Origin of the sequence: Pseudomonas sp. Z1-29 (assembly GCF_051131995.1) — a bacterium.
GTDB lineage: Bacteria > Pseudomonadota > Gammaproteobacteria > Pseudomonadales > Pseudomonadaceae > Aquipseudomonas.
The window spans coordinates 5,529,525-5,587,195 of sequence record NZ_CP071645.1; the positions used below are offsets into that span (position 1 = coordinate 5,529,525).

Genomic DNA, 57,671 nt, shown 5'->3' on the forward strand with positions numbered 1-57,671 from the left:
TATCAGCAGGTGGCCGTCAGGGCTGTGTCGGAAGTGATAATGGATGCCGACTTCGGCGCAAATCCGCTCGATAAAAACCAGATCGCTTTCGTGGTACTGCACGCAATATTCACGCTCGGGGTATCGTCCGCCGAGACCAGTGAACTGGCAGGCATCGGCGAGAATACCGTGTTCCTTCAATACGTGGGCGATGATTTCCGGCACGCTCAGGTGCTGGAAAATCCGCTGGTTGATGCGATGGCGCAAGTAAGCCAGGCGAGGCACCAGGCTGATTTGATAACGGCTCAGCCGCTCGCCCGAATCGCCTTGGGCGACGCTATAGACCTGGCCGTGTATCCCGCCACCTTGGTGGCCGAAGCGCAGATAAGCCTGACGATGCAATAGATCTTCAAGCACCAGGTCGGGCCGCTCGCTGACCAGTTCCAGATCAAAGCGATAGGGCTGGCTGACGGCTTCCGTGCCCTTGAACTCAAGGACCTGCAATTCATTCGGGCCGCTGTCGAATGTCAGCGTAAAACGTGGCGAGTTGGCAGGCGCGAACATCCGATGTGCCTCTGCGAAAGGGAGGCAAACGATTCTGCATGAGCCATGGCGGATTGGACCGATCAGCGGAAAAAACAGATTTGCCTTACAGACGACGGGGCAAAGGTTGCAAAAAACAAACGTATCGCCTGACATCGCGGTTTGGCAGAGCCTGTCAGGCAAAGTGAGGTAACGGCGGAGTCTCTCCAACAATCGGGCCGGGGCGCCGCCAAAAAAAACGGCCCGCCTCCATAAGAGACGAGCCGTTTTCCAAACCTTCAGACGAGCCATGAAGGCCTCGCCGAGTGGCTTATTGATTCAAGCGGAAATCCTTCTCGGCCGCGTCGAAGCGCTGCAGCATGCCGGCGGTTGGCGAACCCATCTTGCTGACCAGGTAGATCGCCAGGCTGGCAAAGATGAAGCCAGGGATGATTTCGTAAAGGCCCAGCAGCTCGAAATGCTTCCAGACGATTACGGTGATCGCACCCACCAGGATCCCGGCCAGCGCGCCGTTACGGGTCATGTCTTTCCAGATCACCGAAATCAGTACCACAGGACCGAATGCCGCACCGAAACCGGCCCAGGCGTAGCTCACCAGGCCCAGCACGCGGTTTTCCGGGTTGGCGGCCAGGGCGATGGCGATGACCGCTACCAGCAGCACCATGAAACGACCGACCCAGACCAGTTCCAGCTGGGAAGCGCTCTTGCGCAGGAACGTCTTGTAGAAGTCTTCGGTCAAGGAACTGGAGCATACCAGCAGTTGGCAGCTCAAGGTGCTCATGACCGCCGCCAGGATGGCCGACAGCAGGACACCGGCAACCCATGGATTGAACAGCAGTTTCGCCAGTTCGATGAACACACGCTCAGGGTTTTCGGTTACCGGACCGGCCACTTCAGGGTGCGCCGAGAAGTAGGCGATACCAAAGAAACCGACGGCAACGGTGCCGCCCAGGCACAGGATCATCCAGGCCATGGAAATACGACGCGCCTTGGCAATCGACTTGACCGAATCTGCCGCCATGAAGCGCGCCAGGATATGCGGCTGGCCGAAGTAGCCCAGGCCCCAGCCCATCAGCGAGATGATGCCGATGAAGGTGGTGTTTTTCAGCATGTCGAACGACGTAGGGTCTTTCGCTTCGATGGCCAGGAACGTGGTATCGACGCCGCCGGTGGCCAGCAGCACGATGATTGGCGTGAGGATCAACGCGAAGATCATCAGCGTGGCCTGCACGGTATCGGTCCAGCTCACGGCCAGGAAACCACCGATGAAGGTGTAGGCGATGGTCGCGGCGGCACCGGCCCACAGCGCGGTCTCGTAGGACATGCCGAAGGTGCTTTCGAACAGACGGGCACCGGCAACAATGCCGGAAGCGCAGTAGATGGTGAAGAACACCAGGATCACGACGGCGGAGATGATCCGCAGCAAACCGCTCTTGTCTTCGAAACGGCTGGCGAAGTAGTCCGGCAGCGTCAGCGCGTCACCGTTGTGCTCGGTCTGCACCCGCAGGCGCCCGGCCACGAACAGCCAGTTCAGGTAGGCACCGATGATCAGGCCGATGGCGATCCAGCTTTCCGACAGGCCGGACATATAGATGGCGCCGGGCAAACCCATCAACAGCCAGCCGCTCATGTCGGAGGCACCGGCAGAGAGCGCCGTCACGACACTGCCCAGGCTGCGACCGCCCAGGATGTAATCGGAAAGGTTGTTGGTGGAGCGATAAGCCATCAGGCCGATCAGGACCATGGCTGCGATATAGATCACGAAGGTGATCAGGGTAGGATTGCTGAAACTCATGAGTACGCCCTGGCTTTGTTTTTATGGTGCGGTGGCAGTTGAAAACCCGGACAACGCAGACGTTGTACCGACGTTTTGTGGACCCGCGAATTTATGACTGATGTTTCCCCAGGAAAGCCACCAGCCGATGCCCCTCGGCGGAAAGCCGGTTGCACCTTGGCCGCGAATGCTATTCAACAAATCAAATAAGGTGCAACCAGTTTCGTTCAAATAAGTTGCACCTAGTCGGAATATTCGTACGGAAGGAGACTTTTCGCACGCTATTGGTGCACACAAGGGTGATTTTCGGCTCAGTAGCGCACCAACAAAGTGCGAAGCATGTTCGGAGCCCGGTGCGTCCTGATGAGCTGCTCAATATTTCGACAAAAAACAGGTTGCACCCGGTTGCACCTCTATCGGCTCGCAGCTAATCTTGCCGCCAGCTGATGCCACGCCATACGTGGTAAACATGAGGATAAAAATATGGCTACCACCACCCTTGGGGTCAAACTCGACGACCCGACCCGCGAACGCCTGAAGGCGGCCGCAACCTCGATTGATCGCACGCCGCACTGGCTGATCAAGCAGGCAATTTTCAATTACCTGGAAAAACTCGAGGGTGGTGCAACCCTGACCGAGCTGAACGGCTCGACCCGCGCCGACAGCGATGATGCCGGTGAAGTCCACCCCGACCACGCTCACCAGTGCTTCCTGGAGTTCGCCGAAAGCATTCTGCCGCAATCGGTCCTGCGCGCCTCCATTACCGCCGCCTACCGCCGCCCTGAGCCGGAAGTGGTGCCGATGCTGATCGAGCAGGCCCGACTGCCGGCCGAAATGGCCGAAGCCACCAACAAGCTCGCGGCGTCGATCGCGGAAAAACTGCGCAACCAGAAGAGCGCCGGCGGGCGTGCCGGTATTGTCCAGGGCTTGCTGCAGGAATTTTCCCTGTCGTCCCAGGAAGGCGTGGCGCTGATGTGCCTCGCCGAAGCACTGCTGCGCATCCCGGACAAAGGCACCCGCGACGCACTGATTCGCGACAAGATCAGCACGGGCAACTGGCAGCCGCACCTGGGCAACAGCCCGTCGCTGTTCGTCAACGCCGCCACCTGGGGCCTGCTGCTGACCGGCAAGTTGGTCGCCACTCATAATGAAGCCGGCCTGACTTCGTCGCTGAGCCGCATCATTGGCAAGAGCGGCGAGCCGATGATCCGCAAGGGCGTCGACATGGCCATGCGCCTGATGGGCGAGCAGTTCGTCACCGGCGAAACCATCGCCGAAGCCCTGGCCAACGCCAGCAAATTCGAAGCCAAGGGCTTCCGTTATTCCTACGACATGCTCGGTGAAGCCGCGCTCACCGAACATGACGCCCAGAAGTACCTGGCCTCGTACGAACAAGCCATCCATTCGATCGGCAAAGCCTCTCACGGCCGTGGGATTTACGAAGGCCCGGGCATTTCCATCAAGCTTTCGGCCCTGCACCCGCGTTACAGCCGCGCCCAGTACGAACGCGTCATGGACGAACTGTACCCGCGCCTGCTGTCGCTGACCCTGCTCGCCAAGCAATACGACATCGGCCTGAACATCGACGCCGAAGAGGCCGACCGCCTCGAACTGTCCCTGGACCTGCTCGAGCGCCTGTGCTTCGAGCCGCAGCTGACCGGCTGGAACGGCATCGGCTTTGTGATCCAGGCCTACCAGAAGCGCTGCCCGTACGTCATCGACTATGTGATCGACCTCGCTCGTCGCAGCCGTCACCGCCTGATGATCCGCCTGGTGAAAGGCGCCTACTGGGACAGCGAGATCAAGCGCGCCCAGGTCGAAGGCCTGGAAGGCTATCCGGTCTACACCCGCAAGGTGTACACCGACGTTTCCTACATCGCCTGCGCCCGCAAGCTGCTGTCGGTGCCGGAAGTCATCTATCCGCAATTCGCCACGCACAACGCCCACACTTTGTCGGCGATTTACCACATCGCCGGTCAGAACTATTACCCGGGGCAGTATGAGTTCCAGTGCCTGCACGGCATGGGCGAACCGCTGTACGAACAGGTTGTAGGCAAGGTTTCCGAAGGCAAGCTGAACCGTCCGTGCCGTGTGTACGCGCCTGTCGGCACCCACGAAACGCTGCTGGCCTACCTGGTGCGGCGCTTGCTGGAAAACGGCGCGAACACTTCGTTCGTCAACCGCATCGCCGACCAGTCGATTTCCATCCAGGAGCTGGTGGCCGATCCAGTGGCGAGCATCGAGCAGATGGCAACGCTGGAAGGCGGTTTCGGCCTGCCGCACCCGCGTATTCCGTTGCCACGCGATTTGTACGGCAGCGAGCGCGCCAACTCCAGCGGCATCGACCTGGCCAACGAACATCGCCTGGCCTCGTTGTCCTGCGCCCTGCTGGCCACCGCCCACAACGACTGGAAAGCCGCGCCGATGCTCGGCTGCGCCGCCAGTGAAGAAACCCCGGCACCGGTGCTGAACCCGGCCGATCATCGTGACGTGGTGGGCCACGTGCAGGAGGCTACCGTCGCCGATGTCGACAACGCCATCCAGTGCGCCCTCAACGCCGCGCCGATCTGGCAAGCCACGCCACCGGCCGAACGCGCTGCGATTCTGGAGCGCGCCGCCGACCTGATGGAAGGCGAGATCCAGCCGCTGATGGGCCTGCTGGCCCGCGAAGCCGGCAAGACCTTCGCCAACGCCATCGCCGAGGTACGCGAGGCCGTGGACTTCCTGCGCTACTACGCGGTGCAGGCGCGCAACGATTTCACCAACGATGCCCACCGTCCATTGGGCCCGGTGGTCTGCATCAGCCCATGGAACTTCCCGCTGGCGATTTTCAGCGGCCAGGTCGCCGCCGCACTGGCCGCCGGCAACCCGGTACTGGCCAAGCCCGCCGAGCAGACGCCTCTGGTGGCTGCCCAGGCAGTGCGCCTGATGCTTGAAGCCGGCATTCCGGAAGGCGTCCTGCAATTGCTGCCGGGCCGTGGCGAAACCGTTGGTGCACGCCTGGTGGGTGACGATCGGGTAAAAGGCGTGATGTTCACCGGTTCAACCGAAGTCGCGCGCCTGCTGCAACGCAATATCGCCGGACGCCTGGACAACCAGGGCCGGCCGATCCCGCTGATCGCCGAAACCGGCGGCCAGAACGCGATGATCGTCGACTCTTCGGCCCTGACTGAACAAGTGGTCATCGACGTGGTGTCCTCGGCTTTCGACAGCGCCGGCCAGCGTTGCTCGGCCCTGCGTGTTCTGTGCCTGCAGGAAGATTCCGCCGACCGCGTCATCGAAATGCTCAAGGGCGCCATGGCCGAATCGCGCCTCGGCAACCCCGAGCGCCTGTCGGTGGACATCGGCCCGGTGATCGACGCCGAAGCCAAGGCCGGTATCGAGAAACACATCCAGGCCATGCGCGATAAAGGTCGCACCGTGTATCAGATGGCAATCGCCGACAGCGACGAGTGCAAGCGCGGCACCTTCGTGATGCCGACCCTGATCGAGCTGGAAAGCTTCGACGAGCTGCAACGCGAGATCTTCGGCCCGGTGTTGCACGTGGTGCGCTACAAGCGCAAGGAACTGGACCAGTTGATCGGTCAGATCAACGCCTCCGGCTACGGCCTGACCCTGGGCGTGCACACGCGCATCGATGAAACCATCGCCAAGGTGATCGACAACGTCCATGCCGGTAACGTCTATGTAAACCGCAACATCGTCGGTGCCGTGGTCGGCGTGCAGCCGTTCGGCGGCGAAGGCCTGTCGGGCACCGGTCCGAAGGCCGGCGGCCCGCTGTACCTGTACCGCTTGTTGTCGACTCGTCCTACCGATGCGATCCAGCAGTCCTTCGTACGTGGCGATGCCCTGTCGGCACCGGACCTGCGCTTGCGCGACGCCATGAGCAAACCGCTGACCGCCCTGCAAGCCTGGGCCGACAGCCACAAGCTCGCCGAACTGAGCGCCCTGTGCGTGCAGTTCGCCGCCCAGTCGCAAAGCGGCATCACCCGCCAGCTGACCGGCCCGACCGGCGAACGCAACAGCTACGCCATCCTGCCCCGCGAGCACGTGTTGTGCCTGGCGGACGTGGAAGGCGACCTGCTGACGCAGCTGGCGGCCGTATTCGCCGTAGGCGGCTCGGCCGTGTGGCCGGAAACCGACACCAGCAAGGCATTGTTCGCACGCTTGCCGAAGGACATTCAAACGCGTATCCAGCGGGTTGCCGATTGGACCAAGGACGACGTGCTGTTCGACGCAGTCCTGCACCACGGCGACTCTGACCAGTTGCGCGGCGTGTGCCAGCAAGTGGCCAAGCGCGCCGGGGCGATCGTCGGGGTGCATGGCTTGTCCCAGGGCGAAACCAATATCGCCCTGGAACGCCTGGTGATCGAACGCGCGCTGAGCGTCAACACCGCGGCGGCGGGTGGTAACGCCAGTCTGATGACGATCGGTTAAGCGCGACGTTCGCTGAGCATCGGCAATAGATGCTCAGCCCACCGAACCTGTGGGAGCGAGCTTGCTCGCGATAGCGGCCTGACAGCCAGCATCTTTGTTGTATGTGAGATAGCTATCGCGAGCAAGCTCGCTCCCACATTTTATCCGCGTCAGATCACCCCCTGCGTTCTGCCGCTCCATCACCCAAATCAATCTTGCTGTTCACCCTCCCGCCTCACACCTAGACTCGGCCCATTCCAAGAAAAGGTAGGCCGCCATGTCCGAGACGCTGCTCAGTTCCCGCAATCTGGCTTTCGAGCTGTATGAAGTCCTTGATGCCGAAGGCCTGACCCAGCGCGAACGGTTTGCCGAGCACAATCGCGAAACCTTCGACGCAGCCATCGGTACGGCCCGCAGCATCGCCGAAAAATATTTCGCGCCGCACAACCGCAAGAACGACGAAAACGAACCGCGCTACGAAGATGGCCAGGCCATCCTGATCCCGGAAGTGAAACCCGCGGTGGATGCGTTCCTGGAGGCGGGCTTTCTCAACGCCGCCCGCAGCTTCGACGCCGGCGGCATGCAACTGCCGACGCTACTGTCCCAGGCGTGCTTCGCGCACTTCCAGTCGGCCAATGCCGCTTCGACTTCCTACCCGTTCCTGACCATGGGCGCGGCGAACCTGATCGAAAGCTTTGGTAGCGATGAGCAGAAACAACGCTTCCTGCAACCGATGATCGACGGCCGTTTCTTTGGCACCATGGCCCTGACCGAACCACACGCGGGTTCTTCGCTGGCGGATATTCGTACGCGCGCGGAACCGGCGTCCGACGGCACTTATCGACTCAAGGGCAACAAGATCTTCATTTCCGGTGGCGACCATCCGCTGTCGGAAAACATCGTGCACATGGTCCTGGCCAAACTGCCGGACGCGCCGCCGGGCGTGAAGGGCATCTCGCTGTTTATCGTGCCCAAGTTCCTGGTCAACGAAGATGGCAGCCTGGGCAAGCGCAACGACGTACTGCTGGCCGGGCTGTTTCACAAGATGGGCTGGCGCGGCACTACGTCTACGGCGCTGAACTTCGGTGATAACGGTGAGTGTGTCGGTTACCTCGTCGGCAAACCGCACCATGGCCTGAGCTACATGTTCCAGATGATGAACGAGGCGCGGATCGGCGTCGGCATGGGCGCCGTCATGCTGGGCTACGCCGGTTACCTGTATTCCCTTGAATACGCCCGCGAGCGCCCGCAGGGACGAGTGCCCGACAGCAAGGATCCAGGCACCGCGCCCGTACCGATCATCCAGCACGCCGACGTACGCCGCATGCTGTTGACCCAGAAAGCCTACGTGGAAGGTTCGTTCGACCTGGGCCTGTACGCGGCGCGGCTGTTCGACGACACCACTACGCTTGAGAGCGAAGCCGAGCGCCGCCGCGCCCATGAGTTGCTGGACCTGCTGACGCCTATCGTCAAATCATGGCCATCGGAGTTCTGCCTGAAGGCCAACGAATTGGCGATCCAGATTCTCGGCGGCCATGGTTACACCCGTGAATATCCGGTGGAGCAGTATTACCGCGACAACCGCCTGAACCCGATCCATGAAGGCACCCATGGCATCCAGTCCCTGGACTTGCTCGGACGCAAACTGGCACAGAACGGCGGGGCCGGTCTCAAGCAACTGATCCGTCTGGTGGCCGATACCAGCGAGCGCGCCCAGGCGTACGATTCGTTGACGCCCCTGCGCCAGCCGCTGGAAGCCCTGGTGGCGCGCCTGCAATCGGTCACCCTCGGGCTGCTGACGGACCTGGCCCAGGGCAAGGTCAACAGCAGCCTGGCCAATTCGGCGCTGTACCTGAAAGTGTTTGGCCATATGGTGATTGGCTGGCGCTGGCTGGAACAGGCGATTCGCGCCGAGGAAGGGCTGGCCAGGGGCAACGCGGCGGATGTGGACTTCTACAGGGGCAAGCTGCAAGCGGCGCGCTACTTCCTGACCTGGGAAGTGCCGGGCTGTCACCACGAGCTAGCGATTCTCGAGGCGCGGGATGATACGTGCCTGGGGATGCGGGATGAGTGGTTTTGAGCCGGAGCTTGCTGCGCGGCTGAAATCCATTCGCGAGCAAGCTCGCTCCCACAGGGGGCTCAAGTGAACGCAACATCTGCGTTCGCCATAGATCTACTGTGGGAGCGAGCCTGCTCGCGAAAGCGGTCTGTCAGTTAAAGCTGAATCGCCTGATCCGACGCTTTCGCGAGCAGGCTCGCTCCCACCCGCACCACAGCCAACATTCGCTAAAGGTTCAAGCCTGCTGGATCGTCTTGGAAATAACCTCGACCGTGGCGCTGACCTGCTCCTCGTAGCGGTCGAGCTCCGCGCGGTGCTGCTTTTGCATTTCAATCTGTTGCGAACACAGGTTCATGGCCGCCAGCACCAGCAGGCGGTCGCCGATCAACGTCGGGAATTTACGCTTGGTATCGGCCAGGGCCGCCTTGAGCATCGAAGCGGCGTCCAGCAGCGCCTGCTCCTGCCCGGCCGGCGCCTTGATCGAGTATTCCTCTCCGAGAATCGAGACGACCGTCACCCCATCGGCACCCTGCTTCATGCGCCGACCGTTGCGGTGCTGGCGCGCTCGATCAGGGCCTGGATCCGTGCGGCGGTGGTGCCGTGCAATTCTTCCTGTTCCATCAGGTTCAGCTGAAGGCTTTCGTTTTCATCCTTGGCCTTGGCCAGTTCGGCGCTCAGGCTTTCATTCAGGCCGGTCAGGTGGCGGTTCTGTTGCACCAGGTCGTTGACCAGTTGCTCCAGCTGGCTGAGGGATGTTTCCAACATATTGAATTCCAGGCTTTTCAAGGGGGCGCGTACGATAAAGAAAAGTCACCGTCGGCGCCACGACTCAGAAGGCAGCGGTATCCCGCTCGCGAGCTGTAAAGACTGTGATCGGGAAATCTGGTTCCGACCCTTCGTCGCGCCAACCCCGATGGCGTGCGACAAAAGCACGCAGCGCCCTCAAGACTTCAGTTGCCAGACCGATAAGTCAGGAAACCAGTCACAGCCCCGCACGGACGCGCTTTTTCACGGTAACTCTCATGTCCCTACGTAATATGAACATCGCGCCGCGGGCGTTCCTGGGGTTTGCCCTGATCGGCGCCCTGATGCTGGCCCTGGGCGTATTTGCCTTGAGCCAGATGAGCAAGATCCGCGTCTCGGGCGAAACCATCGTCCAGAACAGCGTCCCGAGCATCAAGGCCCTCGACGAGTTCACCCAGCTCACCCTGCGCCTTCGCGTCCTGTCCTATCGCCTGCTGACCAACCGTGAACCGGACGTCCAGCAGAAAACCTATGAGCTGTTCGAACAACGCAATCAGCAGATCCGCGAGGCGCAGACCGCATACGAAAAGCTCATCAGCGCCCCGGATGAACGCGCCGCTTATGAGCAATACGTACAGTTGCTGAATCAGTACCGCCAGCTCGAAGAGCGGATGAAGACCCTTTCGCGCAACAACCAGCTCGATCAATTGCAAGCGCTGCTCAACACTGAATTGCTGAGCAACTCCGACGCGATCAACGCGGCGGTCACCCGCTTGATGGAAATCAACAATCGCCAGGCCGAAATGCTCAACCAGGGTGCCGCCCAACAGTACTCAACGGCTTTCACCTGGGTCGTCACCTTGCTGATCGTCGCCACCGGCCTGACCCTGCTGTTCGCCTGGCTGTTGACCAACAGCATTACCAAGCCAATCGCCAACGCCCTGGATGCTGCCGAAGAAATCGCCAAGGGCAACCTGACCCGGCCGATCGTCGTGGATGGCAGCGACGAAGCCGGCCGCCTGTTGCGGGCAATGGCGACCATGCAGGAGAAATTGCGCGACACTCTGCAGCGGATCTCCGGCTCGGCCACCCAACTGGCCTCCGCCGCCGAAGAACTCAACAGCGTCACCGACGAAAGTGCCCGTGGCCTGACCCAGCAGAACAACGAAATCGAGCAGGCCGCCACGGCGGTCAACGAGATGACCAGCGCCGTGGAAGAAGTCGCCCGCAACGCGGTCAGCACTTCCGAAGCGTCGAAGAACGCCACCACTTCGGCGGGTGACGGTCGTGACCTGGTGCAAGAGACCGTCAGCGCCATCGAACGCATGAGCGCCGACGTGCAGAGCACCGCGACGCTGATCGGCAACCTCGCCGATGAGTCCCGCGATATCGGCAAAGTGCTCGATGTGATCCGTGGCCTGGCCGACCAGACCAACCTGCTGGCACTGAACGCTGCCATTGAAGCGGCCCGTGCCGGTGAAGCCGGTCGTGGTTTTGCGGTGGTAGCCGATGAAGTACGCGCCCTCGCCCACCGCACCCAACAGTCGACCAGCGAGATCGAGCGCATGATCGGCAGCATCCAGAGCGGCACCGAACAGGCCGTGGACTCGATGCGCAACAGCACCGAACGCGCCGAGTCGACGCTGAACATCGCCCGCGGGGCCGGGATGTCCCTGGACACCATCAACACCGCCATCGTCGAGATCAACGAACGCAACCTGGTGATCGCCAGCGCCGCCGAGGAACAGGCTCAGGTGGCCCGCGAAGTCGACCGCAACCTGGTGAACATCCGCGACCTGTCGGTGCAATCGGCCACCGGCGCCAACCAGACCACCGCCGCCAGCGCCGAACTGTCGCGCCTGGCCGTAGACCTGAACAGCATGGTCGGGCGGTTCAGCCTCTGACCGCCTGTGGGTCGCTCACAGACTGTGCGCGACCCACGCTTTTGTGGCGAGGGAGCTTGCTCCTGCTGGGCTGCGCAGCGGCCCCGTCTTTAAAAGCGACGACTGCTTCGCAGCCGAGCGGGAGCAAGCGCCCTCGCCACGGTGTTTTCCTCTCTGGATCCGGTGCACATACGTCGATCCCAACCTTTTTTGACAGCATCACATTTCAACAGGTTAGAATCGCTGGCACGCAGACTGCATGGTCAGTTTGCGCCTGCCCCCTCAAGATTCCGGAGTACTGCCTTTGACTGCGACGACCATCAACAGCCTGTTCTTGATCGGCGCGTTGCTGGTGAGTGCGAGCATTCTGGTCAGTTCTCTTTCGTCGCGCCTGGGCATCCCGATCCTGGTGATCATCCTCGCCGTGGGCATGGTCGCCGGCGTGGACGGTGCCGGTATTCTTTTTGACAACTACGCCACGGCCTACCTGGTCGGCAACCTCGCGCTGGCGGTGATTCTGCTCGACGGCGGCTTGCGCACGCGGGTCTCAAGCTTTCGCGTGGCATTGTGGCCGGCGTTGTCGCTGGCCACCGTCGGCGTGCTGATCACCACCGGGCTGACCGGCCTGGCAGCGGCGTGGCTATTCGACCTGAACCTGATCCAGGGCCTGTTGATCGGTGCGATCGTCGGCTCCACCGACGCTGCGGCGGTGTTTTCGCTGTTGGGCGGCAAAGGCCTCAACGAACGGGTCAGCGCCTCTCTGGAAATCGAGTCCGGCAGCAACGACCCGATGGCGGTGTTCCTCACCGTTACCCTGATCGGCATGCTCGCCAGCGGCGAAACCGGTCTGCAGTGGAGCCTGTTGGGACACCTGGTGCGCGAGTTCGGTATCGGCGCCGTGATCGGCCTGGGTGGCGGCTGGCTGATGCTGCAACTGGTCAACCGCATCAACCTCGCCAACGGCCTCTACCCGATCCTGGTGATCAGCGGCGGCCTGGCCGTGTTTGCCCTGACCAACGCCCTGCATGGCAGCGGCTTCCTGGCCGTGTACCTGTGCGGACTGGTGATCGGCAACCGCCCGATACGCAGTCGCCACGGCATCCTGCACATGCTCGATGGCATGGCCTGGCTGGCGCAGATCGGCATGTTCCTGGTGTTGGGCCTGCTGGTCACGCCCCATGACCTGCTGCCGATCGCCCTCCCCGCCCTGGGCCTGGCCCTGTGGATGATCCTGTTCGCGCGCCCGCTGTCGGTCATGGTCGGGCTGTTGCCGTTCAAGGCTTTCCACGGTCGCGAGAAGGTGTTCATTTCCTGGGTCGGCCTGCGTGGCGCGGTACCGATCATCCTCGCGGTGTTCCCGCTGATGGCCGGTTTGCCTCACGCACAGCTCTATTTCAACCTGGCATTCTTTATCGTGCTGGTGTCGCTGCTGGTGCAAGGCACGAGCCTGCCGTGGGTCGCCAAGCTTCTGCACGTGACCGTCCCGCCAGAACCTCTGCCGATTTCCCGGGCAGCGCTGGAGGTTCACGTCACCAGCGAGTGGGAGCTGTTCATCTATCGCCTCGGTGCGGAAAAGTGGTGCATCGGCTCGCCGCTTCGGGATCTGAAAATGCCTGACGGAACCCGTATTGCGGCCTTGTTTCGTGGCCAGCAACTACTCCATCCGTCGGGTAGTACGGTCCTGGAAGTCGGTGATCTGCTGTGTGTAATCGGCCATGAACACGACCTGCCAGCCCTGGGAAAACTGTTCAGCCAGGCGCCGCAACGGGGCCTCGATCTGCGCTTTTTCGGCGACTTCGTACTCGAAGGAGACGCCCAGCTGGCCGCGGTCGCGGCGCTGTACGGGCTGCAACTCGACGGCATCGATCCGGACATGTCCCTGGGCCGCTTCATTGCCCAGAAAGTCGGGGGGGCTCCGGTGGTCGGCGACCAGGTGGAGTGGAACAGTACCCTGTGGACCGTCGCGGCCATGGACGGGAACAAGATCGGCAAAGTGGGCGTCAGATTCCCCGAAGGAAGTCGCCCGGGCCCCGGCTTGTTCCTCTAAACTGCTCCCACTCTCACTTGCTTGACCGGTCTTTATGCCTACCCTGCGCTCCTTTTTCGCCATCGCCCTGCTCGGCCTGAGTCTTTCCATCTGCACCGTCCAGGCCGCTGAACCGCCTACCAGCGCCTCGGTCCAGGCCAGCCTGGACAAGATCGCCGACCGCAAACTGCCGGAGGCCGACCAGAAAGCCTTGCAGGCCGTGTTGCAGAATACCCTGACCCAGCTCAGCAACAAGGCCGACTACGAACAGAAGCTGCAAGCCCTCAAGCAGCAACTGGCCAACGCCCCCAAGCAGAACATCGAGAACCAGCGCGAGCTGGCGCGGCTCAAGGGCACCAATGTGGTGCCGGTGGCGCAGCGCTACGCCAACCTGCCCATCCCTCAGCTCGAACAGATGCTGACGGAGCGCTCCACCCAGCAGAGCGACCTGCAAAAGGCCCTGGCCGACGCCAACAGCCTGGTGATCACCGCCCAGACCCGCCCCGAGCGCGCCCAGGCGGAAATCTCCGCCAGCCAGACCCGCATCCAGCAGATCAACACCATCCTCAAGGCCGGCCGCGACGCCGGCAAGGCCCTCAGCGCCGAACAGCGCGACCAGCTCAACGCTGAACTGGCGGCCCTCAATGCGCTGATTCCATTGCGCCGCCAGGAGCTGGCCGGCAACAGCCAGCTGCAAGACCTGGGCAACAGCCAGCATGATTTGCTGTCGGAAAAGATCGACCGCATGGAGCGAGAGATCCAGGATCTGCAGAACCTGATCAACCAGAAGCGCCTGGCCCAGTCCCAGGAAACGGTGACCCAGCAATCCATCGAAGCGCAGAAGGCCGGCGGCAGCAGCCTGCTGGCGACCGAAAGTTCGGCCAACCTGAAGCTCTCCGATTACCTGCTCAAAAGCACCGATCGGCTCAACGAGGTCACCCAGCAGAACCTGCAAACCAAGCAGTTGCTCGATAGCGTCACCCAGACCGACGCCGCTCTGGATGAGCAGATCAGCGTGCTCAAGGGCAGCCTGCTGCTCTCCAAGATTCTCTACAAGCAGCGCCAGACCCTGCCACACCTGAAACTGGACCAGAACCTCGCCGACCAGATCGCCGACATCCGCCTGTACCAGTTCGAGGTCAGCCAGCAACGCGAGCTGCTGAACAATCCAAGCGCTTATGTCGACAGCCTGCTGGCGTCCCAGCCGTCGGAGCAGGTCACGCCGCAACTGCGCAAGACGCTGCTGGAGCTGGCCCTGACCCGGGTCGACCTGTTGGAACGGCTGAACCGTGAGTTGAGCGCGGTGCTCAACGAATCCATCACCTTGCAGCTCAACCAGAAGCAACTGCTCAGTACCGCCCAGAACCTGCGGGCAACGCTCGAAGAACAGATGTTCTGGATTCCCAGCAACAAACCGCTGGATTTCGAATGGATGCGTGGCGTGCCGGCCCGCCTGGAGAAGCAGGTCGACTCACTGCCCTGGGCGTCGAGCCTCAGTGAGCTGGCCGACGGCCTGACCCAGCGGCCGCTGCTGTTCCTGCCCCTGGCACTGCTGATCGGTGCGCTGCTGTGGCGACGCAAGAATCTTTATGCGCGCTTGAACAAGGTTCACCAGGATGTCGGCCACTTCAAGCGCGACAGCCAGTGGCACACGCCCCAGGCGATCCTGATCAACATCCTGCTGGCGATGCCGGTGGCCCTGGCACTGGCGCTGTGCGGCTATGCCTTGCAGATCGACGCCCGCGGGCAGAACACCAACCTCGGCGCCGCGCTGCTGCAGATCGGCCAAGCCTGGCTGGTGTTCTATACCGCCTATCGAATCCTCTCTCCCGGAGGCGTCGCCGAGCTGCATTTCCGCTGGGAAAAACCCCAGGTGGAATTCCTCCAGGCCTGGATCCGTCGACTTGGCCTGGTGGTGCTGGCCCTGGTGGCGGTGGTTGCCGTGGCGGAGTTGCAGCCGTCGGCCCTGGCCGATGACGTACTCGGCATGCCGGTGGTGTTGACCTGCTACGCCTCGATGGCCTGGCTGCTCAGCCGACTGCTGCTCAGCAGCCCGACGCACACCAACGCCTCGCTGTTTCGCAAGGCCGTCGGCGTACTGTTCACCGCGCTGCCGATCGCATTGTTCGTCGCTGTCTGCTTCGGCTACTACTACACCGCGCTGAAACTCAGCGATCGCTTGATCAATACCCTGTACCTGCTGATGTTCTGGCTGGTAATCGAAGCCACCTTCGTGCGCGGCCTGTCGGTCGCGGCCCGGCGACTGGCCTACCAGCGCGCCCTGGCCAAGCGCCAGGCGGCCAAGGAGGTCGGCGACGGTGAAACGGTGGTCGAGGAGCCGACCCTGGACATCGAGAAGGTCAACGAACAGTCCCTGCGCCTGATCCGCCTGGCCCTGCTGGGCGGTTTCATGGCCGCGCTGTACTGGGTCTGGTCGGACCTGATCAGCGTGTTCTCCTACCTGGACAACATCACCCTCTACGAATACACCAGCGGCACCGGCGTGAACATGAGCATGGTGCCCATCAGCATCGGCGACATGCTTGGCGCGCTGATCATCATCGGTATCACCTTCGCCCTGGCGCGCAACCTGCCTGGCCTGCTGGAAGTGTTCGTGCTGTCGAAGCTGAACCTGGCCCAGGGCAGCGCCTACGCCACCACCACGCTGCTGTCCTATGTCATCGCCGGCGTCGGTTTTGTCACCACGTTGTCCACACTGGGCGTGAGCTGGGACAAGCTGCAATGGCTGGTGGCCGCGCTGTCGGTGGGCCTGGGCTTCGGCATGCAGGAGATCTTCGCCAACTTCATCTCCGGCATCATGATCCTGTTCGAGCGTCCGGTACGGATCGGCGACACCATCACCATCGGCAACCTGTCGGGCACGGTCAGCAAGATCCGCATTCGCGCGACCACCATCACCGACTTCGATCGCAAGGACATCATCGTCCCGAACAAGACCTTCATCACCGGGCAATTGATCAACTGGTCGCTGACCGACACCGTGACCCGGGTGACCCTGAAACTCGGCGTGGACTACGGATCGGACCTGGATCGGGTTCGCGAGCTGCTGCTCAAGGCTGCCCGCGACAACCCGCGCGTGCTGAAAGAGCCGGAGCCGATCGTGTACTTCCTGAACTTCGGTGAAAGCACCCTGGACCACGAGTTGCGCATGCATGTGCGCGACCTCGGCGACCGCAACCCGGTGCTGGACGAGATCAACCGGTTCATCAACCGGGAATTCAAGAAGGAACATATCAACATCTCGTTCCGTCAGATGGAGATCTACCTGAAGAACCTGCAAGGCCAGGAATACAAGCTGGTGCCCGCCGAGCCCGACCACAAGACCCTCGGGCCCGTGCCCTCGGCCGTAGCCAGCATCAAGCCCATTCCGGAGCCACCGCAACAGACACTCGACTGATCGCGGGATGCCTGCGGGCGCCCCGTCGGAGATGGCCATGAAAACACTGGAAACGCTGACTTTCGATAACCGCTTCGCCCGCCTGGGCGACGGTTTCTCGGCCCACGTGCTGCCGGAGCCCATCGACAATCCGCGCCTGGTGGTTGCCAGCCCGGCCGCGATGGCGCTGCTTGACCTGGATCCGGCCGAAGCACAGACGCCACTGTTTGCCGAAATTTTCGGCGGCCACAAACTCTGGGCCGAAACCGAGCCTCGGGCCATGGTGTATTCCGGGCATCAGTTCGGCCACTACAACCCGCAATTGGGCGATGGCCGCGGGTTGCTGCTGGGCGAGGTGTACAACGAGGCCGGCGAGCATTGGGACCTGCACCTCAAGGGCGCCGGCCAGACACCGTTTTCGCGGATGGGCGATGGCCGGGCGGTACTGCGCTCCTCGATCCGCGAATTTCTCGCCTCCGAAGCCTTGCATGCGTTGGGCATCCCGACCACGCGCGCGCTGTGTGTGATCGGCTCCGACACCCCGGTATGGCGCGAAAAGCAGGAGCGCGCCGCCATGGTGCTGCGCCTGGCGCCGAGTCATGTGCGCTTCGGGCATTTCGAATACTTCTACTACACCAAGAAACCGGAGTTGCACGCGGCCCTGGCCGAGCACGTGCTGAACCTGCATTTCCCTGAGTGCCGGGAGCAACCGGAACCGTACCTGGCGATGTATCGGGAGATTGTCGAACGCAACGCCGAGTTGATTGCCAAATGGCAGGCCTACGGCTTCTGTCACGGGGTGATGAATACCGACAACATGTCGATATTGGGTATCACCTTCGACTTCGGCCCTTTCGCCTTCCTCGACGACTTCGACGCCAACTTCATCTGCAACCACTCCGACGACCAGGGCCGCTATTCATTCAGCAACCAGGTGCCCATCGGCCAGTGGAACCTCAGCGCCCTGGCCCAGGCCCTGACCCCCTTCATCAGCGTCGACGCCCTGCGCGAGACCCTGGGTCTGTATCTGCCGCTGTACCAGGCCCATTACCTGGACCTGATGCGCCGCCGCCTCGGCCTGACCCGCGCCGAGGACGATGACCAGAAACTGGTGGAGCGCCTGCTGCAACTGATGCAGAACAGCGGCGTCGACTACAGCCTGTTTTTCCGTCGCCTGGGCGAACAGGCGCCCGAACAGGCCGTCGCCCGCTTGCGCGATGACTTTGTCGATCTCAAGGGTTTCGATGCCTGGGGCGAGCTTTACCTCGCTCGGGTCAATCGCGAGGGCGTTGTCGATCAAGCCCAGCGCAGAGCCCGCATGCACGCGGTCAATCCATTGTATGTATTGCGCAACTACCTGGCGCAGAAAGCCATCGACGCCGCCGAATCAGGCGACTACGAAGAAGTCCGCCGCCTCCACGGCGTACTGTCCCGTCCGTTCGAAGAACAACCGGGCATGGACAGCTACGCCGAAAGGCCGCCGGAATGGGGCAAGCACCTGGAGATCAGCTGCTCGTCGTAACGACCTGCCAGACACATGGCCCCCGTGGCGAGGGAGCTTGCTCCCGCTGGGCTGCGAAGCAGTCCTGAAAGACCGACGCAGTCGTCCAGGTAAACCACGACGGCTACGCCGCCGAGCGGGAGCAAGCTCCCTCGCCACGGCTTCAGATTGTCAGGGAGAGAGAGTATTCGCGAGCAGGCTCGCTCCCACATTGGGAGCGATGTGATCGCGATATAGACCACAACACCAAACTCCTGTGGGAGCGAGCCTGCTCGCGATGGCGATCTTCAATCAACCGCCCACCTCCGGGCTACCCGCTCACCCCGCCTTATCGTTCCCCTGCTCAGGCGTCTCGATGCCAGATTCCGCTTCTTCCGCCGCCGGTTCCGCCGGTTTTTTTTCGTCGGGATACCCCGGCATGCCGCGGGCGTCTTCCGGGGTCAGCTCATCGCGATCATGGCGGTCATCGGTCGCATAGGCCGTGGCGGCGTTCGGGTCTTCGTCGCGGCCGGCGGTGCCAAGCACGAAGCCGTCGTCGTTGGGGTTGTCCAGCGTCTGGGGAAGGGTTGGGTCTTGAGGATTGCTCATGGGACCTCCGGGTTCGCAAAAATTACGTTGTGGTGTTTTGAGGGTCTGGCGGGCTCGGGGTGCGGCTCATCTGATGAATGGCGCAGCGCATCGTTCCTAAAATAGAACGCTAAGGCTGATTTTTGCAGTCTGGCGCGACAAAGGTGTCGGTTTTAATCTTTACCCATCGAAACGCAACACGGATTGAAGCCGGCGCTTCGGCCAGATGGATCACCGATTTACCGACATCTAGAAACCCTTACTCACGCCGAAACGTTCGGCCACCAAAACTTAGAGGACTACGCCATGACTACTTCCTACAACCGTCTCGACAAAGATAACGCCGCCGTTCTGCTGGTGGACCACCAGGCTGGCCTGCTGTCGCTGGTGCGCGACATCGACCCGGACCGTTTCAAGAACAACGTGCTGGCCCTGGCTGACCTGGCCAAGTACTTCCAACTGCCGACCATCCTCACCACCAGCTTCGAAACCGGCCCCAACGGCCCGCTGATGCCAGAACTCAAGACGCTGTTCCCGGACGCGCCTTACATTGCTCGTCCTGGCCAGATCAACGCCTGGGACAACGAAGATTTCGTCAAGGCGATCAAGGCCACCGGCAAGAAGCAGTTGATCATCGCCGGTGTCGTGACTGAAGTCTGCGTAGCCTTCCCGGCCCTGTCGGCCCTGGCCGAAGGTTTCGAGGTGTTCGTAGTGACCGATGCGTCCGGTACGTTCAACGAACTGACCCGCCAATCGGCGTGGGACCGCATGTCCTCCTCGGGCGCGCAATTGATGACGTGGTTCGGCCTGGCCTGCGAACTGCACCGCGACTGGCGCAACGATGTGGAAGGTCTGGCGACCCTGTTCTCCAACCACATCCCGGACTATCGCAACCTCATGACCAGCTACAACACGCTGACCAACGCGAAGTAACGGCCACACCATTTCCCTTGTGGGAGCGAGCTTGCTCGCGATAGCGGTCTGACAGTCGATGCAGTATTGACTGAGACGCCGCCATCGCGAGCAAGCTCGCTCCCACAGGTTTTTGTGGTGGTTTCGATATAATGTTCAACCTGTACCAACGATTTTCAGGAGACCGACCCGATGCTGATCCCCTGCCCTCATTGCAACGGCCTCAATCGCATCCCCGCCGAACGCCTGGGCGACCAGCCCAAGTGCGGACGTTGCAAGGCCCAGGTGTTATTGAGCGAACCGTTCGAACTCAAGCAAGGCGACTACGCCAGCCAGATCAAGGGCGACCTGCCGCTGTTGGTGGATGTCTGGGCAGACTGGTGCGGTCCGTGCAAGTCCTTCGCGCCGGTCTTCGAACAGGCCGCCGCGCAGCTGGCGGGTAAATGCCGACTGGCCAAGCTCGACAGCGAGGCCAACCAACAACTGTCGGCCCAGCTGGGGATTCGCTCGATTCCCAGCCTGATTCTGTTCAAGGATGGCCGGGAGGTTGCCCGGCAGAGCGGGGCGTTTCCTTTGCCGCAGCTGATGAATTGGTTGCGCGGCCAGGGGATCTGACCTCAGCACCGTAGGAGCGAGCCTGCTCGCGAAAGCGGACTGTCAGGCAGCTCCAATGTTGAATGTGCCACCGATTTCGCGAGCAGGCTCGCTCCCACAGTGGATTTGTGCAAGCCAGTCAGTCGGCGTTTTCCAGCAGATTATGCAACTCCACAAACTGCTGGGTCAGCTTATGCCGCGGGTCCAGGTGGATCAGCGGCAGGCTCGCCTGGTGCGACTCACGCATGCGCACCGAACTGCTCAGGTACACCGGTAACACCGGCAGGCCTTCGGCAATCAATTCGTCGAGGATCTGCTGCGGCAGGCTGGCGCGGGCCTGGAACTGGTTGACGACGATGCCTTCGACTTCCAGGCCTTCGTTATGGTCGTCCTTCAGCTCTTCGATTTCCGCCATCAGGCCATACAGCGCCTGGCGAGAGAAGCTGTCGCAATCGAAAGGAATCAGTACCCGATCAGCCGCGATCAGCGCTGAAACCGCATAGAAGTTGAGGGCTGGCGGAGTATCTAGGTAGATCCGGTCGTAGTCCTCGTCGAGCTCTTCGAGCAGCTTGCGCAGCTTGTTGATCTTGTGTTTCGCCTCAAGCTTGGGCTGCAGATCCGTCAGCTCTGCCGTGGCGGTGATGACATGCAGGTTGTCAAACGGCGTCTCGTAGATATCGACCTTGTTCTTCTTCGAGAAGGGCCCCGACGACAGGGTCTGCTTGAAGAAGTCGGCGATCCCCATGGGAATGTCATCGCCGGTCAGGCCAGTCAGGTATTGAGTGGAGTTGGCCTGGGCATCCAGGTCCACCAACAGCGTGCGATAACCCTCGCTGGCGCTGACCGCCGCCAGATTGCAGGCGATGCTGGACTTGCCCACGCCACCTTTCTGATTGAACACCACACGCCGCATGACAAAACCTCCGTGTATCAAAGATTCCCGAGTGTAGTAGGCCAAGGCGCCGCTTCGCTACCTCGGTCATGGACGGATTACAGTGTCGGTGGCTTTTTCGGACAACCGAGCGTCAATACCCCGACCAAGTGACAGAAGCGTCCGACAGACAGCCTCGACACAACCGCAATAATGGCCATGCCCGAACCGGGGCTGACCAGCCGACGGATTTCTCTGGACAAAATGTAACCAGCATTTGCTACAAGCCAACCGCACCGGGATAATGCGCGCCACTTGGGCCGCAAGGCCATGCAGGGTTGGGCGCGGGTCAAGCCACTGAACCGTGACAAGAAAAAGCCCGCAGGGGTGGGATGAGTCTGTGATCAATTTCAACATCGCCCAATGGCGCGCATGGGCCCCTGGGCTCGAAAGCGTGGACGATTGGCAGGCATGGAGCCGACAACCGGCCGTGCCGCCCATCAGCGATGCGGCCCCTGACGTGTCGTTCCTGCCCGCCATGCAGCGCCGCCGACTCAGCCGCCTGGCGCGCATGGCGTTCAGCGTCGCCTGGCCACTGGCCGAAGGTCGGCCGGACCTGCCGTTGGTCTTTATTTCCCGTCACGGCGAAACCCCGCGCACTTTTGAGATTCTCAAGGACCTGGCAGCCGATCAGCCTTTATCGCCGACACAGTTCAGCCTGTCGGTGCATAACGCCGTCATAGGCCTGTGGTCGATCATGCGCGGCGAAACCAGCGAGATGACCGCCCTCGCCGCTACCGGCGACGGCCTGGAGCACGGCATGCTGGAGGCCGCCGCACTGCTGAACGAGGGTGCGCCGGCGGTACTGCTGGTGATCACTGAAGAGCAACCACCGCAGGTGTACGCGCCGTGGGTCAACGACGTGCCGTTTCCCTACGCGCTGGGGCTCCTGCTGACTTCGGGAGACGACTGGCAACTTGAATTATCCAGCCCGCCGGCACCGATGCCCGGCAGCGACTGGCCCCATGCCCTGGATCTGCTGCGTAAGCTGCTGGAAAACGACACCACCTGCCAACATGCCTGGAAGAATCGTCTATGGACCTGGCAACGCAACCGGTGACCGGTAAACATCGCGACGCCTACTACTGGCGCCTGCTCGCAACTGCTGCAAGCTTCGCCCTCTTCGGGCTGGGCGGGCTGTGCCTGCGACTGGTGGTGTTCCCGTTGCTCAGTGCGTTACCCGGCGATCCCACGGCCCATCGGCAACGGGCCCGCCGCACGGTTGGACGTCTGTTCTGGTTCTTCATCCGGTTCATGGCCCGTACTGGCGTGCTCACCTATCGAATCGACGGCGCGGAGAAACTCGGCCGGCCCGGGCAGATGATCATCGCCAACCACCCTTCGCTGATCGACGTGGTGTTCCTGATCGGGCTGGTGCGCGACGCCAACTGCGTGGTCAAGCAGAGTCTCTGGACCAACCCCTTCACCCGTGGCCCGCTGCGCTCGACGCAATACATCAGCAACGATGGCAGCATGGACATGCTCGATGCAGCCAGTGACGCGCTGCAAGACGGCCAGTGCCTGATCGTCTTTCCCGAAGGTACGCGCACCCAGCCAGGCCAGGCCCCGGCCTTTCATCGCGGGGCCGCGGCCATCGCCCTGCGGGGCGCGAAGATCCTCACACCCGTGACGATCAAGGTCAGCCCCACCACCCTGACCAAGGCCGAACCCTGGTATCGCATCCCCCAGCGGCGCGTGCACTTCAGTTTTCGCGTGGGGGCCGATATAGACCCACAAGCCTTCACCGCGCTTGGCCCCCCGCCGCAGGCTTCGCGCCGGCTCAACGATTTTCTGCATCACTATTACATCAAGGAGCTCGCCGAAGATGAGCGATCTGCACCGTGACATCAAACAGCTGATCATCGACGCCCTTGGCCTGGAAGACATCGCCGTCGAGGACATCGGCGACGACCAGACCCTGTTCGGCGAAGGCCTGGGCCTGGATTCGGTGGATGCCCTGGAGCTCGGCCTGGCGATTCAGAAGCAGTACGGCATCAAGATCGACGCCGACGCCAAGGACACCCGTAACCATTTCAGCAATGTGGCAAGCCTTGCGGCCTTCGTCACTGCAAAACGCCCCTGAGACCGGACCATGCAAACTCGCGACGACATTTTCAACATTCTGCGTGCTGCACTGGTCGAGCTCTTCGAGCTGGACCCCGATCACGTGACGCTGGAAGCCAACCTCTACCAGGATCTGGAAATCGATAGCATCGATGCGGTCGACCTGATCGACCACATCAAGCGCCAGACCGGCAAGAAGATTGCCGCCGAAGAATTCAAGTCGGTGCGCACCGTCAACGACGTGGTCGAGGCGGTCTATCGACTGGTCCAACCGGCCGCATGAGCCGGCTGATTGGCCTCGGCCTGCTGCTGGCGGGCCTGCTGTACCCCTTCGCGGTGTATTTCGGCATGGAGCACTTTGCTCCATGGCAGTTCGGGCTGTTATTGGGTGGCCTGTGGCTGGCCCGGGCGTTACTCGGCAAAGGCAACCCCGGCAGTCGCTGGATGGCGGCCTCGGCGATTGCCTTTTGTGTATTGCTCGCGGTGTTCGACAGCCCGCTCCTGCTGCGCTGGTATCCGGTGCTGATCAGCGCGTTCATGCTCGGGCTGTTCACCCTGAGCCTGAAATATGGCCCGCCGATGGTTGAACGCCTGGCCCGCCTGCGGGAACCGCAATTGCCGGCCAGGGCGGTGATCTATACCCGCCAGGTGACAGTGGCCTGGAGTGTGTTTTTCCTGTGTAACGGTGTGCTCGCTGCGGTCCTGACGCTTTGGGCGCCGCTGAGCTGGTGGATGTTGTACACCGGCCTGATTTCCTACGGACTGATGGGCCTGATGTTTGCCATTGAATGGCTCATACGACAACGGGTAAGAGGCCGCCCATGAATTGGATAACACTTGAGCAGATGCTGCTCAAGGCCCAGCCGGACCGTGTTGTTGCAGTCGCCCCGGCATTAAACCACTCGCAACTGCGCGACGACGCGCTCTGCCTGGCCGCTAGCCTGCAAGCCCGGGACATCCGGCGCGTGGCCGTGCATTTCGAAGATGCCGCCGACCTCGCGGTGGCCCTGCTCGGCGCCTGGCGCGCCGGGGCGCAGGTGCTGCTGCCCGCCGACCTGCAAGCGCAAACCCGCCAGCGCTGGTCGGCCGACGTCGACTTGTGGCTGACCGACCTGCCCGTAGACGCCCGGCCCGACGAGATCCGCCAGGCGCCGCTGGAGGCTGCCGAACTGGACCTCGATCAGTGCTGGTTGACCCTGTGCACCTCCGGCTCCAGTGGCGAGCCCAAGCGCATCGAGAAAACCCTGCGCCAGCTGAGCAATGAAGTCCAGGCGCTGGAGCAATTGTGGGGCGCCGACCTCGGTCCGCAGGCCTGCATGATCGGCAGCGTCGCCACCCAGCATATCTACGGTCTGCTGTTCCGGGTGCTGTGGCCGTTATGCGCCGGACGCACCTTTGTGCGCCGGCAGTTGGCTTTCCCGGAAGACCTTCAGCGCGCCAGTCGCGAGCATCCGGCATTTGCCTGGGTCGCCAGCCCGGCGCTGCTCAAGCGCATGGGCGACAATCTCGATTGGCCGGCCTTGAGCAGCGTACGTCGGGTGTTCTCCTCCGGCGGCGCACTGCCGGCCGAAGCAGCCCGCAGCCTTCAGCAACGCCTGGGACAATGGCCAACGGAAGTGTTCGGCAGCTCGGAAACCGGCGGTATCGCCTGGCGTCAGGGCGGCGACCTCTGGCAACCCTTTGCCGGCGTCGAACTGGGCCAGGACAGTGACGGCGCCCTGCTGATTGCTTCGCCTTATCTCCCAAGCGGCCATGTCGAGCACAGCGCCGACGCGGCGCGTATCACCGAGGACGGGCGCTTCGAATTGCTCGGCCGCCTGGATCGCATCGTCAAGCTTGAAGAAAAACGTATCTCGTTGCCAATGCTGGAGCAGGCGCTGACGGCCCACGACTGGGTCAGCGAAGCACGGCTGGGGGTGGTCCAGGAAAATCGTGCTTCTCTCGGCGCACTGCTGGTGCTCAGCGAAACCGGCCTGCATGCCTTGCGCAACCTGGGCCGACGAGCCATGACCGAGGCCCTGCGCCAGCACCTGAGCGGACATTGCGAAACCCTGGCCCTGCCGCGACGCTGGCGCTGGCTGCGGCAACTGCCGTTCAACGGCCAGGGCAAACTGGCCCAGGCCGAGGTCGAAGCTTTGCTGATGGCGCCACGTCCGAAGGCGCCTGAAGTGCTCGACCAAGGCGAGACCGACGGCGAATGGAACCTGCGTCTGGCCGTGCCGCCAGACTTGGCGTACTTCAGCGGTCACTTCCCCACCGCGCCGGTCCTGCCCGGCGTGGTGCAGGTGGACTGGGCCTTGAACCTGGGCCGCCAACTGATGGAGTTGCCGCCGCGGTTCGTCGGCATGGAAGTGCTGAAATTCCAACAATTGGTGCGCCCCGGCGATGAAATCCAGCTACACCTGCGCTTCGATCGCGAGCGCGGCAAGTTGTATTTTACCTATCGCAATGACACCGCGGCGTGCTCCAGTGGGCGGATTGTTCTGGGGGTGGCCGATGACTAACCGCACCGCTGTCCTGTGGCGAGGGAGCTTGCTCCCGCTCGAGTGCGAAGCGCTCGCTCTTGAAAAATCAGGGGCTGCTTCGCAGCCCAGCGGGAGCAAGCTCCCTCGCCACAAAAGGCTCCTCAGCCGCCGAGACATACCGCATGCATAACCCCTGCGCCGTCATCCCGGTCTACAACCACGAAACCGCCATCGCGACGGTGGTCCAGACGTTGCTTGGCAACGGTTTGCCCTGCCTGCTGGTGGACGACGCCAGCAGCCCGGCCTGCGCGGCTGTGCTGGAGCAACTGGCCGGGCATGAGCGGGTTCACCTGGTCCGGCTGGCAGTGAACCAGGGTAAAGGCGGCGCGGTGATGACCGGCCTGCGGGAGGCTTCGCGCCTGGGCTTCAGCCACGCCTTGCAGGTCGACGCCGATGGGCAACACGACCTTGGTGACGTGCGCACCTTCATCGAGAAATCCCGCGCCCACCCGGACGCGCTGATCTGCGGCTATCCGCTGTACGACGCCAGCGTGCCGAAGGGCCGTCTGTACGCGCGCTACCTGACTCACGTGATGGTCTGGATCAACAGCCTGTCGCTGCAGATCCGCGATTCGATGTGCGGCTTCCGGGTCTATCCGCTGGCCCCCACCCTGGCACTGATCGACTCGGCGAACATCGGCAAGCGCATGGACTTCGATTCGGACATCCTGGTGCGCCTGTCCTGGCGCAACCAGCCGATGCACTGGTTGCGCACCCGCGTGCATTACCCTTTGGACGGGGTTTCGCATTTTCGCCTGTTCCACGACAACGTGCTGATTTCACGCATGCACACTCGGTTGTTCTTCGGCATGCTGGTGCGCTTGCCGGCGATTCTCTGGCGGCGGTGGCGAGCATGAGCACAGACAAACAGCACTGGGCGGACCGCCAGGAGCGCGGCAGTTTCTGGCTGATGAAACTCACCGCGTTGGCTGCGAAGGTTCTTGGCCGAAGGCTTCTCACGCCGGTGCTGTACGGCATCGTCCTGTATTTCTTCGTTTTCGGCCGCAGCGCCCGGCAAGCGGCGTGGCAGTACCAGCAACGGCTCGCCGACTGGAGCCGTCAGCCCGAGTTGCGCCCAACGCATCGGCGAGTGTTCGGACAGTTCATGGCTTTTGCCGATTCGCTGCTGGATAAACTCGACGTCTGGAACGGCAAGCTGAGCATCGACCAGATCGAAATCGTCGACCCGGCGCTGCTGCGCAATCACCTGCGCGACAGCCGCGGGCAAATGCTGGTGGGCGCGCACCTGGGCAATCTGGAAATGTGCCGGGCCCTGGCCGAACTGGGCGAGAAAGTCACCATGAACGTGCTGGTGCACACCAAGCACGCCGAGCAGTTCAATCGTTTGCTCGGCGAGGCCGGCGCCACGCACCTGCGGTTGATTCAGGTCAGCGAGCTGGACCCGCTGATCATGCTGCAACTGAGCGAACGCCTGGAGCGCGGCGAATGGTTGGCGATCGCCGGCGACCGCGTGCCGCTGCATGGCGGGCGCAGCGTGACGGTGGATTTCATGGGGCACCCGGCCGCCTTCCCGCAAGGGCCCTGGCTGCTGGCCGGCCTATTGAAATGCCCGGTCAACCTGCTGATGTGCCTCAAGCACGAGGGACGTTATCGCGTCACCCTCGAACCATTCGCCGATGCCGTGGTTTGGAAACGCAACGAGCGCGAACAGGTGATCGCCCATTGGGCCGGCCTGTACGCCGGCCGCCTGGCGCAGTATTGCCTCCAGGCGCCACAACAGTGGTTCAACTTTTACCCTTTCTGGAAGACCGATGACCAAGCCCATTCCTGAGCCGGTAACTTTCGGCGAACACGCCTTGCGCATCGAAGACGTGCTGGCCCTGGCCAACCGTCAGGCGCCGACGCAATTGCAGGCGGACCCGGCGTTCCGCCAGCGCATTGCCAAGGGTGCGCAATTCCTCGACTCATTGCTGGACAAGGAAGGCGTCATCTATGGCGTGACCACCGGCTACGGCGACTCTTGCGTGGTGGCCGTGCCATTGCACCATGTCGAAGCCTTGCCGCGGCACTTGTACACCTTCCACGGCTGCGGGCTGGGCAAGCTCCTCGATGCCCAGGCTACCCGCGCCGTGCTGGCCGCGCGGTTGCAGTCGCTGTGCCACGGCGTGTCAGGCGTGCGAGTGGAGCTGCTGGAACGGCTCCAGGCCTTCCTCGAACACGACATCCTGCCGTTGATTCCGGAAGAAGGCTCGGTGGGCGCCAGTGGCGACCTGACGCCGCTGTCCTACGTCGCCGCCACGCTGTCTGGTGAACGGGAGGTCATGTTCCGTGGCGAGCGCCGGCTGGCCGCCGACGTGCACCGCGAACTGGGCTGGACGCCGCTGGTGCTGCGACCCAAGGAAGCCCTGGCGCTGATGAACGGCACCGCAGTGATGACCGGCCTGGCCTGCCTGGCCTTCGCCCGCGCCGATTACCTGTTGCAACTGGCGACCCGGATCACCGCGCTGAATGTCGTCGCCCTGCAAGGCAACCCGGAGCACTTCGACGAGCGCCTGTTCGCCGCCAAGCCACACCCGGGCCAGATGCAGGTCGCCGCGTGGCTGCGCAAGGACCTGGCCATCGACGCGCCGACCGCGCCGCTGCATCGCCTGCAGGATCGCTACTCCCTGCGCTGCGCCCCTCACGTACTAGGGGTGTTGGCGGACAGCCTGGGCTGGCTGCGTTCGTTCATCGAAACCGAGCTCAACAGCGCCAACGACAACCCGATCATCGACGCCGAAGCCGAGCGTGTGCTGCATGGCGGGCATTTCTACGGCGGGCACATCGCCTTTGCCATGGACAGTCTGAAAAACCTGGTGGCCAACGTCGCCGACCTGCTCGACCGCCAGCTCGCACTGTTGGTGGACGAGCGCTACAACCATGGCCTGCCGAGCAACCTGTCCGGCGCCAGCGCCGAGCGGGCGATGCTCAACCATGGCTTCAAGGCCGTGCAGATCGGCACCAGCGCCTGGACCGCCGAAGCCTTGAAGAACACCATGCCTGCCAGCGTGTTCTCGCGCTCCACCGAATGCCACAACCAGGACAAGGTCAGCATGGGCACCATCGCCGCCCGGGACGCGATCCGTGTGCTGGAGCTGACCGAACAGGTGGCCGCCGCGACCTTGCTGGCGGCCAACCAAGGCGTGTGGCTGCGCAGCCGTGTCGACGACGCGCGACCATTGCCGCCAGCGCTGGCCGCCATGCACCGGCAACTGTCCGAAGACTTCCCGCCGGTGATCGAAGATCGCGCCCTGGAAGGCGAATTGCGCCTGTGCCTGCAACGCATCGCCGAGCAACACTGGAGGCTGCATGCGTAGCCAGGGCGCTCTGCACGTTGACACCCGGATCGTGGTGCCGTTTTTCGACGTCGACTCCATGAACGTGGTCTGGCACGGCCACTACGTCAAATATCTCGAAGTGGCCCGCTGCGCCTTGCTCGACCTGATCGGCCACAACTACAACGACATGCTCGAATCCGGCCATGCCTGGCCGATCATTGACTTGCAGTTACGCTATGTGCGCAGCGCCGTGTTCGGCCAGGCCCTGACCGTGCGCGCCAGCCTGGTGGAGTGGGAAAACCGGCTGAAGATCAATTACCTGATCAGCGACGCCGCCACCGGCGAACGCCTGACCCGGGCGAGTTCGGTGCAGGTGGCCGTGGACATGGCCAGCCGTGAAATGCTGCTGGCCTCGCCTCGGGTATTTGTCGAAGCCGTCGAGAGGAAACTGTCATGAAACGCCTGTTCATCTGGCTGCTGCTGTGTGGCTTGGCGCCGCTGGCCCAGGCGTTCGACCTGCAGCAATTGAGCGAGCAACTGGCCCGCCCGGAGGTGATCCACGGCCAGTTCATCCAGGAAAAACATCTGCGCGCCCTGCCCCAGCCGCTGATCAGCAAGGGCCGTTTCGTGCTGGCGAAAAACCACGGCCTGCTGTGGCTGCTGCAAACGCCGCTGCAACAGGACTACCGCATCACGGCCAAAGGTATCGCCCGGCGCGATGGCAACGCCTGGCAGATGCTGCCGAACAAGAGCGCCGGCGCCGAGCAGAACCGCCTGTTCCTGGCGGTATTGCAGGGCGACAGCAGCGGCTTGCAGCGGGATTTCGAGCTGAGCCTGTCGGGCCAGCCACAACAGTGGAAACTCACCCTGACTCCACGCTCGGTATTGCTCAAACAAGTCTTCAAGCAGATCAATATCGACGGCGGCGAACTGGTCCAGCGCATCGAACTGCTGGAAACCCAGGGTGACAGCACCGTACTGCGGATGCAGGACGCTACCGGCGCGCAACCGTTGAGCGAAGCGGAGCAACATGACTTTGCCGAGTGAACGCAGGCTGCCGCGGCTGTTCCTGGTCCTGCTGCTGGCGGTGCTCGCACTCGCCGGTTGGCAATGGCGCAACGGTGCGCCGCTGTCGGCCAATCTCATGGAACTGGTTCCGGGCACGTCCCCGGACGCCTTGGAACTTGTCGCTGAACAGCGCATGCAGGAACCGCTCAATCGCGAGGTTCTGGTGCTGGTCGGCCACGCCGATCGCCAGCAGGCCATCGCCCTGGCGCAAGCCCTCGGCGAGCAATGGCAGGCCAGCGGGCTGTTCGACAAGGTCCAATGGACGCTCCAGGCCGACTTGCCGGCGCTTCGTTCGCAGTTGCTGGATGGCCGCTTGGCGATGCTCTCGGCCGTCGACCGGCAACAGTTGATCGAGCAGCCCCAGGCGTTTATCCAGCAGCGGGTACAGGCCCTGTTCGACCCGTTCAGCGGCTTCAGCCTGGTGCCCAGCCAGGACGACTGGCTCGGCCTGACCGGGCGCATCCAGAACAGCCAGCCACAACGCGGCGCCATACAACTGGACGTGGGCAGCGGCGCGCTGGTCGCCGAAGCCGACGGCAAGCATTGGGTAATGCTGCGGGCGCGTACCCAGGGTAACGCCTTTGACATGCACCTGCCGCTGCAAGTCGCCGATCTGCTGCAACGCAGCCGTGATCAAGCCAGCCAGGCCCAGGGCCAATTGTTGGCGGCCAGCGGCCTGTTGTATGCCGCCAGTGGCCAGCGACAGGCTTCGCGCGAGATCACCTGGGTCGGCGGCGGCGCGACGGTCGGCATCCTGGTACTGCTGTTGCTGGCGTTCCGACGCTTTGCCGTGTGGCTGGCGTTCGTGCCGGTGCTGGTCGGCATATTGTTCGGCGCGGTGGCGTGCGTGGCGCTGTTCGGGCGCATGCATGTGATGACCCTGGTCCTGGGTTCGAGCCTGATCGGCGTGGCGGTGGATTACCCGCTGCACTACCTGTCCAAAAGCTGGAGCCTCAAGCCGTGGCGCAGCTGGCCGGCCCTGCGCCTGACCCTGCCGGGCCTGAGCCTGAGCCTGGCAACCACTTGCATCGGCTATCTGGCGCTGGCCTGGACGCCCTTCCCGGCCCTGACCCAGATTGCTATCTTCTCTGCCGCCGGCCTGGTCGGTGCCTATCTGTCGGCGGTCTGCCTGTTGCCGGCCCTGCTCAAGCACGCCGACCTGCGCCCAGCGCAATGGCCGCTACGCCTCTGCCATAACCTGCTCAGGTGCCGCGAAATGCTGCTGGCGCGGGTGCGCACGCCGATTCTGCTGGCCTTGTTGCTGGCCTTCTGTGGTGGCGGACTCTGGCAACTGACCAGCAAGAACGACATCCGCCAGTGGATCGGCACGCCCCAGCACCTGACCGACGAAGCCCGCGATGTCGCGCGCATCACCGGTTTCCAGCCGACCAGCCAGTTCTTCCTGATCCGTGCCGATGATCAAGCGCAGTTGCTCGAACGCCAGACCGCCCTCAACGAGCGGCTCGACCAGTTGATCGGCCTGGAAAAACTCCAGGGCTACCTGTCCCTCAATCAACTGGTGAGCCCACCCGCCGAACAGGAAAAACTCCGCGCGGCCCTGGCGCGGTTGCCGGCGTTCTGGCAACCGCTGCTGGACCTGGGCGTGCCGCTCGCCGCGCTGCAAGCGGAGTTGAAGCAGTTGCAGGCCTTGCCAACCGCCGACATCGATGCCGCACTGAGCGGGCCGCTGGCCGAACCCTACCGCATGCTCTGGCTCGGCCCGACAGGCCAAGGCGTGGCGGCGGTGGTCAGCCTGCAAGGCTTGAACGATGCCGCGTTGCTTCGCGTGCAGGCGGTGGATCTGCCCGGCGTGCAATTAGTGGATCGCCTCGGCGACCTCAACCGCGTCTTCGCCGCCACGCAGGTCAGCGCCGCCGAACTCAAGCTGGCGTCCTGCGTGCTGATCGTGCTGGTGCTGATCTGGCCGTTCGGCGTCGGCGGGGCCCTACGCGTCGTCGCCCTGCCGCTCCTGGCCGCGCTGTGCAGCCTGGCGAGCCTCGGTTGGCTGGGGCAGCCGTTGACGCTGTTCAGTCTGTTCGGCCTGTTGCTGGTGACGGCCATCGGGGTCGACTACGCCATCCTCATGCGTGAACAGATCGGCGGGGCCGCCGTGAGCCTGCTGGGCACGCTGCTGGCGGCGACCACCACCTGGCTGTCGTTCGGCCTGCTGGCATTGTCCAGCACGCCGGCCGTGAGCAACTTCGGTCTCGCGGTGAGCCTGGGGCTGGCGTTCAGCTTCTTGCTGGCGCCGTGGGCCGGGCAGCAGGCCCATGCGAATGCCGCTACGGAGCCGGTGCAATGATGACCCTGCTGTTCTGGTTGATGGCCCTGGCGCTGTGTGCCGTGGCGACGATTGTCGGGCGGCGCTGCGGGCTGATCCCGATTGTCAGCCAGTTGCTGCTGGCGACGTTCGGCCTGCCCTTGCTGATGTATTTCTGGATCGAACCGGGCTGGCACCTCAGCGGTGCGCAACTGGTCTCGCCGGTGTGGTTGAAGAACCTCTACAGCCTGGCGTTCGCCCTCTTGTTGGGGCATATCCTCAGCGATGTGATCGACCTGCGCCTCGACCGCCAGAGCGTGAAGATCGCCCTGCCGAGCTTTGGCGTGCCGTTTGCCTGCGGCCTGGCGACCGCGTTCTGGCTGCTGCCGCCGCAACCGTGGATCAGCTCGCTGGCGGTGGGGCTGCTGTTCGCGATCACGGCGATACCCGTGCTGTATCTGTATCTGCGCCACATCGGCTACCCGCCCGACGCGACCCGCCGCCTGGTGCAGACCGCGATCCTGATCGACCTGATCTGCTGGAGCCTGTTCGCCCTCGCCCAGGGCAGCCTGCACCTGGCCAGCCTGCTGCTGCCGCTGGCCGCCGCCGGCGTGCCGTTGCTGCTGCGACTGGCGGGCCTGCGCCAACCCTTGCTGCACAGTGGCCTGTTCTTTGTCCTGCTGGTGGTGGCCGAGCATTACCGGCTCAACGCGCTGATCACCGGTATCGGCTATCTGCTGTGCATGGCGGCGCTCAAAGTGCCGCTGGTATTGCCGCTCGGCGCGGAGTGGATGCACAGGTTGCAGACCTACCTGGCCATCCCCTTGATCCTGACGTTCGGCATTGTGCAGATCAATGTGCACAGCGCCCTGGCCAGCCTCGGCTGGGTCCAGCTGGCGGCGTTGCTGCTGTTGCCGATTGCCAGCAAACTGCTGGGCAACTGGCTGGGGCTGGGTTGGGCCGGAGCCTCGTTCGTCGGTGCCAGCCGCTTTCGGGAAAGCATCCTGCTGAATATTCGCGGCTTGAGTGAAATCGTCTTTCTCAATCTGCTGCTGCAACAGCAACTCATCAGCCCGGCGCTGTACTTCGCGCTGATGCTGATGGGGTTGTTCGCCACATTGCTGCCGGCCCTGGCCGGCTTTCACCGTATTCCCTCGATTGCCGTCCCGGCGAGGAGACCCAGTGCCAACAGTTGAAATGGAACGTCGACAGGTCGTCATCATCGGCGCAGGCCCTTCCGGCGCCATCGCCGCCGCACTGCTCAAGCGCAAGGGCCACGATGTGCTGGTCATCGAGCGCCAGCATTTCCCACGGTTCTCCATTGGCGAAAGCCTGCTGTCCCATTGCCTGGATTTCGTCGAGGAAGCCGGCATGCTCGAGGCGGTCAACGCCGCCGGGTTCCAGCGCAAGAATGGCGCGGCATTCGCCTGGGGCGAGCGCTACAGCGCCTTCGATTTCGGCGACACCTTCAGCGAAGGCAAGCCCACCACATTCCAGGTCCAGCGCGCCGACTTCGACAAGTTGCTGGCCGATCAGGCGGCGCTGCAAGGCGTTGAAATCCGCTACGGCCAGGCCATCGCCAGCGCCGATTTCAGCCTGGTCAAACCGCAACTGGGCGTGCAGCGCGAAGACGGCAGCGAGTACCGCGTCGAGGCAGACTTCGTCCTTGACGCCAGCGGCTACGGCCGGGTCCTGCCGCGCCTGCTGGACCTTGAGGCGCCGTCGAACTTCCCGCCGCGCCAGGCGGTGTTCACCCACATCGAAGACCGCATCGACAGCCCGGCATTCGATCGGGAAAAAATCCTCATCACCACGCATCCGACCCAGCGTGACGTGTGGTTCTGGACCATTCCGTTCAGCGGCGGTCGTTGCTCGGTCGGCGTGGTCGCTGCGGCGGAGCATTTCGAAGGCCGCACCGACGACCTCGATGCCTGCCTGCGCGGCTTCATCAACGAAACCCCAAGCCTGGCCAGCGTACTGGGCAATGCCGTGTGGGACACGCCGGCACGGACCATCGGCGGCTACTCGGCCAACGTCAAGACCCTGCACGGCCCTGGCTTCGCCCTGCTGGGCAACGCCGCGGAATTCCTCGACCCGGTGTTTTCTTCCGGCGTGACCATCGCCATGCGCTCGGCAAGCATGGCCGCCGGCGTGCTGCACCGTCAGCTGCAAGGTGAACAGGTGGATTGGCAGAGCGAGTTCGCCGAACCGCTCAAGCGCGGCGTCGATACCTTCCGCTGCTACGTCGAGGGCTGGTACGCCGGTACTTTCCAGGATGTGATTTTCTACAGCGAAGGCTCCGCCGACATTCGCCGGATGATCAGCGCGATCCTCGCCGGCTATGCCTGGGACCAGCGCAACCCGTTCGTCAGCGAACCCAAGCGGCGCTTGCGCATGCTTTCGGAAATCTGCGCGAGCCCGACGCCATGAGCAAGCGACCATGAGCTACCTGAGCGACAACTACGTCGAAGAAACCCGCTTCGGTTTCTGGTTCCTGCGCAGCCACACCTGGCAGCACCATGTGCTGCGCGTGGCCATCGACGATCTGCGCAGCCTGTTCAGCTCCTCGCCGCCGGCCAATCCGGTGCTGCTGGATGCCGGTTGCGGCCAGGGCAAATCGTTCCGGTATCTGCGCCAGGTGTTCGCGCCGCAACGCCTGATTGGCGTCGACGCCGACCCTCATAGCCTGAACCTCAGCGCCGAGGAAGCGGCTCGCCAGGGCATGGCCGTGGAGCTGATCGGCAGCGACTGCGCGACATTGGCGGTGCCCGATGCCAGCGTCGATTTGCTGTTCTGCCACCAGACCTTCCATCACCTGGTGGAACAGGAAAAAGCCCTCGCCGAGTTCTATCGCGTGCTCAAGCCCGGCGGCTACCTGCTGTTTGCCGAATCCACCAAGGCCTACATCGACACCTGGGTGATCCGCTGGCTGTTCCGCCACCCGATGCAGGTGCAGAAAAGCGCCGCGCAATACCTGGCGATGATCGCTAATCAAGGGTTCCGCTTCGAAGACTGCAACGTCTCCTATCCGTACCTGTGGTGGAGCCGCGCCAGGGACTTCGGCCTGCTGGAACGCTGGGGCCTGCGCCGGCCCAGGCCGTTTGGCGAGCGCGAGGAAACCCTGGTCAATGTGGTGGCCCGCAAGCCGCTCGAAGGGGTCGCCGGATGATCCGTGGTCTGCTTGCAGGTTTACTCTTGCTGCTCAGCGCCTGCGCCAGCCAGGCACCACTGCCTGAGCGCATGCCGACCCTGGCGCTGCCGCTGCAATTGCACGTCGAACGGCAACTGGACGGCCAGCGCCAGGATTGGCTGCTGGTGATTCAGCGCGAAAGCGCCGGCATCCGCTGGTCGATGATGGATCCGCTGGGCATTCCCGTCGCTCGCCAGCGCCTGGTCGGCAGTCAATGGCAAGCCGACGGCCTGCTGCCGCCCAATGCCGAAGCCCGGGAATTGTTCGCCGCCCTGCTGTTTGCGCTGACCCCCGAGGCGGAACTGGCTGGCCGTTACCCGGCCGCCCGGCAGCAGGACGCTCGACGAACGCTCGATACCCGCTGGCAGGTGCGCTACACACAACCGCTGGACTTTCAATTGAGCCTGCCGCAGGGGCCGCATTACCGCATTACACCGTTGAGCGAGAGCGCACGATGACCGCTTATTTGAACGCCTTGGGCGTGATTTGCGCCCTGGGTCGAGGCAAACAAAACGTTGCCCGCAACCTGTTTGCCGGCGACTGCTCAGGCGTGCGCGTCGAAGCCGGCTGGGTAGCCGAACGGGCATTGCCGGTGGCTTGCGTAACCGGAGAGCTCGCCGCTATCCCTGAATCCATGGCGGCGCAACGCAGCCGCAACAATCAGCTGCTGCTCGAAGCAGGGTTGCAGATTCGTCCCGAGATCGATCAGGCCATCCAGGCTTACGGTCGTGCGCGCATCGGCATCGTGCTGGGGACCAGCACTTCGGGCATCGACGAGGCCAGCCAGGGCATTGCCCACTATCTGCGCGAGCAGCGATTCCCCGAAGGTTACGACTACCAGCAGCAGGAACTCAGCGCGCCCGCCAACTTTCTCTCCGACTGGCTTGGCCTGAGCGGCCCGTCCTACGTGATTTCGACCGCTTGCACCTCCAGCGCTCGGGCCCTGATGAGCGCTCGCCGCCTGCTCGACCTGGGGATGTGCGACGCGGTGCTTTGCGGTGGCGTGGACAGCTTGTGCAAGCTGACCCTCAATGGCTTTTCAGCGCTGGAAGCGGTCTCGGGCGAGCGCTGCAACCCGTTCTCGGTGAACCGCAGCGGCATCAACATCGGCGAAGCGGCGGTGCTGTTTCTCATGAGCAGGACCCCGTCGGCTGGGCACTCGATTGCCCTGCTCGGCGACGGCGCCAGTTCCGACGCGCACCACATCTCTGCGCCGGAACCCAGCGGCCGGGGTGCCCGCCAGGCGATGGAAAAAGCCTTGCGCTGCGCCGGCCTGGACGCCAGCCAGATCGACTACCTGAACCTGCATGGCACCGCCACGCAACATAACGACGCCATGGAAAGCCACGCGGTGGCCGGCCTGTTCCCGGCCGGCGTGCCCTGCTCGTCGACCAAGCCGCTGACCGGCCACACCCTCGGCGCGGCGGGTGCATTGGAGGCTGCATTCTGCTGGTTGGCCCTGTCCGGTGAAAATACCGCACAGGCCCTGCCGCCGCACGTCTGGGACGGCCAGGCCGACCCCGAGTTGCCGGCATTGGACTGGGTAACGTCCGACACCCGCTTGCACCCGAACCTGCCCCGTCGCCTGATGAGCAACTCGTTTGCTTTCGGCGGCAACAACGTCAGCCTGATTATCGGAGACGCGCAATGAATGACTGGCCGCTCGCCGAACTGCTGCCCCACGCCGGCGACATGATTCTCATCGACCGGATCCTGTCCTTTGATGACGAGCAGATCCACACCCTCGCCACCGTCAGGCCCGGCGGTCTGTTCAACCGCGACGACGGCGCGCTGCCGGCCTGGGTCGGCATCGAGCTGATGGCCCAGAGCGTCGCGGCGTTTGCCGGTTGCCACGCACGCCAACGCGGCGATGCCGTGGAGCTGGGCTTTTTGCTCGGAACCCGCAAGTTCGAATGCAACGTCGAATATTTCCCCCTCGGCACCGAGCTGACCTTGCACGGCATCCGATCGCTGGAAGACGACAACGGCATGGGTGTGTTCGAATGCCACATCCGCGCGCCGGGCATCCATGCCAGCGCACGGTTGAACGTGTTCCGCCCGCCCCACGCCGCGCAGTACCTCAATGAACCGTCCGCAACAGGAAACCAGCCATGACTGAATCCGTACTGGTCACCGGCTCCAGCCGTGGCATCGGCCGCGCCATCGCCCTGCGCCTGGCCCAGGCCGGCCACGACATCGTCTTGCACTGCCGCAGCGGTCGCGCCGAGGCCGAAGCCGTCCAGGCGCAAATCCAGGCCTTGGGCCGCAATGCCCGGGTGCTGCAATTCGACGTCTCCGACCGCGCCGCCTGCAAGACCATCCTTGAGGCCGACGTGGAAACCCACGGCGCCTATTACGGCGTGGTGCTCAACGCCGGCCTGACCCGCGACGGCGCGTTCCCCGCCCTGAGCGAGGACGATTGGGACAGTGTGATGCGCACCAACCTCGACGGTTTCTACAACGTGCTCCACCCGGTGATGATGCCGATGATTCGCCGTCGCGCCGCCGGACGAATCGTTTGCATCACGTCGGTGTCCGGCCTGATCGGCAACCGTGGCCAGGTCAACTACAGCGCCTCGAAGGCGGGCCTGATCGGCGCGGCCAAGGCGTTGGCAATCGAGCTGGGCAAGCGCAAGATCACCGTCAACTGCGTCGCGCCGGGGTTGATCGACACCGCCATGCTCGATGAAAACGTCCCCGTGGAAGAACTGATGAAAATGATTCCCGCCCAGCGCATGGGTACGCCTGAAGAAGTGGCCAGCGCGGTGAATTTCCTGATGTCCGCCGAAGCCGGCTACATCACCCGGCAAGTCCTGGCCGTCAATGGAGGCCTGTGCTGATGAAGCGCGTCGTCGTCACCGGCATGGCCGGCATCACCTCCCTGGGCAGCGATTGGGAGACTATCGCGGCCCACTTCGCCGCCAACCGCAGCGGCATCCGGCGCATGCACGAGTGGGACCGCTTCAGCGAATTGAACACCCGCCTGGCCGGGCCCGTGGACGACTTTCAGGTCCCGGCCCACTGGACCCGCAAGCAACTGCGCAGCATGGGCCGGGTTTCCCGCCTGGCGGTGGGCTCGGCGGAACAAGCCCTGGCCGACGCCGGACTGTTGGACGACCCGTCGATCAAGGATGGACGCATGGGTGTGTCGTGCGGCTCCTCCACGGGAAGCACCGATGAGATCAAGGCCTTCGGCAACATGCTGCTCAACAGCGTCGCCGAAGGTTTGAACGCCAACTCCTACGTGCGGATGATGCCGCACACCACGGCGGCCAATATCAGCATCTTCTTCGGGCTGACCGGGCGCCTGATTCCCACTTCCAGCGCCTGCACCAGCGGCAGCCATGGCATCGGCTATGCCTACGAGGCGATCAAGTTCGGCCGCCTGCCGTTGATGCTCGCCGGCGGCGCCGAGGAACTGTGCCCGACCGAAGCAATGGTCTTCGATGCGCTCTACGCCACCAGCCTGAAAAACGATGCCCCACAAACCAGCCCGCGACCCTACGACAAGGGCCGCGATGGCCTGGTGATCGGCGAGGGCGCCGGCATGCTGGTCCTCGAAGAACTTGAACACGCGCTGGCCCGTGGCGCGCGGATCCACGCCGAGATCGTCGGCTTCGGCAGCAATGCCGACGGCCAACACGCCACCCGCCCCGAATTGAGCACCATGCGCCGCGCCATGGAACTGGCCCTGGAAGACGCTGGCCTGGAGCCGTCCGCCATTGGCTACGTCAACGGCCACGGCACCGCCACCGAGCAGGGCGACATTGCCGAAACCCTGGCCACCAGCAGCCTGTTTGGCGAACACATGCCCATCAGTTCGCAGAAAAGCTTCCTCGGCCACACCCTGGGCGCCTGCGGTGCCCTGGAATCCTGGTTCAGCATCGAAATGCTGAACCGTGACCGCTACGTGCACACCTTCAACCTCGACGAAGTCGACCCCGAATGCGGCCGTCTCGATTACCTGCGCAACGAGTTTCGCAGCATGAGCAACGAGTACGTGATGAACAACAACTTCGCCTTCGGCGGGGTCAACACCTCGCTGATTTTTCGGCGCTGGCGTTGAAGCAGTCGCAGGGACTGGAAAGAAAAAGGGCACCCTTGGGTGCCCTCTAAACAGTCCGGCTCAAAGACAGTCGGGCTACTCGGCTTGGATCAGCTTGCTTTCAGACACCCCGGCGCGACCGGTTTTGTCATCAACAACCTGCAGGTTGTTACGAGCCTTGATGAAACCCACTTTCACTTCCTGCCAGACGAAATAATTCTTGCCTGGTTCGGTGCTGAGCTTGAGCTCTGAGTCATTTTCCGCAGACGAAACCAGGGTCTGTTGACCAGCCGGCACCGACAGCATCAAGTACGACTTGGCAACAGTCTGCCCGACAGCCTTGCCGTTGAGCGTTACGGGCATTTTTACCCCGGCGCCCATGCTCTCGTTGCGATAAACGTAGATGTTCGCTTTGTCAGGGGAAGTCTGAAAGGTTTTCGCCCGCGCGTCTTGGGAATCATCCGCCATTTTTACCGAAGCACACCCTGTGGTCAGCGTGGCAACTGCCAGCAAGGCGGTAAAGGTCAACTGCTTGAACATCCTGTTTCTCCATGGTGGGTTGGTCGAACATGAGCGTATCGGCTGACCTGCAGGAAAACTCAAGCGAAAAGCGCGTTCCGGAGATAAATCATAGCCTCTGCGCCACCGCGGTTCCGCGCGCAGAAGTCAACTCAAGGGATTGCTTGTCAACAGCGCCACAAACGCCTTCGCCATCGGCGAACGCTGGTCCTTGCGCTGGACCAGCCACACCGCCGAGACCGCCGCCGGGTCGAGCAATGACCGGTAGACCACGCCGTCGATACGCATGCGCTGGTATGACGCCGGCAAGACCGAGACGCCCAGCCCCGCCGCCACCAGGCCGATGATGGTCATGGCTTCGCCCGCTTCCTGGGCGAAGTGCGGGCTGAAACCGGCGTCGCGGGCCAGCGTCAACAATTGGGCGTAGAGACCGCTGCCGTAGCTGCGGGGGAAAAACACGAACGGTTCCTCGGCCAGCGAAGCGAGAAACAGGCCTTCGTCACTGCCCTGGGCTAACGGGTGCTTGGAGCTGAGCACAGCCACCAAGGGTTCGCGGCTGAGTTCGATTTCGCTCAAGGCGTCGGGAAGCGGCAGCGGACGCATGATGCCCACGTCGATGGCCTCGTCGAGCAACGCATCGGCCACTTGGGTGCTGCTCATTTCCCGAAGGTTCAGGTGGACTGCGGGAAAGCGCTGGCGAAAGGTGAAAATCGCCTGGGGAATGGTGGAATTGAAGGGGGCTGAGGAGGTGAAGCCGATTTTCAGCTCGCCCAATTCCCCCAACTGGGCGCGGCGGGCTACGTCGGCAGCCTTGTCGACCTGGGCCAGGACCCGGCGCGCCTCTTCGAGAAACAGCCGTCCGGCCTCGCTCAGTTCGACGCGACGGTTGGTGCGCTCGAACAGGCGTGCACCAATCTCTTGCTCCAGCGCCTGGATCTGTTGGCTCAGTGGCGGCTGGGAGATCCCAAGCACCAAGGCGGCGCGGCCGAAGTGCAGCTCTTCGGCGACCGCGATGAAGTAACGCAAGTGACGCAGTTCCATGTGTACTTCCCAGCAAGTCGCAAAACGTCTTAAACAGGTCGAACAATATATTGGATAGAAACATTAGCCGGCTATATGCTTTTTTCATTGCCTGCCAGGCCGTGCTCCCCGAGGTCCATCGTGAAAACCGCTGTCGCTCCACTGGCCCATGAAATCCCGCCGCGTCCTCAGGATGATGCCGCTGCCGAGCTCAAGGACATCTATATCGAAAAAGGCACGCCGTTGTTCATGCGTACGGTGTTGGCCTTGTTCTGCGGCGGTTTTGCAACCTTCGCGCTGTTGTACTGCGTGCAACCGATGATGCCGCTGCTGTCGGCGGAGTTTTCCATCAACGCCGCCCAGAGCAGCTTGATCCTGTCGGTGGCGACCGGCCTGCTTGCCGTCGGCCTGTTGGTCACCGGTCCGATTTCCGACCGCATCGGCCGCAAATCAGTGATGGTCGCCGCGCTGTTCGCAGCGGCGCTGTGCACGATCGCCAGTGCGATGATGCCCACCTGGCAAGGCGTGCTGGTCTTGCGCGCCCTGGTGGGGTTGTCGTTAAGCGGATTGGCGGCGGTGGCGATGACCTACCTGAGCGAAGAAATCCATCCCAGGCACATCGGCCTGGCAATGGGGCTGTACATCGCCGGCAACGCCATCGGCGGCATGTGCGGGCGGCTGATCACCGGCGTATTGATCGACTTTGTCAGCTGGCATACCGCGATGCTGGTGATCGGTGGCCTGGCCCTGGTTGCGGCGGCGGTGTTCTGGCGGATCCTTCCCGAATCGCGCAACTTCCGCCCACGCTCGTTGCATCCACGCAGCCTGCTGGACGGTTTCACCCTGCACTTTCGCGACGCCGGGCTACCCCTGCTGTTTCTTGAAGCCTTCGTACTGATGGGGGCGTTCGTCACGCTGTTCAACTACATCGGCTACCGCCTGCTGGCCGCGCCTTACCATATGGACCAGGCATTTGTCGGGTTGCTGTCGGTCGTGTACCTGTCCGGCATCTACAGTTCGGCCAAGGTCGGGGCAATGGCTGACAAGCTCGGCCGGCGGAAAATGCTCTGGGCGACCATCGCGTTGATGCTGGCGGGCCTGCTGTTGACGCTGTTTACGCCGCTCTGGCTGGTGATCATCGGCATGCTGGTGTTCACCTTCGGTTTCTTCGGCGCGCACTCGGTGGCCAGCAGCTGGATCGGCCGCCGCGCCCTGAAGGCCAAGGGCCAGGCTTCGTCGTTGTACTTGTTCAGCTATTACGCCGGCTCGAGCATTGCCGGTACGGCGGGCGGGGTCGCGTGGCACCTGGGGGGATGGAACGGAACCGGGTTGTTCATCGGCGCACTGCTCTTGGTGGCATTGCTGGTAGCCGTGAAACTGGCGAAGCTGCCGCCGCTCCCCGGCAACGTTCAGGGCTAGCTTCACTGACGCAATACCACCTGCGCTCACTGAATGAGCACGCCTACAGATTTCTTGAATGTCATCCGCCGTAGCACCCTGCGGCCAGAAGACTCATGCCAGACCACTGCGCAAATATGCAATGCGACGAGCAGCGCCAGCGCCAGGCAGGACAGAATGTGGAGGGTCAACGCCAAGTCGTTCAGTCGCTCGTCATCCAGCGGCTGTGGGATCTGGATGAGCCCGAACAGGCTGATCGGCGTTGTCATCATCAGCACGCCGGTGGCCAGCACGACACTGGTGACCAAATAGATCACTGCATGTACCGCCAGCGCCAGGCTTTTATTGATGGACGATGCCGCAGCCCGGATTTCAAGGTTGGAGAAAAACAACCAGAGTCGCCAGGCAAACAACGGAATCAATACCGTTGTCAGTGAAACATTAAGCGATCCAACCCACTGTTTGATCGAAACGGGCACCGGAACATAGGCCACATAAAAACCGGATGCCAGCGTCCATAGAATAATGAAGGCCGATATCCAGTGCAGCAGTATCCGCGGCTTGGAATAGCTCGAAGGGCTTTTCTGCAGGCATTCGGGAAACAAGGGCAACGAAGAATCAAATCCAGGGATCGTGCTTCCCTTTAATGTTCTGGTTTTCATAAAATTTCAGACCACTCGTCAAGAAGAACGACAATCAAGTCGTTCTTGGAGTCGCGTAGATTGTTCTACGCGTCCTATCACGGGAGGCGAAACCTTACAGAGACGTTGACGTATTCTCTGTAGGAAAAATCTGCACTAGTTGAGGTATTTTCCTTGTTTGAACTTCTTTAGTTAAAAACAGAAATTCGTAAATCTTAAAAATTTTAATAAGAATTAAACACAACCGGCATAAAAAAACCTGCCCGGCACAAGTCCGGACAGGTTTCAGGATGCCGCGACATTACCCGTGATATTGCGCCGACAACTCATGCACCGCCCGCAGGAAAGCCCCAGCGTGTTCCGGGTCGACTTCCGGGGTGATCCCATGACCGAGATTGAACACGTGCCCGCTGCCCTTGCCATAACTGGCGAGGATGCGCCCGACTTCGGCACGGATGGCTTCTGGCTTGGCATACAGCACGGTCGGATCCATGTTGCCTTGCAGCGCGACTCTGTTACCGACGCGCTCGCGGGCATTGCCGATGTCACAGGTCCAGTCCAGGCCCAGGGCGTCCGCGCCGGCATCGGCGATGCTTTCCAGCCACAACCCGCCGTTCTTGGTGAACAGGATCACCGGGACTTTGCGACCTTCGTGTTCGCGAATCAGACCGCTGACGATCTTGCGCATGTAGGCCAGGGAAAACTCCTGGTACGCCGCCGCCGACAGGTTGCCGCCCCAGGTGTCGAAGATCTGCACCGCTTGCGCACCGGCCATGATCTGGCCGTTGAGATAGGACGTGACCGACTGCGCCAGCTTGTCCAGCAGCAAATGCATGGCCTGGGGATTGTCGTAGAGCATCGCCTTGGTCTTGCGGAAGTCTTTCGACGAGCCGCCTTCGACCATGTAGGTCGCAAGCGTCCACGGGCTGCCAGAGAAACCGATCAACGGGACGCGGCCGTTCAGTTCGCGGCGAATGGTGCTGACGGCGTCCATGACATAGCCGAGGTCTTTCTGCGGATCGGGAATCGGCAACGCCTCGATGTCGGCCAGGCTGCTGACGACTTTCCTGAAGCGCGGGCCTTCACCAGTCTCGAAGTACAAGCCCTGGCCCATGGCGTCAGGGATGGTGAGGATGTCGGAGAACAGGATCGCCGCGTCCAGCTGCGGGTAGCGGTCCAGCGGCTGCATCGTGACCTCACAGGCGAACTGCGGGTTCATGCACAGGCTCATGAAGTCGCCGGCCTTGGCGCGACTGGCGCGGTACTCCGGCAGATAGCGACCGGCCTGGCGCATCATCCACACCGGGGTGACGTCTACAGGTTGCTTGAGCAGGGCGCGAAGGAAACGGTCGTTCTTCAGGGCAGTCATGTCGGCATCCGGAAAAAAAGTGCGGGCATTTTCTCAGAGCGCGACGCAAAAGGCACGGCAAGAGCCGTGCCTTTTATCTATCGGGGCAATTTGTCGCGCTGCCAGGCAATTTTCGCAACACCACAAGACACCTGTGGGAGCGAGCTTGCTCGCGATGAGGGCGTCACATTCAACATGTTCGTCGACTGATCCACCGCTATCGCGAGCAAGCTCGCTCCCACATTCTGATCGCATTTCAACTATGGAAAGTGATCAGACCTGCAAGTAATCCAGAATCCCTTCCGCCGCATTGCGGCCTTCGAAGATCGCCGTCACCACCAGGTCCGAACCGCGGACCATGTCGCCACCGGCGAAGATCTTCGGATTGCTGGTCTGGTGCTTGTACTGGCCTTGTTCCGGGGCAACGACGCGGCCCTGGCTGTCGGTCTGGATGCTGAACTGCTCGAACCACGGCGCCGGGCTTGGACGAAAGCCGAAGGCGATGACCACGGCGTCGGCCGGGATGATCTCTTCGGAACCGGGGATCGGCTCGGGGCTGCGGCGGCCACGGGCATCCGGTTCGCCAAGACGGGTCTCGACTACCTTCACGCCTTCGACCTTGTCTTCCCCGACAATCGCAATCGGCTGGCGGTTGTAGAGGAATTTCACGCCCTCTTCCTTGGCGTTCTTCACCTCTTTGCGCGAGCCCGGCATGTTTGCTTCGTCACGACGATAGGCGCAGGTCACCGACTTGGCGCCCTGGCGAATCGAGGTGCGGTTGCAGTCCATCGCCGTGTCGCCACCACCGAGTACCACGACTTTCTTGCCTTTCATGTCGACGAAATCTTCCGGCGACTTTTCAAAGCCCAGGTTGCGGTTGACGTTGGCGATCAGGAAGTCCAGCGCGTCGTAGACGCCTGGCAGGTCCTCGCCGGCAAAGCCGCCCTTCATGTAGGTGTAGGTGCCCATGCCCATGAAGACCGCGTCGTATTCCTCAAGCAGTTGCTCCATGGTGACGTCCTTGCCCACCTCGGTGTTCAGGCGGAACTCGATACCCATGCCGGTGAACACTTCGCGACGATTGCTCAACACGCTCTTTTCCAGCTTGAACTCGGGAATGCCGAAGGTCAGCAGGCCACCGATTTCCGGGTTCTTGTCGAACACCACCGGGGTCACGCCACCGCGCACCAATACGTCGGCACAGCCCAGGCCCGCCGGACCGGCGCCGATGATCGCGACACGCTTGCCGGTCGGCTTGACCTTGGACATGTCCGGGCGCCAGCCCATGGCGAATGCGGTGTCGGTGATGTACTTCTCCACCGAACCGATGGTCACCGCGCCAAAACCGTCGTTGAGGGTGCAGGCACCCTCGCACAGGCGATCCTGCGGGCACACCCGGCCGCAGACTTCCGGCAAGGTGTTGGTCTGGTGGGACAGTTCGGCGGCCTGGAGGATGTTGCCCTCGGCCACCAGCTTCAGCCAGTTGGGAATGAAGTTGTGCACCGGGCACTTCCATTCGCAGTACGGGTTACCGCAGCCCAGGCAACGGTGAGCCTGGTCGGCCGACTGCTGGGGTTTGAAGGGCTCGTAGATTTCCACGAACTCTTTCTTGCGTTGACGCAACAGTTTCTTCTTCGGATCCTTGCGCCCGACATCGATGAACTGGAAGTCGTTATTCAGACGTTCAGCCATTGTTAAAACCTCATCAAACTCTTCAGGCGCATATCACTGCGGGTTGGCACGGGTGCTGGAAAGCAACGACTTCAGGTTGGCCGCTTTCGGCTTGACCAGCCAGAAACGACGTACGTAGTCATCGAGGTTCTCGGCGAGTTCACGACCCCACTCACTGTCGGTTTCCTCGACGTATTCGTTCAGCACGCGTTGCAGGTGGCTGCGGTAGGCTTCCATCGCCTCGCCGCTGATCCGCTGGATTTCCACCAGTTCGTGGTTGACCCGGTCGACGAAGCTGTTGTCCTGGTCGAGCACATAGGCGAAACCGCCGGTCATGCCTGAGCCGAAGTTGTAACCGGTCTTGCCCAGTACGCAGACGAAACCACCGGTCATGTACTCGCAGCAGTGATCGCCGGTGCCTTCCACCACGGTGTGGGCGCCGGAGTTACGTACGGCGAAACGCTCACCCGCGGTGCCGGCGGCGAACAGCTTGCCGCCCGTGGCGCCGTAGAGGCAGGTGTTGCCGATGATCGCACTGTCCTGGGTCCGGTAGACACTGCCCTTGGGCGGAACGATGACCAGTTTGCCGCCGGTCATGCCCTTGCCCACGTAGTCGTTCGCGTCACCTTCCAGGTACATGTTCAGGCCGCCTGCGTTCCAGACGCCGAAGCTTTGCCCGGCCGTGCCCTTGAAGCGGAACGTGATCGGCGCGTGAGCCATGCCCTGGTTGCCGTGCTTGCGGGCGATCTCGCCGGAAATCCGCGCGCCGATGGAGCGGTCGCAGTTGCAGATATTCAGCTCGAACTGAGCACCGCTCAGGTCATTGATCGCCGAAGCGGCCATGTCGACCATCTTCTCGGCCAGCTCGCCCTTGTCGAACGGCGGGTTGCGATCGACCTGGCAGAATTGTGGCTTGTCCGCCGGGATCAGGTCGCTGCCCAGCAACGGGGTCAGGTCCAGGTGATGCTGCTTGGCGGTCTGGCCTTCGAGCACCTCGAGCAGATCGGTGCGGCCGATCAGCTCTTCCAGCGAGCGTACGCCCAGCTTGGCCAGCCACTCACGGGTCTCTTCGGCCACGTAGGTGAAGAAGTTCACCACCATGTCGACGGTGCCGATGTAGTGGTCCTTGCGCAACTTCTCGTTCTGGGTCGCCACGCCGGTGGCGCAGTTGTTCAGATGGCAGATGCGCAGGTATTTGCAGCCCAGCGCGATCATCGGCGCGGTACCGAAGCCGAAGCTCTCGGCACCGAGAATGGCGGCCTTGATCACGTCGAGGCCGGTCTTCAGGCCCCCGTCGGTCTGCACCCGCACCTTGCCGCGCAGGTCGTTGCCGCGCAGGGTCTGGTGGGTTTCGGCCAGGCCCAGTTCCCACGGCGCGCCAGCGTACTTGATCGAGGTCAGCGGCGAGGCACCGGTGCCGCCGTCGTAGCCGGAGATGGTGATCAGGTCGGCATAGGCTTTCGCCACGCCGGCGGCAATCGTGCCGACGCCGGCTTCCGCCACCAGCTTCACCGAGACCAGGGCCTTCGGGTTCACCTGCTTGAGGTCGAAGATCAGTTGCGATAAGTCTTCGATCGAGTAGATGTCGTGGTGCGGCGGCGGCGAAATCAGCGTCACGCCGGGCACCGCGTAGCGCAGCTTGGCGATCAGGCCGTTGACCTTGCCGCCAGGCAACTGGCCGCCTTCGCCGGGCTTGGCGCCCTGGGCAACCTTGATCTGCAGCACTTCAGCGTTGACCAGGTATTCCGGGGTCACACCGAAGCGGCCGGTGGCCACCTGCTTGATTTTCGAACTCTTGATGGTGCCGTAGCGCGCCGGGTCTTCGCCGCCTTCGCCGGAGTTTGAACGCGCACCGAGGCGGTTCATGGCTTCGGCCAGGGCTTCGTGGGCTTCCGGAGACAAGGCGCCCAAGGAGATGCCGGCGGAGTCGAAACGCTTGAGTACCGACTCCAGCGGCTCCACTTCGCTGATATCCAGCGGCGTGTCGAGGGTCTTGACCTTGAGCAGGTCGCGGATCATCGACACCGGGCGGTTATCCACCAGCGCCGTGTACTCCTTGAACTTGCCGTAGTCGCCCTGTTGCACGGCGGCTTGCAGGGTGTTGACCACGTCCGGGTTGTAGGCGTGGTATTCGCCACCGTGGACGAACTTCAGCAGACCGCCCTGCTGGATCGGCTTGCGCGGGCTCCAGGCTTCGGCGGCCAGGGCTTTCTGCTCGGCTTCGATGTCGACGAAACGGGTGCCCTTGATGCGACTCGGGACACCACGGAAGCTCAGCTCGCAGACTTCTTCGGACAGACCGATGGCCTCGAACAACTGCGCGCCACGGTACGAGGCGATAGTCGAGATACCCATCTTCGAGAGGATCTTGAGCAGCCCCTTGGTGATGCCTTTGCGGTAGTTCTTGAACACCTCGTAGAGGTCGCCCAGCACTTCACCGGTACGGATCAGGTCGCCCAGCACTTCGTAGGCGAGGAACGGGTACACCGCCGAGGCGCCAAAGCCGATCAGCACCGCAAAGTGATGCGGGTCGCGAGCCGTGGCGGTTTCCACGAGGATGTTGGAATCGCAGCGCAGGCCTTTTTCGGTCAGGCGATGGTGCACCGCGCCGGTGGCCAGCGAGGCGTGGATCGGCAGCTTGCCGGGCGCGATATGACGGTCGGTCAGAACGATCTGGGTACGTCCGGCACGCGCGGCTTCTTCGGCCTGATCGGCAACGTTGCGGATCGCCGCTTCCAGGCCGACGCTTTCGTCGTAGTTCAGGTCGATGACCTGGCGTTCGAAGCCGGGACGATCAAGGTTGGTCAGCGAGCGCCACTTGGCCGGAGAAATGACCGGCGAGCTGAGGATCACCCGCGAAGCGTGTTCCGGCGACTCCTGGAAAATGTTGCGCTCGGCACCGAGGCAGATTTCCAGGGACATCACGATCGCTTCGCGCAGCGGGTCGATCGGCGGGTTGGTTACCTGGGCGAACTGCTGGCGGAAATAGTCATATGGCGTGCGCACGCGCTGGGACAGCACGGCCATCGGCGTGTCATCGCCCATGGAGCCGACCGCTTCGTAGCCCTGCTCGCCCAGCGGACGCAACACCTGGTCACGCTCTTCGAACGTCACCTGGTACATCTTCATGTACTGCTTGAGCTGGTCGACGTCGTAGAAAGCCGAGCCGTGGTCGTTGTCTTCCATGGTCGCCTGGATGCGCAAGGCATTCTTGCGCAGCCATTGCTTGTACGGATGACGGGACTTGAGACGGTTGTCGATCGCGTCGGTGTCGAGGATCTGCCCGGTCTCGGTGTCCACGGCGAAAATCTGCCCAGGGCCCACGCGGCCTTTGGCGATGACGTCTTCGGGCTGGTAGTTCCACACGCCGATTTCCGACGCCAGGGTGATGAAACCATTGGTGGTGGTGACCCAGCGCGCCGGACGCAGACCGTTACGGTCGAGCAGGCATACCGCGTAGCGACCGTCGGTCATGACGATACCGGCCGGGCCGTCCCACGGCTCCATGTGCATGGAGTTGTATTCGTAGAAGGCACGGAGGTCCGGGTCCATGGTTTCGACGTTCTGCCAGGCTGGCGGAACAAGCATGCGCACGCCACGGAACAGGTCGATGCCGCCGGTCACCATCAGTTCGAGCATGTTGTCCATGCTCGAGGAGTCAGAGCCCACACGGTTGACCAGCGGGCCGAGCTCTTCGAGGTCCGGCATCAGGTCATTGGCGAACTTGGTGCGACGGGCCAGGGCCCAGTTGCGGTTGCCGGTGATGGTGTTGATCTCGCCGTTGTGCGCGAGGAAACGGAAGGGCTGGGCCAGCGGCCATTTCGGCAGGGTGTTGGTGGAGAAGCGCTGGTGGAATACGCAGATCGCGGTTTTCAGGCGCTCATCGCTCAGGTCCGGATAAAAGGCGGTGAGGTCCGCCGGCATCATCAGGCCTTTGTAAATGATGGTCTTGTGGGAAAAGCTGCAGATGTAGTGGTCGGTGTCAGCGGCGTTGGCCACGGACGAACGACGACGGGAGCTGAACAGCTTGATCGACATTTCCTGGTCGCTCAAGCCTTCACCGGCAATGAACACTTGCTCGATCAACGGCAGGCGCTCAAGGGCCAGGCGGCCGAGGACGCTGGTGTCGATCGGCACTTGGCGCCAGCCGACCAGTTGCAGGCCGGCGGCGAGGATCTCGCGGTTCATGTTCTCGCGAGCGGCTTGTGCCTTTACCGGGTCCTGGTTGAAAAACACCATGCCCACGGCGTATTGCTTGGGCAGGGTCACGCCAAACGTTTCCTGGGCGATGGCACGCAGGAACTCGTCAGGCTTTTGAATCAGCAAGCCACAGCCGTCGCCGGTCTTCCCGTCGGCGTTGATCCCACCACGGTGGGTCATGCAGGTCAGGGCCTCAATGGCCGTTTGCAAAAGGGTATGACTGGGCTCGCCCTGCATATGGGCTATCAGGCCGAAACCGCAGTTATCCTTGAATTCATCTGGTTGGTACAGACCTGCTTTCATAGACACTTTCTCACCAGGCTGCCTCTTAGCGAGGCAAATTTCTTTTCAATTCAGCCAGTTGCGTGCCGCGCCGAACGTACGCCAGCTTTGCGGGGGCAAAAGGGAGGTCATTGTACACACCGACACAGAGGCTCACAAATTTGACGACGAACTGTCGCAAATCCATGTCGCATTTGTGAAAGGTTTAAAGCTATATGCTGTGCTAGTCAAAACTTTTTTGGGTTCGACCGCTACGACTCAAACACTACTGTGACGCAGACACCACAAGGCGCGCGGCCTGAAAGGTCGCCCGCCCTTGCGGAAATTTTGAGGTTGCCGGGAGAGGCGGCCTGGGTAAGGCCGCCGAATCATCAGCGAGTTGCTGCCAGTTCCTGTTGGACGCTGGCGACAGTGCGAGGCCAAGGTTTACCAGCCTGAACCTTCGCTGGCAAGGCCTTGATGGCGGAAACGGCTGCGTCACGATTGGCAAAGCTGCCGTAGGTGATGACATAAAGCGGCTTGCCGTTGAGCACTTTCTTGAAATAACGGTACTCGCCGCCCTGCTCCTTGACGAAGTTCTGCGCAGTGGCTTCGGAGCTGGTGCCGAGGATCTGCACCACGTAGTTGCCCGGTGCCTGACCTGCGTACCAGCTACCGCCCGTGGCTTTGGCCGGGGTGGCGGCAGGCTTGGCCGCAGGCGCCGGTGCTGGCTTGGCCGCTGGGGCGGCCGGGGTCGGGGCCGGCTTGGCGGTGGCGACCTGGGTAGGCGCAGGGGTCGGTTTGGCAGCCGGGGCAGGTGTCGGCGTCGGTGTCGGACCGGCCGGCACGCCCGCAGGTGGTGCGGTGGTGGTCACGGTTGGCGGTACGTCGCTGCTGTCATCGATCGGCGGCGGCGCGCCATCGTCGCCTTCGGTGATGCCCCCCGCGGCTTCTGCCAGAGGACCGCGCATGACCGGTTGCGACTGGCCGACCAGCGGCAGCGGCATCGGCTGGGTATTGCCGGCGAACTCCACCGCCGGCGCACCGCCGTTGGCTTGCGGAGTGCCCTGGCCGAGAGGCAGCTGTGCCTGTTCGTTGGCAGGTGCGCCGGTGGTCGGTGCCTTGTTGCGACCTGGCATCAGCCAGGCGGCGGCCACCGCAACCACGACAACGGCGGAAATCGCCAATACGTGTTTCTTCGGCATGTTGAACCCCATACTTGGACGCTTCACCGCTGAGCGGCTGGCGATCATGATTTCGATCAGAGCATCTCGGGCCACCTGGTTGATGTTGCCAGGCCAGCCGTCCGAGCTTTCGTGAATCTCAGAGATCTGATCCGCGGTGAAAAGTTCGATACCCCGGCCAGCCCCCTCCAGCCGCTGGGCCAGGTATTCACGGGTTTCTTCCTCGGTGTAGGGCGCGAGTTCGATAACGTGGAAACGCTCTTCCTCGAGCTCCAACTGGTCCAGCTCGGCGATCAGTGACGACTCACCGAACAGGAACACATGAGGACGGCCTTCCGGCGCGCCGGCAGCCAGGGCCAGCAGTGCCTCCAGGGCCGATTCGTCGAGTTGTTCGGCATCGTCCACCAGCAGGTAGACTTCCTGTCCGGTGAGCGCCAATTGTACGATCTGGTCGAGAATCGCGCCGATTTCCGCCTGGGCGACATTCAGAGCCTGGGCCACCTGGCGCAGCACACCCGCGGCATCACCCGCACCACGGGCCGATACCACCACGCTTTGCACCGACTGCTTGTTGGTACTGGCCACCAGGGCCTGGCGCAGCAAGGTCTTGCCACTGCCCTGGGGGCCGGTGACCACCAGCAGCAATTGGCTGTAGCGGGCCAGATGGTGCAACTGGCCCAGCACTGGCTTGCGTTGAGCAGGGAAAAACTTGAAGCCCGGGACCCGTGGAGCGAAAGGGTCATGACTCAATTGGAAATGGCCGAGGAACGCCTCGTCGGCATGCAGACTAGTCATCGGAATCTTATTAACCTTTAAGCTGAGCCAGGGCGCGGTAATCCGCTCCCAGCGTGGCCTGTAGAACCTCTTTCGGATAATCGTCGGTCACTACCGCTTCGCCCATGCGGCGCAGCAGCACCAGACGCAGACGACCGTCGATCACTTTTTTGTCGATTGCCATGTGTTCAAGAAAATCCGCCTCGGTCATTTCTTCCGGCGGAACCACCGGCAACCCGGCACGTTGAAACAGGCGAATACCACGATCGCGCTCCTGCTGGCTGATCCAACCCAGGCGCGCGGACATTTCCAGGGCCATGACCGTCCCTGCGGCAACGGCCTCACCGTGCAGCCAGACGCCATAGCCCATATGGGTTTCGATGGCATGACCGAAGGTATGGCCGAGGTTGAGCGTGGCCCGCACACCCGATTCGCGCTCATCGGCGCCGACGACGGCAGCCTTGGCTGCGCAAGAGCGCTCGATCGCGTAAGTCAGGGCCTGTTGATCCAGCGCACGCAGGCGGTCGACGTTTTCTTCGAGCCAGCCGAGGAACGGCTCGTCGCAGATCAGCCCGTACTTGATCACTTCAGCCAGGCCTGCGGACAGTTCACGGGCCGGCAACGTCTTGAGGGAGGCGGTGTCGATGAGCACCACGTTGGGCTGATAGAACGCGCCCACCATGTTCTTGCCCAGCGGATGGTTGATGCCGGTCTTTCCGCCCACGGACGAATCGACCTGCGATAGCAGCGTGGTAGGAATCTGGATGAAATCCACACCGCGTTGATAGCACGCCGCAGCGAACCCGGCCATGTCGCCGATCACGCCGCCGCCCAGGGCGATCACCGTGGTGCGACGATCATGACGTGCAGTCAGCAGACCGTCGAAGATCAATTGCAGGGTTTCCCAGTTCTTGAACGCTTCACCGTCGGGCAGTACGACGGAAATGACGGAAAAAGCCGACAGGCTGCGAGTCAGGCGTTCCAGGTACAAAGGAGCGACGGTTTCGTTGGTGATGATCGCGACTTGCCGTCCGGCGATATGCGGCGCCAGCAGTTCGGGCTGGTCGAGCAAGCCTTCGCCAATATGAATCGGGTAGCTGCGCTCGCCCAGGTCGACCTTAAGTGTCTGCATGTGTCCCCACAGTGAAGATGAAATCAGGCATCCCTACCTGCAATTAACGAAGTCCACGGTGTCTCAGTTAATGGCCATCCGCCACAACCCAGTCGAGCCAAAACGGGACGTCGAGGATAGCGCATTTCGCTCGGCGCATTAACGGGGTGGCAGTTGCTGAAGGCGATCGAGAATTTCCAGCACCACCATCCGTGGCGGCCGTTCATCGGTTTCGATGACCAGGTCGGCGATTTCCCGATACAGCGGATCACGCAATTCGAGCAGGTCCCGCAGCGTCTTGGCCGGGTCGGCGGTGCGCAACAGCGGCCGGTTGCGATCACGGGCGGTGCGACCCACCTGCTGTTCGACTGAAGCGTGCAGGTAGACCACCCGTCCGCCGGCATGCAGCGCCCGACGATTGGCCTCGCGCATGACCGCGCCGCCACCGGTCGCCAGCACCACGCCTTCGAAACCGCACAGCTCGGCAATCATCGCCTGCTCGCGGTCGCGAAAGCCCGGTTCGCCTTCCTTATCGAAGATCCATGGGATATTGGCGCCCGTGCGCAATTCAATTTCCTTGTCGGAATCTTTGAATGGCAGGCGCAGCTCTTTGGCCAGCAAACGACCGATGGTGCTTTTTCCAGCCCCCATCGGTCCAACAAGAATCAAATTTCGCACAGAATCAACGACTCACAGCAATCGCCTGGTTGTTCATGATACGCGGAGTGAGAAATACCAGCAGCTCGGATTTTTTCTCCGAAACCACATCACGCCGGAAAAGGCGGCCAAGATACGGCACATCGCCAAGAAATGGCACCTTATCTACAACCTTGCTCTGAGTATTTGAGAAAACGCCCCCAATCACAATGGTCTCGCCGTCGTTGACCAGCACCTTGGCGTTGACCTCGTTTTTCTTGATCGGCGGTACATCCTGGACCTTGTTCAGGTAGTCCGGCTCATCCTTGGTGACCTTGACCTCCATGATGATGCGGTTGTCCGGGGTTATCTGCGGCGTGACCTCAAGCGACAACGAGGCCTCCTTGAACGACACCGAGGTGGCGCCGCTGGAGCTGGCCTCCTGGTAGGGAATCTCCGTGCCCTTGAGGATTTTTGCCGTCTCCTTGTCGGAGGTCACCACCTTGGGCTGTGAGACGATTTCACCGTTGCCGGTTTTCTCCATGGCCGTCAGCTCAAGGTCGAGCAGGACGTTGTCGGTGATGAACGCGATACCGATCCCCGAGGTATTGCCAGAGGCGCCGAGGTCGACGAATGGCTGGTTGGTGCTGGTGCTGCCCGGCGTACCAATGGTGGTGGAATCACCGGTGGTCACCCCGGAAGAGTTCCAGTTGCCCTTGTTCTGTATCGAGCCCCCCCAGCGCACGCCCAGGCTTTTGTCGTAGTCGACGTTGGCCTCGACGATACGCGCCTCGATCATCACCTGGCGCACCGGGATATCCAGCTGCGCCACGATCCGGCGCAGTTCGTCGAGCCGGTCCTGGGTCTGGTAGGCGATGATGTTGTTGGTCCGCTCGTCGACCGTGATCGTGCCGCGCTCATCGGCCTTGGCCTCGGCACTGGTCACCGACTGGAAGAGCTTGGCGATGTCCGCCGCCTTCGCGTAGTTGACCTGCAGCAGTTCGCGGCGCAACGGGGCGAGGTCGGCAATCTGCTTTTGCGATTCCAGCTCCTGGCGTTCGCGGGCGGCGATCTCGTCAGCCGGTGCCACCAGCAGCACGTTACCTACTTTGCGCTTGTCGAGCCCCTTGGTCTTGAGCACCAGGTCCAGCGCCTGATCCCACGGCACGTTCTGCAACCGCAGGGTGATACCGCCCTGCACCGTATCGCTGGCCACCAGGTTGAGGTTGGTGAAATCGGCAATCAGCTGCAGTACCGAACGCACCTCGATGTCCTGGAAGTTCAGGGACAGTTTTTCGCCGTTATAGGCGGCTCGATCGGTATCGCGTTTTTGCAGGTCCTCGACGGTCATCGGCCGGACACTGACGGTCAGCTTGTTGTCGGTCTGGTAGGTCGAGTAATCGAAGGTTCCGCTGGGCTCGATGCTGATGGTGGCGCGATCGGAGGCGGCGCTGGCGTTGATGAACTGCACCGGGGTGGCGAAATCCTTGACGTCCAGGCGCACCCTCAGCGGCTCGGGCAACTGGGTCCTGGCGAAATCGAGGATGATCTTGCCTTCGCGCTCCTGGATGTCCGGGGCGATGGACGGATCGGACAAATCGATCACCACATTGCCTTCACCCTGGGTCCCGCGCTGGAAATCCACCCCGCGAATGGCTTTGCCCGCCGGGGCGCGAGCCCTGGCAGACACAGGGACGGTGGTCGCCGGGCGAGCGGGTTGGGCCGGGCTTCTCGATGTCGCGCCCTTGCCAACCACCACGAACAGATTGTTGCCCTCCACCCGCGTGTCATAGGGCGCCAGTTGCGTAAGGCCGATGATCAACCGGGTACGATCCCCCGCCTCGACCACGGTGGCGCTGCGGGCATTGCCACTGCCCAGGTCGCGGCTCTTGCTGGCCAGTTGGCTGGTCACCCCCTGCAGATCCAGCGCGATGCGGGCCGGTTGCTCGGTGGTATAACCACGGGGCTTGGGCGGCGGCCCGTCGAAAGTCAGCTTCAACTCGATCCGGTCCCCCGGTAACGCCGCGACATCCAGCGCTTTCAGGCTGGCGCCATGAACCACCGGCGACAACAACGCTATCCATAGCGAAATACCGAGGGCTGAAAAAATCCTGTTCATTGTTGGAGTTCCACTATTGAGTGCTCTTTCAAGGGAATGGTCCGCGGCCGCTCCAGCCAGGCGCCCTGGCCATCGGGAACGATTTCGACCACTTCAACCTGGGTGGCGCTGATAGCGATGATCCGCCCGTCGTTACGCCCCAGGTAATCTCCGACCTTCAGCCGGTGTACCCCACCAGCGCCACGCAACAGCGCAAAAGAGCCGCTGGCATTGGAGATCGTACCGACCATCTCGAATTGCTCGATGTTGAAGCCTTCCAGGTATTGCTTGACTCGGTTCGGGTCGGGGCGGACGTTGCGCGAGCCCTGCTGTCGACCAGCCTGATCGACTGGAACCTGCCGGGAAAAAGGGCTGCGCAAGTTGGCCGCGCTGTAGGTAAAGGTTTCGTGAGGCCTGAAGGTCGGCATTGGCTCGATCTTGCCGGGCGGGCGCAGGCGCATCTCGTTCATGTAGGCATCCAGGTCACTGAAACCGTTGTCGTTGTTGCACCCGGCCAGCGCAACCAGCCCGACCAGCAGACCCAGGCGGCAGACCGGCGTCATGGCTGCGCCTCCTGCTCGTTGTACCGGTAGGTCTTGGCCTGGATGTTCATGCGCAGCTTCGTCCCCGCCTCCGGCTCCATCGGCGCGATCTCGAAATCGTGCAGGGTGACGATCCGGGGCAACCCGGCTACGCCGCTGACGAAGGTCGCCAGGTCATGGTAGCCGCCGGTCACAGTGATCTGGATCGGCAACTCGATGTAGAACGGCTGGGTGACCTCCGGCAGCAACTTGATCTCCTCGAACTCCAGGCCGCTGCCCAGGCCGGTGCGGGTGATGTCCTCCAGCAGGCCCGGCACTTCAGTGTCACTGGGCAATTGCCGCAACAGCACGCCAAAGGAAGTTTCCATCTGCTTCATCTGCTCGGTATAGCGCTCCAGGTTCGCCGCCATGTGCGCCTTGCCGGCGAATTGCGCCTTGAGGGTGTTCTCCTCCTCACGGACCTGCTGCAGCTGGTTTTCCAGGTCACTGAGGGCAAAGTTGTAGCCCAGGCC

General features: G+C 62.5%; 46 protein-coding genes and 2 pseudogenes (2 of these 48 cut by a window edge). 30 read left to right on the forward strand and 18 right to left on the reverse strand.

The annotated features are described in order from the left end of the window. Together J3P84_RS25160 and putP are read right to left on the reverse strand one after the other, a co-directional pair. Positions 1-543, reverse strand: the start of a protein-coding gene (locus J3P84_RS25160; RefSeq protein WP_434626421.1) for a type VI secretion system tip protein VgrG. It extends 1,485 nt beyond the left edge of the window; only the first 543 of its 2,028 coding nucleotides appear in the window; the start codon lies at positions 541-543; the stop codon falls past the left edge of the window. A 289-nt stretch (positions 544-832) separates the two neighbouring features. Then, positions 833-2,317: a sodium/proline symporter PutP gene (putP, locus tag J3P84_RS25165; RefSeq protein WP_434626422.1), complete on the reverse strand. Its 1,485-nt coding sequence runs from the start codon at positions 2,315-2,317 to the stop codon at positions 833-835. 462 nt (positions 2,318-2,779) lie between these two features. On the opposite strand from putP, the gene putA reads away from it, so the two are divergent. Next, positions 2,780-6,733, forward strand: coding sequence for a trifunctional transcriptional regulator/proline dehydrogenase/L-glutamate gamma-semialdehyde dehydrogenase (gene putA, locus J3P84_RS25170; RefSeq protein ID WP_434626423.1), 3,954 nt, complete (start codon positions 2,780-2,782; stop codon positions 6,731-6,733). A gap of 256 nt (positions 6,734-6,989) precedes the next feature. Beyond that, positions 6,990-8,792, forward strand: a complete 1,803-nt coding sequence (locus J3P84_RS25175; RefSeq protein WP_434626424.1) for an acyl-CoA dehydrogenase — start codon at positions 6,990-6,992, stop codon at positions 8,790-8,792. Between the two features lie 214 nt (positions 8,793-9,006). Here J3P84_RS25175 and J3P84_RS25180 read toward each other — a convergent pair whose 3' ends face one another. After that, positions 9,007-9,309: a cell division protein ZapA gene (locus J3P84_RS25180; protein WP_434626425.1), complete on the reverse strand. Its 303-nt coding sequence runs from the start codon at positions 9,307-9,309 to the stop codon at positions 9,007-9,009. Then, the gene (locus tag J3P84_RS25185) at positions 9,306-9,536 is read right to left on the reverse strand and encodes a hypothetical protein (RefSeq protein WP_305497293.1); all 231 of its coding nucleotides are present in this window, start codon (positions 9,534-9,536) and stop codon (positions 9,306-9,308) included. The genes J3P84_RS25180 and J3P84_RS25185 overlap by 4 nt, the downstream gene beginning before the upstream one ends. A 323-nt stretch (positions 9,537-9,859) precedes the next feature. Between J3P84_RS25185 and J3P84_RS25190 the strand changes: the two are divergent. The 5 genes and pseudogenes from J3P84_RS25190 to selO form a co-directional block, all read left to right on the forward strand. Continuing rightward, a pseudogene (locus J3P84_RS25190) lies at positions 9,860-10,516 on the forward strand (MCP four helix bundle domain-containing protein); the annotation flags it as partial. A 303-nt stretch (positions 10,517-10,819) separates the two neighbouring features. Further along, positions 10,820-11,419 (forward strand): annotated as a pseudogene (locus J3P84_RS25195) (methyl-accepting chemotaxis protein); the annotation flags it as partial. 283 nt (positions 11,420-11,702) lie between these two features. Further along, positions 11,703-13,445 carry a potassium/proton antiporter gene (locus J3P84_RS25200; protein ID WP_434626426.1) on the forward strand — a complete coding sequence of 581 codons (1,743 nt, stop codon included), beginning with the start codon at positions 11,703-11,705 and terminating at the stop codon, positions 13,443-13,445. A gap of 34 nt (positions 13,446-13,479) precedes the next feature. Beyond that, on the forward strand, positions 13,480-16,842 hold the full coding sequence (gene mscK, locus J3P84_RS25205; protein ID WP_434626427.1) for a mechanosensitive channel MscK: 3,363 nt from the start codon (positions 13,480-13,482) through the stop codon (positions 16,840-16,842). Between the two features lie 37 nt (positions 16,843-16,879). Next, positions 16,880-18,343 (forward strand): protein adenylyltransferase SelO, encoded by a 1,464-nt coding sequence (gene selO, locus J3P84_RS25210; protein WP_434626428.1) that lies wholly within the window; start codon positions 16,880-16,882, stop codon positions 18,341-18,343. Positions 18,344-18,640: 297 nt separating this feature from the next. Here selO and J3P84_RS25215 read toward each other — a convergent pair whose 3' ends face one another. Then, entirely contained in the window at positions 18,641-18,910 is a 270-nt protein-coding gene (locus J3P84_RS25215; protein WP_434570094.1) for a hypothetical protein, read from the reverse strand. A gap of 285 nt (positions 18,911-19,195) precedes the next feature. Here J3P84_RS25215 and ycaC point away from each other — a divergent pair, with 285 nt between their 5' ends. Next, on the forward strand, positions 19,196-19,822 hold the full coding sequence (gene ycaC, locus J3P84_RS25220) for an isochorismate family cysteine hydrolase YcaC (RefSeq protein ID WP_018603387.1): 627 nt from the start codon (positions 19,196-19,198) through the stop codon (positions 19,820-19,822). Positions 19,823-19,993: 171 nt separating this feature from the next. After that, positions 19,994-20,416 carry a thioredoxin TrxC gene (trxC, locus tag J3P84_RS25225; protein ID WP_434602606.1) on the forward strand — a complete coding sequence of 141 codons (423 nt, stop codon included), beginning with the start codon at positions 19,994-19,996 and terminating at the stop codon, positions 20,414-20,416. Positions 20,417-20,534: 118 nt separating this feature from the next. Here the strand turns inward: trxC and J3P84_RS25230 are convergent, their stop codons facing one another. Further along, on the reverse strand, positions 20,535-21,308 hold the full coding sequence (locus J3P84_RS25230; RefSeq protein ID WP_305497306.1) for a ParA family protein: 774 nt from the start codon (positions 21,306-21,308) through the stop codon (positions 20,535-20,537). Positions 21,309-21,666: 358 nt separating this feature from the next. Here J3P84_RS25230 and J3P84_RS25235 point away from each other — a divergent pair, with 358 nt between their 5' ends. The 20 genes from J3P84_RS25235 (at position 21,667) to J3P84_RS25330 (ending at position 39,777) form a co-directional block, all read left to right on the forward strand. Beyond that, positions 21,667-22,386, forward strand: coding sequence for a beta-ketoacyl synthase chain length factor (locus tag J3P84_RS25235; protein ID WP_434570100.1), 720 nt, complete (start codon positions 21,667-21,669; stop codon positions 22,384-22,386). Continuing rightward, a complete protein-coding gene (locus J3P84_RS25240) occupies positions 22,362-23,171 on the forward strand; it encodes a lysophospholipid acyltransferase family protein (protein WP_434570102.1) in 810 nt (269 codons plus the stop codon). Before J3P84_RS25235 ends, J3P84_RS25240 begins: the two co-directional genes overlap by 25 nt. Beyond that, positions 23,152-23,409, forward strand: a complete 258-nt coding sequence (locus tag J3P84_RS25245) for a phosphopantetheine-binding protein (RefSeq protein WP_434570104.1) — start codon at positions 23,152-23,154, stop codon at positions 23,407-23,409. Before J3P84_RS25240 ends, J3P84_RS25245 begins: the two co-directional genes overlap by 20 nt. A 9-nt stretch (positions 23,410-23,418) precedes the next feature. Beyond that, the gene (locus J3P84_RS25250; RefSeq protein WP_434626430.1) at positions 23,419-23,673 is read left to right on the forward strand and encodes an acyl carrier protein; all 255 of its coding nucleotides are present in this window, start codon (positions 23,419-23,421) and stop codon (positions 23,671-23,673) included. Next, the gene (locus tag J3P84_RS25255) at positions 23,670-24,215 is read left to right on the forward strand and encodes a hypothetical protein (protein WP_434626431.1); all 546 of its coding nucleotides are present in this window, start codon (positions 23,670-23,672) and stop codon (positions 24,213-24,215) included. The genes J3P84_RS25250 and J3P84_RS25255 overlap by 4 nt, the downstream gene beginning before the upstream one ends. Further along, positions 24,212-25,894 carry an AMP-binding protein gene (locus J3P84_RS25260; RefSeq protein ID WP_434626432.1) on the forward strand — a complete coding sequence of 561 codons (1,683 nt, stop codon included), beginning with the start codon at positions 24,212-24,214 and terminating at the stop codon, positions 25,892-25,894. The genes J3P84_RS25255 and J3P84_RS25260 overlap by 4 nt, the downstream gene beginning before the upstream one ends. A gap of 143 nt (positions 25,895-26,037) precedes the next feature. Then, positions 26,038-26,772 carry a glycosyltransferase family 2 protein gene (locus tag J3P84_RS25265; RefSeq protein WP_434626433.1) on the forward strand — a complete coding sequence of 245 codons (735 nt, stop codon included), beginning with the start codon at positions 26,038-26,040 and terminating at the stop codon, positions 26,770-26,772. Further along, positions 26,769-27,707: a glycosyl transferase gene (locus J3P84_RS25270; RefSeq protein ID WP_434626434.1), complete on the forward strand. Its 939-nt coding sequence runs from the start codon at positions 26,769-26,771 to the stop codon at positions 27,705-27,707. Before J3P84_RS25265 ends, J3P84_RS25270 begins: the two co-directional genes overlap by 4 nt. Next, positions 27,688-29,232, forward strand: coding sequence for an HAL/PAL/TAL family ammonia-lyase (locus J3P84_RS25275; protein WP_434626436.1), 1,545 nt, complete (start codon positions 27,688-27,690; stop codon positions 29,230-29,232). The genes J3P84_RS25270 and J3P84_RS25275 overlap by 20 nt, the downstream gene beginning before the upstream one ends. Then, on the forward strand, positions 29,225-29,650 hold the full coding sequence (locus J3P84_RS25280; RefSeq protein WP_434626437.1) for an acyl-CoA thioesterase: 426 nt from the start codon (positions 29,225-29,227) through the stop codon (positions 29,648-29,650). Before J3P84_RS25275 ends, J3P84_RS25280 begins: the two co-directional genes overlap by 8 nt. After that, positions 29,647-30,240, forward strand: a complete 594-nt coding sequence (locus tag J3P84_RS25285) for an outer membrane lipoprotein carrier protein LolA (RefSeq protein ID WP_434626438.1) — start codon at positions 29,647-29,649, stop codon at positions 30,238-30,240. Before J3P84_RS25280 ends, J3P84_RS25285 begins: the two co-directional genes overlap by 4 nt. Further along, positions 30,224-32,563, forward strand: a complete 2,340-nt coding sequence (locus J3P84_RS25290) for an MMPL family transporter (protein ID WP_434626439.1) — start codon at positions 30,224-30,226, stop codon at positions 32,561-32,563. The genes J3P84_RS25285 and J3P84_RS25290 overlap by 17 nt, the downstream gene beginning before the upstream one ends. Continuing rightward, positions 32,560-33,717: a sodium:proton antiporter gene (locus J3P84_RS25295; protein WP_434626440.1), complete on the forward strand. Its 1,158-nt coding sequence runs from the start codon at positions 32,560-32,562 to the stop codon at positions 33,715-33,717. Before J3P84_RS25290 ends, J3P84_RS25295 begins: the two co-directional genes overlap by 4 nt. After that, positions 33,704-34,951 (forward strand): NAD(P)/FAD-dependent oxidoreductase, encoded by a 1,248-nt coding sequence (locus J3P84_RS25300; protein WP_434626441.1) that lies wholly within the window; start codon positions 33,704-33,706, stop codon positions 34,949-34,951. Before J3P84_RS25295 ends, J3P84_RS25300 begins: the two co-directional genes overlap by 14 nt. A 10-nt stretch (positions 34,952-34,961) precedes the next feature. Next, a complete protein-coding gene (locus J3P84_RS25305) occupies positions 34,962-35,690 on the forward strand; it encodes a class I SAM-dependent methyltransferase (RefSeq protein ID WP_434626443.1) in 729 nt (242 codons plus the stop codon). Further along, complete coding sequence (locus J3P84_RS25310; RefSeq protein ID WP_434626444.1) at positions 35,687-36,169, forward strand: DUF3261 domain-containing protein; 483 nt, start codon at positions 35,687-35,689, stop codon at positions 36,167-36,169. Before J3P84_RS25305 ends, J3P84_RS25310 begins: the two co-directional genes overlap by 4 nt. Next, positions 36,166-37,362: a beta-ketoacyl-[acyl-carrier-protein] synthase family protein gene (locus J3P84_RS25315; protein ID WP_434626445.1), complete on the forward strand. Its 1,197-nt coding sequence runs from the start codon at positions 36,166-36,168 to the stop codon at positions 37,360-37,362. Before J3P84_RS25310 ends, J3P84_RS25315 begins: the two co-directional genes overlap by 4 nt. Then, entirely contained in the window at positions 37,359-37,826 is a 468-nt protein-coding gene (locus J3P84_RS25320; RefSeq protein WP_434626446.1) for a hotdog family protein, read from the forward strand. The genes J3P84_RS25315 and J3P84_RS25320 overlap by 4 nt, the downstream gene beginning before the upstream one ends. Next, positions 37,823-38,551, forward strand: a complete 729-nt coding sequence (gene fabG / locus J3P84_RS25325; protein WP_434626447.1) for a 3-oxoacyl-ACP reductase FabG — start codon at positions 37,823-37,825, stop codon at positions 38,549-38,551. The genes J3P84_RS25320 and fabG overlap by 4 nt, the downstream gene beginning before the upstream one ends. Continuing rightward, complete coding sequence (locus tag J3P84_RS25330) at positions 38,551-39,777, forward strand: beta-ketoacyl-ACP synthase (RefSeq protein WP_434626449.1); 1,227 nt, start codon at positions 38,551-38,553, stop codon at positions 39,775-39,777. The genes fabG and J3P84_RS25330 overlap by 1 nt, the downstream gene beginning before the upstream one ends. Before the next feature lie 75 nt (positions 39,778-39,852). Here J3P84_RS25330 and J3P84_RS25335 read toward each other — a convergent pair whose 3' ends face one another. Both J3P84_RS25335 and J3P84_RS25340 read right to left on the reverse strand, forming a co-directional pair. Beyond that, positions 39,853-40,296 carry a DUF2846 domain-containing protein gene (locus tag J3P84_RS25335; protein ID WP_434626450.1) on the reverse strand — a complete coding sequence of 148 codons (444 nt, stop codon included), beginning with the start codon at positions 40,294-40,296 and terminating at the stop codon, positions 39,853-39,855. 126 nt (positions 40,297-40,422) lie between these two features. Continuing rightward, positions 40,423-41,316: a LysR substrate-binding domain-containing protein gene (locus tag J3P84_RS25340; protein ID WP_434626452.1), complete on the reverse strand. Its 894-nt coding sequence runs from the start codon at positions 41,314-41,316 to the stop codon at positions 40,423-40,425. A gap of 141 nt (positions 41,317-41,457) precedes the next feature. Here J3P84_RS25340 and J3P84_RS25345 point away from each other — a divergent pair, with 141 nt between their 5' ends. Beyond that, positions 41,458-42,714, forward strand: a complete 1,257-nt coding sequence (locus tag J3P84_RS25345; RefSeq protein WP_434631525.1) for an MFS transporter — start codon at positions 41,458-41,460, stop codon at positions 42,712-42,714. Positions 42,715-42,740: 26 nt separating this feature from the next. On the opposite strand, the gene J3P84_RS25350 is transcribed toward J3P84_RS25345, so the two are convergent. From J3P84_RS25350 to pilO, 10 genes are all read right to left on the reverse strand, one after another. Next, complete coding sequence (locus J3P84_RS25350) at positions 42,741-43,355, reverse strand: cytochrome b (RefSeq protein WP_434626453.1); 615 nt, start codon at positions 43,353-43,355, stop codon at positions 42,741-42,743. 280 nt (positions 43,356-43,635) lie between these two features. Beyond that, on the reverse strand, positions 43,636-44,703 hold the full coding sequence (gene hemE, locus J3P84_RS25355; protein WP_434626454.1) for a uroporphyrinogen decarboxylase: 1,068 nt from the start codon (positions 44,701-44,703) through the stop codon (positions 43,636-43,638). A gap of 252 nt (positions 44,704-44,955) precedes the next feature. Beyond that, positions 44,956-46,374 carry an FAD-dependent oxidoreductase gene (locus J3P84_RS25360; RefSeq protein ID WP_305497346.1) on the reverse strand — a complete coding sequence of 473 codons (1,419 nt, stop codon included), beginning with the start codon at positions 46,372-46,374 and terminating at the stop codon, positions 44,956-44,958. A 33-nt stretch (positions 46,375-46,407) separates the two neighbouring features. Next, the gene (gltB, locus tag J3P84_RS25365) at positions 46,408-50,856 is read right to left on the reverse strand and encodes a glutamate synthase large subunit (protein WP_434626455.1); all 4,449 of its coding nucleotides are present in this window, start codon (positions 50,854-50,856) and stop codon (positions 46,408-46,410) included. Between the two features lie 350 nt (positions 50,857-51,206). Beyond that, on the reverse strand, positions 51,207-52,793 hold the full coding sequence (locus tag J3P84_RS25370) for an AAA family ATPase (RefSeq protein ID WP_434626456.1): 1,587 nt from the start codon (positions 52,791-52,793) through the stop codon (positions 51,207-51,209). Between the two features lie 10 nt (positions 52,794-52,803). After that, complete coding sequence (gene aroB, locus J3P84_RS25375) at positions 52,804-53,904, reverse strand: 3-dehydroquinate synthase (protein ID WP_434626458.1); 1,101 nt, start codon at positions 53,902-53,904, stop codon at positions 52,804-52,806. A gap of 138 nt (positions 53,905-54,042) precedes the next feature. Beyond that, positions 54,043-54,561: a shikimate kinase AroK gene (aroK, locus tag J3P84_RS25380; protein ID WP_181290818.1), complete on the reverse strand. Its 519-nt coding sequence runs from the start codon at positions 54,559-54,561 to the stop codon at positions 54,043-54,045. Positions 54,562-54,565: 4 nt separating this feature from the next. Next, a complete protein-coding gene (gene pilQ, locus J3P84_RS25385; protein WP_434626460.1) occupies positions 54,566-56,638 on the reverse strand; it encodes a type IV pilus secretin PilQ in 2,073 nt (690 codons plus the stop codon). Next, positions 56,635-57,180 carry a pilus assembly protein PilP gene (locus J3P84_RS25390; protein WP_434626461.1) on the reverse strand — a complete coding sequence of 182 codons (546 nt, stop codon included), beginning with the start codon at positions 57,178-57,180 and terminating at the stop codon, positions 56,635-56,637. Before J3P84_RS25390 ends, pilQ begins: the two co-directional genes overlap by 4 nt. Further along, positions 57,177-57,671, reverse strand: the 3' portion of a protein-coding gene (gene pilO, locus J3P84_RS25395) for a type 4a pilus biogenesis protein PilO (protein WP_434602584.1). The gene runs 129 nt beyond the window's last position; only the last 495 of its 624 coding nucleotides appear in the window; its start codon lies beyond the right edge, outside the window — the gene reads right to left on this strand; it ends in the stop codon at positions 57,177-57,179. The genes J3P84_RS25390 and pilO overlap by 4 nt, the downstream gene beginning before the upstream one ends.

What these genes read in the sequence shown, in the direction of transcription:
- J3P84_RS25260 (WP_434626432.1), top strand. Translation starts at nt 24,212, where the DNA reads ATGAATTGGATAACACTTGAGCAGATGCTGCTCAAGGCCCAGCCGGAC.
- J3P84_RS25350 (WP_434626453.1), bottom strand. Translation starts at nt 43,355, where the DNA reads ATGAAAACCAGAACATTAAAGGGAAGCACGATCCCTGGATTTGATTCT.
- J3P84_RS25265 (WP_434626433.1), top strand. Translation starts at nt 26,038, where the DNA reads ATGCATAACCCCTGCGCCGTCATCCCGGTCTACAACCACGAAACCGCC.
- J3P84_RS25215 (WP_434570094.1), bottom strand. Translation starts at nt 18,910, where the DNA reads ATGAGCAATCCTCAAGACCCAACCCTTCCCCAGACGCTGGACAACCCC.
- J3P84_RS25275 (WP_434626436.1), top strand. Translation starts at nt 27,688, where the DNA reads ATGACCAAGCCCATTCCTGAGCCGGTAACTTTCGGCGAACACGCCTTG.
- J3P84_RS25340 (WP_434626452.1), bottom strand. Translation starts at nt 41,316, where the DNA reads ATGGAACTGCGTCACTTGCGTTACTTCATCGCGGTCGCCGAAGAGCTG.
- J3P84_RS25245 (WP_434570104.1), top strand. Translation starts at nt 23,152, where the DNA reads ATGAGCGATCTGCACCGTGACATCAAACAGCTGATCATCGACGCCCTT.
- J3P84_RS25370 (WP_434626456.1), bottom strand. Translation starts at nt 52,793, where the DNA reads ATGACTAGTCTGCATGCCGACGAGGCGTTCCTCGGCCATTTCCAATTG.
- fabG (WP_434626447.1), top strand. Translation starts at nt 37,823, where the DNA reads ATGACTGAATCCGTACTGGTCACCGGCTCCAGCCGTGGCATCGGCCGC.
- J3P84_RS25240 (WP_434570102.1), top strand. Translation starts at nt 22,362, where the DNA reads ATGGACCTGGCAACGCAACCGGTGACCGGTAAACATCGCGACGCCTAC.
- J3P84_RS25305 (WP_434626443.1), top strand. Translation starts at nt 34,962, where the DNA reads ATGAGCTACCTGAGCGACAACTACGTCGAAGAAACCCGCTTCGGTTTC.
- J3P84_RS25310 (WP_434626444.1), top strand. Translation starts at nt 35,687, where the DNA reads ATGATCCGTGGTCTGCTTGCAGGTTTACTCTTGCTGCTCAGCGCCTGC.
- mscK (WP_434626427.1), top strand. Translation starts at nt 13,480, where the DNA reads ATGCCTACCCTGCGCTCCTTTTTCGCCATCGCCCTGCTCGGCCTGAGT.
- hemE (WP_434626454.1), bottom strand. Translation starts at nt 44,703, where the DNA reads ATGACTGCCCTGAAGAACGACCGTTTCCTTCGCGCCCTGCTCAAGCAA.
- J3P84_RS25295 (WP_434626440.1), top strand. Translation starts at nt 32,560, where the DNA reads ATGATGACCCTGCTGTTCTGGTTGATGGCCCTGGCGCTGTGTGCCGTG.
- J3P84_RS25315 (WP_434626445.1), top strand. Translation starts at nt 36,166, where the DNA reads ATGACCGCTTATTTGAACGCCTTGGGCGTGATTTGCGCCCTGGGTCGA.
- J3P84_RS25255 (WP_434626431.1), top strand. Translation starts at nt 23,670, where the DNA reads ATGAGCCGGCTGATTGGCCTCGGCCTGCTGCTGGCGGGCCTGCTGTAC.
- ycaC (WP_018603387.1), top strand. Translation starts at nt 19,196, where the DNA reads ATGACTACTTCCTACAACCGTCTCGACAAAGATAACGCCGCCGTTCTG.
- J3P84_RS25285 (WP_434626438.1), top strand. Translation starts at nt 29,647, where the DNA reads ATGAAACGCCTGTTCATCTGGCTGCTGCTGTGTGGCTTGGCGCCGCTG.
- J3P84_RS25360 (WP_305497346.1), bottom strand. Translation starts at nt 46,374, where the DNA reads ATGGCTGAACGTCTGAATAACGACTTCCAGTTCATCGATGTCGGGCGC.
- J3P84_RS25180 (WP_434626425.1), bottom strand. Translation starts at nt 9,309, where the DNA reads ATGAAGCAGGGTGCCGATGGGGTGACGGTCGTCTCGATTCTCGGAGAG.
- J3P84_RS25330 (WP_434626449.1), top strand. Translation starts at nt 38,551, where the DNA reads ATGAAGCGCGTCGTCGTCACCGGCATGGCCGGCATCACCTCCCTGGGC.
- J3P84_RS25290 (WP_434626439.1), top strand. Translation starts at nt 30,224, where the DNA reads ATGACTTTGCCGAGTGAACGCAGGCTGCCGCGGCTGTTCCTGGTCCTG.
- trxC (WP_434602606.1), top strand. Translation starts at nt 19,994, where the DNA reads ATGCTGATCCCCTGCCCTCATTGCAACGGCCTCAATCGCATCCCCGCC.
- gltB (WP_434626455.1), bottom strand. Translation starts at nt 50,856, where the DNA reads ATGAAAGCAGGTCTGTACCAACCAGATGAATTCAAGGATAACTGCGGT.
- putA (WP_434626423.1), top strand. Translation starts at nt 2,780, where the DNA reads ATGGCTACCACCACCCTTGGGGTCAAACTCGACGACCCGACCCGCGAA.
- pilQ (WP_434626460.1), bottom strand. Translation starts at nt 56,638, where the DNA reads ATGAACAGGATTTTTTCAGCCCTCGGTATTTCGCTATGGATAGCGTTG.
- J3P84_RS25230 (WP_305497306.1), bottom strand. Translation starts at nt 21,308, where the DNA reads ATGCGGCGTGTGGTGTTCAATCAGAAAGGTGGCGTGGGCAAGTCCAGC.
- J3P84_RS25185 (WP_305497293.1), bottom strand. Translation starts at nt 9,536, where the DNA reads ATGTTGGAAACATCCCTCAGCCAGCTGGAGCAACTGGTCAACGACCTG.
- selO (WP_434626428.1), top strand. Translation starts at nt 16,880, where the DNA reads ATGAAAACACTGGAAACGCTGACTTTCGATAACCGCTTCGCCCGCCTG.
- J3P84_RS25390 (WP_434626461.1), bottom strand. Translation starts at nt 57,180, where the DNA reads ATGACGCCGGTCTGCCGCCTGGGTCTGCTGGTCGGGCTGGTTGCGCTG.
- J3P84_RS25270 (WP_434626434.1), top strand. Translation starts at nt 26,769, where the DNA reads ATGAGCACAGACAAACAGCACTGGGCGGACCGCCAGGAGCGCGGCAGT.
- aroB (WP_434626458.1), bottom strand. Translation starts at nt 53,904, where the DNA reads ATGCAGACACTTAAGGTCGACCTGGGCGAGCGCAGCTACCCGATTCAT.
- J3P84_RS25335 (WP_434626450.1), bottom strand. Translation starts at nt 40,296, where the DNA reads ATGTTCAAGCAGTTGACCTTTACCGCCTTGCTGGCAGTTGCCACGCTG.
- putP (WP_434626422.1), bottom strand. Translation starts at nt 2,317, where the DNA reads ATGAGTTTCAGCAATCCTACCCTGATCACCTTCGTGATCTATATCGCA.
- J3P84_RS25320 (WP_434626446.1), top strand. Translation starts at nt 37,359, where the DNA reads ATGAATGACTGGCCGCTCGCCGAACTGCTGCCCCACGCCGGCGACATG.
- J3P84_RS25175 (WP_434626424.1), top strand. Translation starts at nt 6,990, where the DNA reads ATGTCCGAGACGCTGCTCAGTTCCCGCAATCTGGCTTTCGAGCTGTAT.
- J3P84_RS25280 (WP_434626437.1), top strand. Translation starts at nt 29,225, where the DNA reads ATGCGTAGCCAGGGCGCTCTGCACGTTGACACCCGGATCGTGGTGCCG.
- J3P84_RS25250 (WP_434626430.1), top strand. Translation starts at nt 23,419, where the DNA reads ATGCAAACTCGCGACGACATTTTCAACATTCTGCGTGCTGCACTGGTC.